This is a genomic window from Sphingosinicella sp. SM1-17, from assembly GCF_056821765.1.
In genome coordinates, this window is sequence record NZ_JBPDIO010000001.1 from 2623614 (window position 1) to 2678956 (window position 55343).

General features: G+C 65.2%; 58 protein-coding genes (2 of these 58 cut by a window edge). 27 read left to right on the top strand and 31 right to left on the bottom strand.

The window, feature by feature from the left end; translation table 11 throughout:
- The 7 genes from dprA to ACRYLT_RS13185 form a co-directional block, all read left to right on the top strand.
- Positions 1-668 carry the 3' portion of a DNA-processing protein DprA gene (gene dprA / locus ACRYLT_RS13155; RefSeq protein ID WP_482664543.1) on the top strand. It extends 415 nt beyond the left edge of the window, so only the last 668 of its 1083 coding nucleotides appear in the window; its start codon lies beyond the left edge, outside the window; its stop codon occupies positions 666-668.
- The gene (locus ACRYLT_RS13160) at positions 665-1315 is read left to right on the top strand and encodes a hypothetical protein (RefSeq protein WP_482664544.1); all 651 of its coding nucleotides are present in this window, start codon (positions 665-667) and stop codon (positions 1313-1315) included. The genes dprA and ACRYLT_RS13160 overlap by 4 nt, the downstream gene beginning before the upstream one ends.
- A gap of 145 nt (positions 1316-1460) precedes the next feature.
- A complete protein-coding gene (locus ACRYLT_RS13165; RefSeq protein ID WP_482664545.1) occupies positions 1461-1778 on the top strand; it encodes a hypothetical protein in 318 nt (105 codons plus the stop codon).
- A 92-nt stretch (positions 1779-1870) separates the two neighbouring features.
- Complete coding sequence (locus tag ACRYLT_RS13170; protein WP_482664546.1) at positions 1871-2044, top strand: DUF465 domain-containing protein; 174 nt, start codon at positions 1871-1873, stop codon at positions 2042-2044.
- A 117-nt stretch (positions 2045-2161) separates the two neighbouring features.
- The gene (gene topA / locus ACRYLT_RS13175; RefSeq protein ID WP_482664547.1) at positions 2162-4669 is read left to right on the top strand and encodes a type I DNA topoisomerase; all 2508 of its coding nucleotides are present in this window, start codon (positions 2162-2164) and stop codon (positions 4667-4669) included.
- On the top strand, positions 4666-5148 hold the full coding sequence (locus tag ACRYLT_RS13180; RefSeq protein WP_482664548.1) for an FKBP-type peptidyl-prolyl cis-trans isomerase: 483 nt from the start codon (positions 4666-4668) through the stop codon (positions 5146-5148). Before topA ends, ACRYLT_RS13180 begins: the two co-directional genes overlap by 4 nt.
- Positions 5149-5223: 75 nt before the next feature.
- A complete protein-coding gene (locus ACRYLT_RS13185; RefSeq protein ID WP_482664549.1) occupies positions 5224-5658 on the top strand; it encodes a hypothetical protein in 435 nt (144 codons plus the stop codon).
- Here ACRYLT_RS13185 and ACRYLT_RS13190 read toward each other — a convergent pair.
- Genes ACRYLT_RS13190 through ACRYLT_RS13215 form a run of 6 tightly spaced genes read right to left on the bottom strand, consistent with a single transcriptional unit; the run spans position 5638 to position 10716 of the window.
- Positions 5638-6408: a HesA/MoeB/ThiF family protein gene (locus ACRYLT_RS13190; protein WP_482664550.1), complete on the bottom strand. Its 771-nt coding sequence runs from the start codon at positions 6406-6408 to the stop codon at positions 5638-5640. The two genes, ACRYLT_RS13185 and ACRYLT_RS13190, sit on opposite strands and share 21 nt — an antisense overlap.
- Positions 6405-6842, bottom strand: a complete 438-nt coding sequence (gene dut, locus ACRYLT_RS13195; RefSeq protein ID WP_482664551.1) for a dUTP diphosphatase — start codon at positions 6840-6842, stop codon at positions 6405-6407. The genes ACRYLT_RS13190 and dut overlap by 4 nt, the downstream gene beginning before the upstream one ends.
- Positions 6808-7269: a DoxX family protein gene (locus ACRYLT_RS13200; RefSeq protein WP_482664552.1), complete on the bottom strand. Its 462-nt coding sequence runs from the start codon at positions 7267-7269 to the stop codon at positions 6808-6810. Before ACRYLT_RS13200 ends, dut begins: the two co-directional genes overlap by 35 nt.
- Before the next feature lie 3 nt (positions 7270-7272).
- A complete protein-coding gene (gene coaBC, locus ACRYLT_RS13205) occupies positions 7273-8454 on the bottom strand; it encodes a bifunctional phosphopantothenoylcysteine decarboxylase/phosphopantothenate--cysteine ligase CoaBC (RefSeq protein WP_482664553.1) in 1182 nt (393 codons plus the stop codon).
- A 4-nt stretch (positions 8455-8458) separates the two neighbouring features.
- On the bottom strand, positions 8459-9991 hold the full coding sequence (ubiB, locus tag ACRYLT_RS13210; protein ID WP_482664554.1) for a 2-polyprenylphenol 6-hydroxylase: 1533 nt from the start codon (positions 9989-9991) through the stop codon (positions 8459-8461).
- Positions 9988-10716, bottom strand: coding sequence for a class I SAM-dependent methyltransferase (locus ACRYLT_RS13215; protein ID WP_482664555.1), 729 nt, complete (start codon positions 10714-10716; stop codon positions 9988-9990). The genes ubiB and ACRYLT_RS13215 overlap by 4 nt, the downstream gene beginning before the upstream one ends.
- A gap of 58 nt (positions 10717-10774) precedes the next feature.
- Here ACRYLT_RS13215 and mutM point away from each other — a divergent pair, with 58 nt between their 5' ends.
- From mutM to dnaA, 3 genes are all read left to right on the top strand, one after another.
- A complete protein-coding gene (gene mutM / locus ACRYLT_RS13220; RefSeq protein WP_482664556.1) occupies positions 10775-11590 on the top strand; it encodes a bifunctional DNA-formamidopyrimidine glycosylase/DNA-(apurinic or apyrimidinic site) lyase in 816 nt (271 codons plus the stop codon).
- Between the two features lie 95 nt (positions 11591-11685).
- Positions 11686-11949, top strand: coding sequence for a 30S ribosomal protein S20 (rpsT, locus tag ACRYLT_RS13225; protein ID WP_482664557.1), 264 nt, complete (start codon positions 11686-11688; stop codon positions 11947-11949).
- A 453-nt stretch (positions 11950-12402) separates the two neighbouring features.
- Positions 12403-13767, top strand: a complete 1365-nt coding sequence (dnaA, locus tag ACRYLT_RS13230) for a chromosomal replication initiator protein DnaA (RefSeq protein ID WP_482664558.1) — start codon at positions 12403-12405, stop codon at positions 13765-13767.
- Positions 13768-13789: 22 nt separating this feature from the next.
- Here dnaA and ACRYLT_RS13235 read toward each other — a convergent pair whose 3' ends face one another.
- The 5 genes from ACRYLT_RS13235 to secB form a co-directional block, all read right to left on the bottom strand.
- On the bottom strand, positions 13790-15625 hold the full coding sequence (locus ACRYLT_RS13235; RefSeq protein WP_482664559.1) for a DUF885 domain-containing protein: 1836 nt from the start codon (positions 15623-15625) through the stop codon (positions 13790-13792).
- Positions 15626-15758: 133 nt separating this feature from the next.
- On the bottom strand, positions 15759-16436 hold the full coding sequence (locus ACRYLT_RS13240; RefSeq protein WP_482664560.1) for a DUF4136 domain-containing protein: 678 nt from the start codon (positions 16434-16436) through the stop codon (positions 15759-15761).
- A gap of 93 nt (positions 16437-16529) precedes the next feature.
- Positions 16530-17525 carry a tryptophan--tRNA ligase gene (trpS, locus tag ACRYLT_RS13245; RefSeq protein WP_482664561.1) on the bottom strand — a complete coding sequence of 332 codons (996 nt, stop codon included), beginning with the start codon at positions 17523-17525 and terminating at the stop codon, positions 16530-16532.
- Positions 17525-19084: a murein biosynthesis integral membrane protein MurJ gene (gene murJ, locus ACRYLT_RS13250; protein WP_482664562.1), complete on the bottom strand. Its 1560-nt coding sequence runs from the start codon at positions 19082-19084 to the stop codon at positions 17525-17527. The genes trpS and murJ overlap by 1 nt, the downstream gene beginning before the upstream one ends.
- A 32-nt stretch (positions 19085-19116) precedes the next feature.
- A complete protein-coding gene (secB, locus tag ACRYLT_RS13255) occupies positions 19117-19638 on the bottom strand; it encodes a protein-export chaperone SecB (RefSeq protein ID WP_482664563.1) in 522 nt (173 codons plus the stop codon).
- Positions 19639-19859: 221 nt separating this feature from the next.
- Between secB and ACRYLT_RS13260 the strand changes: the two genes are divergently transcribed.
- From ACRYLT_RS13260 to ACRYLT_RS13270, 3 genes are all read left to right on the top strand, one after another.
- The gene (locus ACRYLT_RS13260) at positions 19860-20483 is read left to right on the top strand and encodes a Tim44/TimA family putative adaptor protein (protein WP_482665445.1); all 624 of its coding nucleotides are present in this window, start codon (positions 19860-19862) and stop codon (positions 20481-20483) included.
- Between the two features lie 183 nt (positions 20484-20666).
- Positions 20667-21749: a murein transglycosylase A gene (mltA, locus tag ACRYLT_RS13265; protein ID WP_482664564.1), complete on the top strand. Its 1083-nt coding sequence runs from the start codon at positions 20667-20669 to the stop codon at positions 21747-21749.
- Positions 21685-22272, top strand: a complete 588-nt coding sequence (locus tag ACRYLT_RS13270; protein WP_482664565.1) for a Smr/MutS family protein — start codon at positions 21685-21687, stop codon at positions 22270-22272. The genes mltA and ACRYLT_RS13270 overlap by 65 nt, the downstream gene beginning before the upstream one ends.
- Here the strand turns inward: ACRYLT_RS13270 and dapE are convergent.
- Positions 22247-23383, bottom strand: a complete 1137-nt coding sequence (dapE, locus tag ACRYLT_RS13275) for a succinyl-diaminopimelate desuccinylase (protein ID WP_482664566.1) — start codon at positions 23381-23383, stop codon at positions 22247-22249. The two genes, ACRYLT_RS13270 and dapE, sit on opposite strands and share 26 nt — an antisense overlap.
- A 33-nt stretch (positions 23384-23416) precedes the next feature.
- Between dapE and ACRYLT_RS13280 the strand changes: the two genes are divergently transcribed.
- Positions 23417-23869 carry a cupin domain-containing protein gene (locus ACRYLT_RS13280; protein WP_482664567.1) on the top strand — a complete coding sequence of 151 codons (453 nt, stop codon included), beginning with the start codon at positions 23417-23419 and terminating at the stop codon, positions 23867-23869.
- On the opposite strand, the gene ACRYLT_RS13285 is transcribed toward ACRYLT_RS13280, so the two are convergent.
- The 8 genes from ACRYLT_RS13285 to ACRYLT_RS13320 form a co-directional block, all read right to left on the bottom strand.
- Entirely contained in the window at positions 23860-24528 is a 669-nt protein-coding gene (locus tag ACRYLT_RS13285; RefSeq protein WP_482664568.1) for a glutathione S-transferase family protein, read from the bottom strand. The genes ACRYLT_RS13280 and ACRYLT_RS13285 overlap by 10 nt on opposite strands.
- Before the next feature lie 8 nt (positions 24529-24536).
- The gene (gene yihA, locus ACRYLT_RS13290; protein WP_482664569.1) at positions 24537-25178 is read right to left on the bottom strand and encodes a ribosome biogenesis GTP-binding protein YihA/YsxC; all 642 of its coding nucleotides are present in this window, start codon (positions 25176-25178) and stop codon (positions 24537-24539) included.
- Positions 25175-26950 carry a membrane protein insertase YidC gene (yidC, locus tag ACRYLT_RS13295; RefSeq protein ID WP_482664570.1) on the bottom strand — a complete coding sequence of 592 codons (1776 nt, stop codon included), beginning with the start codon at positions 26948-26950 and terminating at the stop codon, positions 25175-25177. The genes yihA and yidC overlap by 4 nt, the downstream gene beginning before the upstream one ends.
- Positions 26951-26978: 28 nt before the next feature.
- Positions 26979-27191, bottom strand: a complete 213-nt coding sequence (yidD, locus tag ACRYLT_RS13300) for a membrane protein insertion efficiency factor YidD (RefSeq protein ID WP_482664571.1) — start codon at positions 27189-27191, stop codon at positions 26979-26981.
- Positions 27188-27526, bottom strand: a complete 339-nt coding sequence (rnpA, locus tag ACRYLT_RS13305) for a ribonuclease P protein component (RefSeq protein WP_482665446.1) — start codon at positions 27524-27526, stop codon at positions 27188-27190. Before rnpA ends, yidD begins: the two co-directional genes overlap by 4 nt.
- Positions 27523-27657 carry a 50S ribosomal protein L34 gene (gene rpmH / locus ACRYLT_RS13310; RefSeq protein ID WP_482665447.1) on the bottom strand — a complete coding sequence of 45 codons (135 nt, stop codon included), beginning with the start codon at positions 27655-27657 and terminating at the stop codon, positions 27523-27525. The genes rnpA and rpmH overlap by 4 nt, the downstream gene beginning before the upstream one ends.
- Positions 27658-27747: 90 nt before the next feature.
- Positions 27748-28047 (bottom strand): hypothetical protein, encoded by a 300-nt coding sequence (locus ACRYLT_RS13315; RefSeq protein WP_482664572.1) that lies wholly within the window; start codon positions 28045-28047, stop codon positions 27748-27750.
- 108 nt (positions 28048-28155) lie between these two features.
- On the bottom strand, positions 28156-28809 hold the full coding sequence (locus ACRYLT_RS13320; RefSeq protein WP_482664573.1) for a YceI family protein: 654 nt from the start codon (positions 28807-28809) through the stop codon (positions 28156-28158).
- Positions 28810-29088: 279 nt separating this feature from the next.
- Here ACRYLT_RS13320 and ACRYLT_RS13325 point away from each other — a divergent pair, with 279 nt between their 5' ends.
- Entirely contained in the window at positions 29089-30597 is a 1509-nt protein-coding gene (locus ACRYLT_RS13325) for a YifB family Mg chelatase-like AAA ATPase (protein ID WP_482664574.1), read from the top strand.
- On the opposite strand, the gene ACRYLT_RS13330 is transcribed toward ACRYLT_RS13325, so the two are convergent.
- A complete protein-coding gene (locus ACRYLT_RS13330; RefSeq protein ID WP_482664575.1) occupies positions 30594-31544 on the bottom strand; it encodes a homocysteine S-methyltransferase family protein in 951 nt (316 codons plus the stop codon). The genes ACRYLT_RS13325 and ACRYLT_RS13330 overlap by 4 nt on opposite strands.
- A 202-nt stretch (positions 31545-31746) precedes the next feature.
- Positions 31747-32025: a hypothetical protein gene (locus tag ACRYLT_RS13335; protein WP_482664576.1), complete on the bottom strand. Its 279-nt coding sequence runs from the start codon at positions 32023-32025 to the stop codon at positions 31747-31749.
- Between the two features lie 114 nt (positions 32026-32139).
- Here ACRYLT_RS13335 and ACRYLT_RS13340 point away from each other — a divergent pair, with 114 nt between their 5' ends.
- Positions 32140-33672, top strand: coding sequence for a M20/M25/M40 family metallo-hydrolase (locus ACRYLT_RS13340; RefSeq protein WP_482664577.1), 1533 nt, complete (start codon positions 32140-32142; stop codon positions 33670-33672).
- 6 nt (positions 33673-33678) lie between these two features.
- Here the strand turns inward: ACRYLT_RS13340 and ACRYLT_RS13345 are convergent, their stop codons facing one another.
- The 9 genes from ACRYLT_RS13345 to ACRYLT_RS13385 all read right to left on the bottom strand — a co-directional run bounded on the left by ACRYLT_RS13345 (position 33679) and on the right by ACRYLT_RS13385 (position 42803).
- Complete coding sequence (locus tag ACRYLT_RS13345; protein ID WP_482664578.1) at positions 33679-34554, bottom strand: ATP-grasp domain-containing protein; 876 nt, start codon at positions 34552-34554, stop codon at positions 33679-33681.
- Positions 34551-35471, bottom strand: a complete 921-nt coding sequence (gene cysK, locus ACRYLT_RS13350; protein WP_482664579.1) for a cysteine synthase A — start codon at positions 35469-35471, stop codon at positions 34551-34553. Before cysK ends, ACRYLT_RS13345 begins: the two co-directional genes overlap by 4 nt.
- 3 nt (positions 35472-35474) lie before the next feature.
- Positions 35475-36803: an MFS transporter gene (locus ACRYLT_RS13355; RefSeq protein ID WP_482664580.1), complete on the bottom strand. Its 1329-nt coding sequence runs from the start codon at positions 36801-36803 to the stop codon at positions 35475-35477.
- A 130-nt stretch (positions 36804-36933) separates the two neighbouring features.
- Positions 36934-37602 carry a L,D-transpeptidase family protein gene (locus ACRYLT_RS13360; protein WP_482664581.1) on the bottom strand — a complete coding sequence of 223 codons (669 nt, stop codon included), beginning with the start codon at positions 37600-37602 and terminating at the stop codon, positions 36934-36936.
- Positions 37603-37693: 91 nt separating this feature from the next.
- The gene (locus ACRYLT_RS13365; RefSeq protein WP_482664582.1) at positions 37694-39973 is read right to left on the bottom strand and encodes an ATP-dependent helicase; all 2280 of its coding nucleotides are present in this window, start codon (positions 39971-39973) and stop codon (positions 37694-37696) included.
- Between the two features lie 49 nt (positions 39974-40022).
- On the bottom strand, positions 40023-40835 hold the full coding sequence (locus ACRYLT_RS13370; RefSeq protein ID WP_482664583.1) for a hydrolase 1, exosortase A system-associated: 813 nt from the start codon (positions 40833-40835) through the stop codon (positions 40023-40025).
- The gene (locus ACRYLT_RS13375; RefSeq protein ID WP_482664584.1) at positions 40820-41494 is read right to left on the bottom strand and encodes an alpha/beta hydrolase family protein; all 675 of its coding nucleotides are present in this window, start codon (positions 41492-41494) and stop codon (positions 40820-40822) included. Before ACRYLT_RS13375 ends, ACRYLT_RS13370 begins: the two co-directional genes overlap by 16 nt.
- Positions 41491-41769, bottom strand: coding sequence for an acyl carrier protein (locus tag ACRYLT_RS13380; RefSeq protein WP_482664585.1), 279 nt, complete (start codon positions 41767-41769; stop codon positions 41491-41493). The genes ACRYLT_RS13375 and ACRYLT_RS13380 overlap by 4 nt, the downstream gene beginning before the upstream one ends.
- A 29-nt stretch (positions 41770-41798) precedes the next feature.
- Entirely contained in the window at positions 41799-42803 is a 1005-nt protein-coding gene (locus ACRYLT_RS13385) for a GNAT family N-acetyltransferase (RefSeq protein WP_482664586.1), read from the bottom strand.
- Positions 42804-42858: 55 nt separating this feature from the next.
- Here ACRYLT_RS13385 and ACRYLT_RS13390 point away from each other — a divergent pair, with 55 nt between their 5' ends.
- The 11 genes from ACRYLT_RS13390 to xrtA form a co-directional block, all read left to right on the top strand.
- A complete protein-coding gene (locus ACRYLT_RS13390; RefSeq protein ID WP_482664587.1) occupies positions 42859-44364 on the top strand; it encodes an acyl-CoA ligase (AMP-forming), exosortase A system-associated in 1506 nt (501 codons plus the stop codon).
- A complete protein-coding gene (locus ACRYLT_RS13395; RefSeq protein WP_482664588.1) occupies positions 44361-45611 on the top strand; it encodes a pyridoxal-dependent decarboxylase, exosortase A system-associated in 1251 nt (416 codons plus the stop codon). Before ACRYLT_RS13390 ends, ACRYLT_RS13395 begins: the two co-directional genes overlap by 4 nt.
- A 155-nt stretch (positions 45612-45766) precedes the next feature.
- Positions 45767-46399 carry an XrtA/PEP-CTERM system exopolysaccharide export protein gene (locus ACRYLT_RS13400; RefSeq protein WP_482664589.1) on the top strand — a complete coding sequence of 211 codons (633 nt, stop codon included), beginning with the start codon at positions 45767-45769 and terminating at the stop codon, positions 46397-46399.
- Positions 46400-46428: 29 nt separating this feature from the next.
- The gene (locus tag ACRYLT_RS13405; protein ID WP_482664590.1) at positions 46429-47958 is read left to right on the top strand and encodes an XrtA system polysaccharide chain length determinant; all 1530 of its coding nucleotides are present in this window, start codon (positions 46429-46431) and stop codon (positions 47956-47958) included.
- An 8-nt stretch (positions 47959-47966) separates the two neighbouring features.
- On the top strand, positions 47967-48887 hold the full coding sequence (locus ACRYLT_RS13410; RefSeq protein ID WP_482664591.1) for a P-loop NTPase family protein: 921 nt from the start codon (positions 47967-47969) through the stop codon (positions 48885-48887).
- Positions 48877-50556: a porin family protein gene (locus ACRYLT_RS13415; RefSeq protein ID WP_482664592.1), complete on the top strand. Its 1680-nt coding sequence runs from the start codon at positions 48877-48879 to the stop codon at positions 50554-50556. Before ACRYLT_RS13410 ends, ACRYLT_RS13415 begins: the two co-directional genes overlap by 11 nt.
- Before the next feature lie 17 nt (positions 50557-50573).
- Positions 50574-51632: an XrtA/PEP-CTERM system-associated ATPase gene (locus ACRYLT_RS13420; protein ID WP_482664593.1), complete on the top strand. Its 1059-nt coding sequence runs from the start codon at positions 50574-50576 to the stop codon at positions 51630-51632.
- Between the two features lie 8 nt (positions 51633-51640).
- The gene (locus tag ACRYLT_RS13425; RefSeq protein ID WP_482664594.1) at positions 51641-52486 is read left to right on the top strand and encodes an XrtA system polysaccharide deacetylase; all 846 of its coding nucleotides are present in this window, start codon (positions 51641-51643) and stop codon (positions 52484-52486) included.
- Positions 52483-53550, top strand: coding sequence for a FemAB family XrtA/PEP-CTERM system-associated protein (locus ACRYLT_RS13430; protein ID WP_482664595.1), 1068 nt, complete (start codon positions 52483-52485; stop codon positions 53548-53550). Before ACRYLT_RS13425 ends, ACRYLT_RS13430 begins: the two co-directional genes overlap by 4 nt.
- Complete coding sequence (locus ACRYLT_RS13435; protein ID WP_482664596.1) at positions 53550-54845, top strand: TIGR03087 family PEP-CTERM/XrtA system glycosyltransferase; 1296 nt, start codon at positions 53550-53552, stop codon at positions 54843-54845. The genes ACRYLT_RS13430 and ACRYLT_RS13435 overlap by 1 nt, the downstream gene beginning before the upstream one ends.
- Positions 54842-55343, top strand: the 5' portion of a protein-coding gene (xrtA, locus tag ACRYLT_RS13440) for an exosortase A (RefSeq protein ID WP_482664597.1). It continues 1031 nt past the right edge of the window; 502 of the gene's 1533 nt are visible here — the first part of the coding sequence; its start codon is at positions 54842-54844; the stop codon falls past the right edge of the window. Before ACRYLT_RS13435 ends, xrtA begins: the two co-directional genes overlap by 4 nt.

The window sequence follows — 55343 nt, forward strand, 5'->3', positions numbered from 1 at the left end:
GCGTGATCGTTTCCGGTCTCGCCCGCGGGATCGACACGGCGGCCCATGACGGGGCGCTGGAGACCGGCACGATTGCCGTCATCGCCGGCGGGATCGACATCTTCTATCCACCCGAGAATGAGGGAAGGCAGCGCGCCATTGGCGAGAAAGGCCTGCTGATCGCCGAACAGCCTCCGGGTACGGAACCGCGGGCGCGTCACTTCCCCTATCGCAACCGGATCATCGCCGGACTTGCGCAGGGAACCGTCGTCGTGGAGGCAGCACCAAGGTCCGGGTCGCTGATCACGGCTCGGCACGCGGCGGACTATGGTCGGGAGGTGATGGCTGTTCCAGGCTCACCGCTCGACCCACGCGCCCAGGGGTGCAACCAGTTGATCCGAGACGGCGCCACTCTCATCCAGACAGCCGAGGATGTGTTGGAAGCGCTTCAGCCTTTCAGCCTGGTCCATGAGCCGGAGAAGGGTTGGGAGTCGGCCGCTCCGTACGGTGCGGCTGACGAGTCGGAGCGCCGCAAGCTGGCCGCGTTGCTCAACGCCACGCCGGTCCCGGTAGACGAACTCGTGCGGCAATCCGGCCTTGCTGCGGCAACGGTTCAGACGGTGCTCCTCGAGCTCGAACTGGCCGGCCGGCTCGAGCGACACGCGGGCGGAAAGGTGAGTTCGCCATGACTGAGCTTGGAGTCGGCGAAATTTTGGGGCGGACCTTCCTCCTCGTTCGGGAAAGCGGATCGCGGGTCGTTCCGGCGATCGCGCTTCTCACCGGGTTGGCGGTTGTCGTGGATTCCGGCCTGCTGTCGGAGCTCAGCGCATCGGGGCTGAACCTGTTCCTGTCCGTCTTCACCGTCTTTGTTCAATATTGGTTGACGAGATCCCTGCTGGACGACCTGGCGATGATCTCCGGCGGCGCCAACGGTTTCCTCTCCTTCTTCGGCCTGGGTATCGTCAGTGCGCTCGGAATCGCGCTGGGACTGATCGCCCTGATCGTTCCCGGGATCGTCCTCTTCGTTCGCTGGTCCGTCGCCGGGCCGATGCTGGTGGCTGAAGAAGGAGGCGTTTTCGACGCCCTCAGCCGAAGCTGGTCGTCCACGCGGGGGCGGTTCTGGCCGATCTTTGTCGCCTTCCTGTCGATCTATGGGTGCAGCCTGGGCCTTGCCGGAGCCGCCTATGCGCTGGAGCTAGTTCTGGATTCGTCCCTGCCGAGCCTGGTCCTGGCCAACCTCTTCCTCCACGTCGGGCTTCTGCTCGGCTGGTATGGCTCGGTTGCGGTTTACGCTTTGCTGGGTCGCCCTGCCGAGCTTTCCGAAGTGTTCGCGTGAGTTCCGGGCGATTTCCGACCCTCAACTCGTCGCATAATCGACCGCGGCGCATTGTTACGGGGCCGCGCGGATCCTAACTCGATGGGAGCGAACCAGGAGCGAGAGCGTGTCCGAGCACGGGGAAGCAGGTAGAAGGCAGCGGCCGGTGACGGTCCTCAGCCTCCTGTTCGGCCTCCTGCTCGGTTTCGCCGGCGGTACCGGAGTCCCGCTCCAGGCCGAAGCCGGCGCCGCTCAACTCACGCTTGGCGAGAGCCTCCGGAGAAACGCCGGTCTTCGCACCGCCCGATCCGGCGACGAGCGACCGGATCCCGCCGCTTCGAACGGCTTGCTGCCGCCGCCGATTGGCATCGTCACCGAGATCGTCGCTACCCGCCCGTCGGCCGAAGGCGCCACCCGGCTTTCCCTCGCCGCTCCGACCGATCGGCTTATTCACTACCGGGCAAGGGCGCCTCCAGCCGCCTGAAACCGCCGCCTCGCGGCACTCAACCATCTACTGAAACCGGGTGCTGCCGGAAGCCAAGAGCTTCGGCCGACCCTTGATGCTGGAGATTTTCCATGTCTGCCCAGACCTTTCGTCTTACCCAGATTCATCGCAGCCTCGACGAGGCGATTCGCCGCGAGCTTCGGGCGAGAGTGCCCAACAGCCTTCGGCTGCTGAGACTGAAAAAGATGAAGCTTTCGGTGAAGGACCGGCTGACCGCGCTCCTGCGACGGGAACTGGCTGCCTGAGATCGGCTGGCCGGCGTCGTTTACCGGCGCCGGCCGAACCGACCTCGTTGATCGGCTTGACGACGCCGGGCAGCGCTCACCACCCTATGCGCGTACGCGTAGGGATATGAGAACCGAATGAAGCTCGTCGTCGTCGAATCGCCCGCCAAGGCGAAAACCATCGAAAAATATCTGGGGCCCGGTCATCGGGTGCTCGCCTCCTACGGCCATGTTCGCGATCTGCCGCCAAAGGACGGATCGGTGGACCCTGACAATGGCTTCGCCATGGAATGGGAAGCCTATGCCGACAAGACTCGGCAGCTGAAGGCCATCACCGACGAAGCGAAGAAGGCCGACACTCTGATCCTCGCCACCGACCCCGATCGCGAGGGCGAGGCGATCAGCTGGCACGTTCAGGAAGTCCTGCAGAAGCGACGAGCCCTTCCGAAGGCCGTCGAACGGGTGACCTTCAACGCAATTACCAAGTCGGCGGTAACGGAAGCCATGCAGCGGCCGCGGTCGCTCGACGAGGATCTGATCGACGCCTACCGAGCGCGTCGCGCGCTCGACTATCTCGTCGGCTTCACGCTCTCGCCGGTGCTCTGGCGCAAGCTGCCCGGAGCCAAGTCGGCCGGCCGGGTTCAGTCGGTCGCGCTCAGGCTGATCGTCGACCGCGAGCGCGAGATCGAGCTGTTTCGGCCCCAGGAATATTGGAGCGTCACCGCCACTCTGGAATCGGACGGTACCGAGTTCCTCGCGCGCCTGGTTCGCTACAATGGCAACAAGATCGATCGGCTCACCATCGGCGATCGGGACACGGCCGAAGCTGCAAAGAAGGCCGTGGAAAGCGGCCGCTTCACCGTCGCTTCGGTGGAAACCAAGCCGCTCACGCGCAATCCGCCGCCGCCCTTCACGACGTCCACCCTGCAGCAGGAGGCGGCTCGGAAGCTCGGTCTTTCCGCCAGTCGGACGATGCGACTTGCCCAGGACCTCTACGAGGACGGTGCAATCACCTACATGCGCACCGACGGTGTCCAGATGGCGCCGGAGGCTATCTCAGCGGCGCGCAAGGCCGTTGCCGATCGCTACGACGCGGCATATGTGCCCGACCGCCCCCGGCATTACGAAACCAAGGCCAAGAACGCCCAGGAAGCGCACGAGGCCATCCGCCCAACCGAATTTTCCCGAGACCGCGCCGGCACGGGCGACCATGCGCGCCTGTACGAGCTGATCTGGAAGCGGGCGCTCGCGAGCCAGATGGCGTCCGCCCGGCTCGAGCGAACGACGGTCGAACTCGGCGACGGAACCGGTCAGAACGCGCTCCGAGCCACCGGCCAGGTCGTGCTCTTCCCGGGTTTTCTGGCGCTTTATGAGGAAGGCAGGGACGACGAGCAGGACGAGGAAAGCCGTCGCCTGCCGCGCCTTCGCGAGGGCGATTCCCCAGCCAAGAAGGGAGTCCAGGCCGAACAGCATTTCACTCAGCCGCCGCCCCGCTATTCGGAAGCGAGTCTGGTCAAGAAGATGGAAGAACTCGGCATCGGTCGTCCTTCCACCTATGCCTCGATCATCCAGACGCTGAAGGACCGCGAATATGTACGGACCGAGAAGAACCGGCTGATCCCCGAAGAAAGCGGACGGCTGGTCACCGCATTTCTCGAGCGGTTCTTCGAGCGCTACGTTTCCTACGACTTTACGGCGCATCTCGAAGACGAGCTGGACGACATTTCAGGCGGTCGGCTCGACTGGCAGCGCGTGCTCGAGGCGTTCTGGCGCGATTTCAAGCCGAAGACGGCGGAAGTCATGGAGCAGAAGCCGTCGGAGATTACCGCCGCGATCGACGAATTTCTCGCGCCCTGGCTCTTTCCGGACAAGGGCGATGGCAGTGATCCGCGCCTTTGTCCCGCCTGCGGCGAGGGTCGGCTGGCGCTGCGCGGCGGCCGGTTTGGCGCCTTTGTCGCCTGCTCCAACTATCCCGAGTGCAGATATACCCGCCGGTTCGGTCAGGCCGGGGAGGCGGCAGAGGATGGTGGACCGCAAGTGCTTGGACAGGATCCGGAATCCGGACAGGAAGTCAGCCTCCGCTCCGGCCGCTTCGGCGCCTATGTCCAGCTCGGCGACGGCAAGGAGGCGAAGCGGTCATCGCTCCCGAAGGACGTACCGCAGGAGTCGCTCGACCTCGCTCTTGCGCTGAAGCTGTTGTCGTTGCCGCGCACCGTCGGCACTCACCCCGAGACTGGCGAGCCGATTACCGCCAGCATCGGTCGCTACGGGCCCTATCTCGCCCATTCCGGCAAATATGCGAAGCTTGGCTCGACGGCGGAGGTCTTCGAGGTCGGAATGAATGCCGCCGTTGCCAAGCTGGCCGATGCCGCGGCGGGTGGCGGCCGGGCGCGGGGATCGAGAGAGCCGCTCAAGCTGCTCGGCAAGCATCCGCGCACCGAGGCCGAAATCAAGCTGATGGAGGGGCGATTCGGCCCCTATGTCACCGACGGCACGACGAATGCCACGCTCCCCAAGACGGTGGCTCCCGAAGCTCTCACTCTTGAAGAAGCCGCTCAGCTGATCGACGATCGCGCTGCCAAGGGACCGGCAAAGAAGGGGAGGGGCCGCAAGGCCCCGGCGAAGAAATCCAAGGGGAAGAAATGATGAAGTCGATGTTCCTTGGCCTTGCCTCGCTAGGCTTCGCGTTCGCGGGCGGAACGGCGCTGGCTCAGACGGCCGGCGATCCGCCCAATTCCGATTATCACTTCCGCTATCTCAACGGACTCGATCCGGCGGAAGGCTGGAGGCGGACACCGAGCGGCCTCAGATACAGAAAGATCAGCGGCACGGCGAACGGACCTCGGCCGACCGCGGAAGACACGGTGACAATTCATTATGTCGGCCGATTCATCGACGGCACCGAGTTCGACAGTTCCGTGAGCCGTGGCGAGCCGGCAACCTTTCCGTTGGCTCGACTGATCCGCGGCTGGCAGGAAGGCGTTCCGTTGATGGCCGTGGGCGATCGCTACGAATTCGCCATTCCCTATACGCTGGCCTATGGCGCCGCCGGCCGCGACCCCATTCCCGGAGGCGCGACCCTGCTTTTCACGATCGACCTCATCGCGATTGCGCCTCGGGAATAGCCGGCCCGGCGAGTTGACCCGCCGTTAACCGTCGAAGCTGCACAGTGCTTTACCTCGCCGGATTAAGGACTTGGCATGCATACGGGAAAGCTCTCGATCAGCCGCGGTCACCAGCACGCCGAAACCGCTCCCACCGTTGCTCCTGCGTCCTATGCGCCGGCTTCGGTGGAATATGAATGCATTCACGACCGGCTGAGCGCACTCGAGCGCCTTACCCGCCTGTTCGAGCAAGGCGCGCTTTCGCCGGACGAGTTTGCGTCCGAAAAGGCCCTGATCCTTGGTCTTCCTGCCGATGAACTGGTGCTGCGGGGCCCGGCTCCGGTTTCCTTCATCCCCGCTTCGAAGCTCCCATTACCCGCTTCGGAGCGAGGGCCTTCCTTGCTCGGCCGGCTGCTCAACTGGAAAATGCTGCCGGTAGGGATTGCCGCCGGTCTGGCGCTCTCGCTGCTCAGCCAGCCGGGTGCAACAGTTCGCTTCTTCGACGAGGCCCTACGCCTGCTCGGCGCCTGAACCACAGGCGCGGCACGCCGGGTCCTTGGCGATCCGGATCGTTCGAAGCGCCGGTTTCAGACCATCGAAGATGTGGAGCTTGCCGGCCTGGTCGGGACCGAAGCCGACGATCTGCCGGATCGTTTCCATGGCGGCCCAGCTTCCGGCAATTCCGGCCGTGGCGCCAAGCACGCCGAGCTCCGAACAGCTGTCGCAATCCTCGGAATCGAAGGCGTCGCCGACGAAGCAGCGGTAGCAGGGCTTGTCGGCCTCCCAGCCCCGGAAGGTTCCGACCTGGATCTGGAACTGGCCGATCGCTGCCGATACGAGCGGGATTCGGGCGATCGTGCACCGGTCGGAGACGGCGAGACGAGTCGCGAAATTGTCGCTGCCGTCGAGCACCAGGTCGCTGTCGCGGAGATGTTCGCCGACATTATCGGGACTCAGTCGCGCGTTGATGCCCTCGTAGACCGGATCAGGGTTCCTTCGCCGAACCGGCGCGGCCGCGGCGGCGGCCTTGAGGATCCCGACATCGTCGAGACCGAACAAGATCTGGCGCTGGAGATTGTCGAGCGAAACGGTGTCGTCGTCGATCACCCTGAGCCGCCCGACACCCGCGGCCGCCAGATAGAGCAAGGCCGGGGAGCCCACGCCTCCAGCGCCGATCACCGTCACGGTCGAGTCGAGCAGCTTGCGTTGACCCTGGCCGCCAATCTCCTTCAGGACGATGTGGCGGGCGTAGCGGTCGAGCTGGGAGTCGCTGAGAGTCACCGTCCGGTCGAACCGAAGCCGCCTTCGCCACGCGCTGTTTCGTCGAGATCGCCGACCTCGGCGAACTTCGCCCGAAGCACCGGCGCGGGTACGAGCTGCGCAATCCGTTCCCCCCGGACGATCTCGAAAGGCTCGGAACCAAGATTGGCCAGGATGACCTTTACTTCGCCGCGATAGTCGCTGTCGATCGTCCCCGGGGTGTTGAGGCAGGTGATGCCATGCTTGAGCGCGAGCCCGGAACGCGGGCGAACCTGAACCTCGAAGCCATGAGGGATGGCGATGGCGAAGCCGGTGGCAACCGCGCGCCGCTCGCCGGGCGCGAGAGTCAGGCTTTCGGCGGCGACGACGTCCAGCCCGGCGGCATGTTCGGAAGCGTAAGCGGGAAGGGGAAGCCCTTCGCTATGCGGCAGCCGCTTCAGCTTGATGTCGATCATCTCTACTCCTGCGGGCGATCACTCCGTCGAGCGCGTAGCGGCCGGCGCCGTGGGTCGCAAACAGGATTCCGAGGAAGACGAGGATCAACGCCGGCCACCAGCCGGAAAAGTCCTGCGACCAGTGAACCATCCACACCGCGACCAGAAAGACGAAGCTGGTGACAAGCCCGGCCCAGCGGGTGAACAGGCCGAAAATGAAGGCCATCCCGCAGAGAAACTGAGCCCAGACGCAGAGCGGCGCCATCAGTGAAGGAAGGATGAAGCCGAACTGTTCGAGGAACGCTTCGAACTCCGCCATCCGAGCTGTGCTCAAGACATTGTCGTGGCTCTGATAGACCAGAAAGGCGCCGGTGACGCAGCGCAGAAGCAACAGTGCCAAGTCGCCGAAGCGGGCGAACGAGGGAAGCAGAAGCCATTCGGTCCGCATTCACTACTCCAGTGCCGCGGCAATCCTCTTCGCGAGACGCTCGGCGACCTCCGCCTTGCTCATCCGCTCCCAGTTCTCGACCCCGCTGCCGGTGACAAGGTGGATCTTGTTGGATTCCCCACCCATCACGTCGCCCGAAACGTCGTTCGCGACGATCCAGTCGCAGCCCTTGCGCTCGAGCTTGGCCCTGGCGTGATCAAGCACCTTTTCGGTTTCCGCCGCAAAGCCGATCAGCAGCTTCGGCCGGTTCGGCGACGAGGCCGTTTCGGCAAGTATGTCGGGATTTTCGACGAAGCTTAGCCGAGGCGGCGCACCATCGCCTTTCTTGATCTTCTGCGGCGAATATTCACTGCGCCAGTCGGACACTGCAGCGACCATGACGGCGGCGTCGGCCGGCAGAGCGCGGTTCACCGCTTGCTGCATCTCCCGGGCGGTCTCCACCTGGACGCGTTGGACCCCGCCGGGCGTGTCCAGAGCCACCGGGCCGGATATCAGCGTCACCCGAGCGCCGAGGTCGGCAAGGGCTTGAGCGACCGCAAAGCCCTGCTTGCCCGAGGAGCGGTTGGCGATGACTCGTACCGGATCGATCGGTTCATGAGTCGGACCGGCCGTGACGACCACATGGCGCCCGGCGAGCGGACCGGGGCCGCGTTGCTCGAGCTCGAGCCAGTCGAGAATGGCTTCGGGTTCGGGAAGTCGGCCGGGGCCGAACTCGCCGCACGCCATTTCCCCTTCGTCCGGCTCAAGGATCCGGACGCCGTCGGAGCGCAACCGGGCGACATTGCGCTGGGTCGCCGGGTGCAGCCACATCCTGACATTCATTGCCGGTGCGGCGAAAACCGGCTTGTCTGTGGCGAGCAGCAGAGTCGTGGCGAGATCGTCGGCAATGCCGGCCGCCATTCTGGCCAGAAGGTCCGCCGTGGCCGGACAGACGAGCACCAGGTCGGCTTCGCGCGACAGCTGGATATGGCCCATCTCGACCTCGTCCTTGAGGTCCCAAAGGCTGGTGTGGACCGGCTGTTCCGAAAGGGCCGCCAAGGTCATCGGAGTCACGAACTGAGCCCCGCCGTCGGTCAGGACGCAGCGAACGCTCGCTCCGGACTTCCGGGTGAGCCGGACGAGTTCGCAGGCCTTGTAGGCCGCAATTCCGCCGCCGACGATCAGAAGGACCCGCTTGCCCCGCATCTTCCTAAAGTAGGAACCACAAAGCGGCGGCGCCAGCCGCCGCCGAGACGAGCGCCGTCAGAAGATGGGAGCCGTAGCGGTGCGGCCGAACGACGGCGATCTGCGGCAGTGGCGGTCCGGGCGGAGCCGCGTCCGGAGGCGGATAATAATAGTCGATCCGTCTGATGAGATCGGGAAGCTTCCGAAGGAGACGGACATTTTTCACGATTTCATCCGCAATGCGGGCTTCGGGTCCAAGCTCCCCGCGCACCCATTCGCGAAGGAAGGGCTCGGCCGTTTCCCACATGTTGATGTCGGGATCGAGCGTAGTCGCGACGCCTTCTTCCATCACCATCGTCTTCTGGAGGAGAAGCAGGTGCGGCTGAGTCGGCATGTCGAAATCGCGGGTGATCTTGAACAGGCTGTCGAGCATCTGAGCGACGGAGATGTCCTTGACCGGAAGGCCCCGGATCGGCTCGCCCGCCGCTCGAAGCGCTGTGGCGAATTCCTCGATATTGTGGTGCGGCGGCACATATTGTGCTTCGAAATGTATTTCCGCGACCCGGCGATAATTGCCGGTGATCAGCCCATAGAGGATTTCCGCCAGCCAGATCCGCGCCTGCCGGTCGATCCGGCCCATGATCCCGAAGTCGATCGCTGCCAGCCGTCCGTCCGGAAGAGCGAAGAGATTGCCCTGGTGGAGATCGGCGTGAAAGAACCCGTCGACGACGGCCTGGCGGAGGAAGGCGCGGACCAGGGTCGCCGCGAGCGCCTTCAGGTCGTGACCGGCGGCGACCAGCGCTTCGCGATCGGTGAGCTTGATCCCGTCGATCCATTCGAGTGTCATCACCCGGCGCGACGTCCGGGTCCAGTCGATCTGCGGAACGAAAAAGCCGCTTTCGGCCTCGAGGTTCTGGCGAAGCTCGGAAGCGGAGGCGGCTTCGTGGCGAAGATCGAGCTCTCGGTTCGTCCACTGCCGGAAGGTCGCGACGACGGCTCTCGGCCTCAGTCTCGCCGCTTCGCCACCCATGCCCTCTACCTGGGCTGCCGCCCATTCGTAGGTATCGAGCGCCTTGGCGAAATCTTCCTCGATGTTCGGCCGAAGCACTTTCACGGCGACCAGCCGGCCCTCGGTGGTGACGGCCCGGTGCACCTGGGCGATCGAGGCGGCGCCGACCGGTTCGGGATCGATGTGAGAAAAGAGCTGATCGATCGGCCGTTCCAGTCCCTGCTCGATCGCGGCTCTGATCCGATCGAAGGGGGCGGGCGGAAGTCTGTCCTGCAACAGGGTGAGGTCGCGAGCCGCTTCCTCACCGACAAGGTCGGGGCGAGTCGCGAGCGCCTGTCCGAACTTGATCGCCGCCGGTCCGATCTCCTGGAAGGCTTTGGCGTAGGTCGGAACCGCGGGAATGCGAGCCCCGAACCGGGCGATTCGGGCCAGCCGCCGAACCGGCGCGGGAGTGTTCACGTCGCGCTCGATCCCGCGCAGGGCGCCGTGGCGCGCAAGCACCCGGCCCCACTTCAGGAGTCGCCAGATATGGACCGCGGACTGGGTCAAATCTTCCAGCCGCTATGGATGGCGACGAGGCCGCCGAGGATCGGATCGGCCTTCACATTCCGGAATCCGGCCCGCTCGATCATTCCGGCAAATGTGCGCATGTCGGGAAATCGTTCGATCGATTCGATCAGGTAGCGATAGCTGTCGGAATCGCGGGCGACGACTCGTCCGATCCGGGGCACCAGGAAACGGCTGTAGCTCTGATAGAGTTCGCGAAAGCCTGGCCAGCGTGTCTGGGAGAATTCGAGGCAGAAGAAACGCCCCCCTGTCTTCAGCACTCGTTTCGCTTCGCGCAGGGCGGCTTCGATGTCGGTGACGTTCCGAATGCCGAAGGCGATCGTGTAGGCGTCGAAGCTGCCGTCCGCGAAAGTCAGCCTTTCGGCATTCTCCTCAGCCCAAATCAGCCCATCGATTCCGCGCCGTTCCGCGCGGTCGATGCCGACGTTCAGCATGTCGGGATTGATGTCGGCGACCGTGACTTGAGCGCCCCGACCGGCCAGGCGGAAGGCGACGTCGCCGGTGCCGCCTGCCATGTCGAGAATCTGCTCGCCCGAACGCGGCGCGACTCGACGGACGAACATGTCCTTCCAGAGTCGGTGCTGTCCGCCCGACATGAGGTCGTTCATCAGATCGTAGCTGGAGGCGACGTTCGAAAAGACGCCACGCACCCGGCGAGTCTTCTCCGCCGGTTCCACATCCTCATGGCCGAAAGAAACCTTGTCCATCGCGCGCGGCTCTAGCAGGGGAGGGGGCAAATGTGCACGTTCCTTCTCCGGCCTTTCCATGCCTGAACTTCCCGAGGTCGAAACCACGATCCGGGGACTGGTTCCCGTGCTGGAAGGACGCCGGATCGCGTCCTTCGAGTTGCGTCGGGCGGACCTCAGGCGCCCCTTTCCGCCTGACCTTCGCCAGCGAATGACGGGAGCCCTGGTCGCCGGCCTGTCGCGGCGAGCCAAATATGGCCTGATCGCGACCGACCGGGGCGACACCCTTGTCTTTCACCTGGGCATGTCGGGATCGTGGCGGCTGGATCCCACCGCGATCGGGATCCATGACCATGTCGTCATCGAGACGGGTGAAGGAAGGCGAGTCGCCCTCAACGATCCGCGGCGGTTCGGCTCGCTCGACCTGATTCGATCCGATCGTCTGGAGGAAAGCGAGCCTTTCGTTCGAATGGGGCCGGAACCTCTGAGCGACGACTTCGACTCGGCCCATCTCGAGCGTGTGCTTGCTGGCCGCGCCGCACCGATCAAGGCGTTGCTTCTCGACCAGCGCATCGTCGCCGGGCTCGGCAACATCTATGTCTGCGACGCGCTCAACCTTGCCGGCATCGCGCCGGGGCGGGCCGGAGGGCGGATTTCCCGGTCCCGGCTCGAACGGCTGGTGGAAGCGATCAAGGCGGTGCTCGTCCAGGCCATCGAAGCGGGCGGTTCGTCGCTGCGCAACTATGTCCAACCCAACGGTGAGCTTGGCTATTTCTCGTCACAATGGCGGGTCTACGGACGGGAGGGTAAAGCTTGCCCCGGCTGCGGATCGGCCGTCCGCAGGCGCGTCGACGGGGGGCGATCCACCTTCTTCTGCGCGAAATGCCAGCGCTGATCCTTGACCTTGCGTCCGCTCATGCGTAGATGGCGCCGCTGAGCGGGTGCGGTGAAGGCCGCGCCCTTTTCATTTCATCGTTACGAGGCAACCAGATGGCGAACACGCCGCAAGCAAGAAAGCGCATCCGTCGCAACGACCGTCGTCGGGTCATCAACCATGCGCGGATCAGCCGCATCCGCACCTACGTCAAGCAGGTCGAGGCCGCACTCGCCGCCGGAGACAAGGATCAGGCGCGCGAGGCGCTGAAGCGGGTGCAGCCGGAGCTTGCGCGCGGCGTTGCCAAGGGGGTCCTCCACAAGAACATGGCGGCCCGCAAGCTGTCGCGTCTGACGCGGCGCCTCGTCGCCCTCGGCTAAGTCTTTTCCAGGCTTCGGAAGCGAGCCCGTCGGCGTTTCGCCGGCGGGCTTTTTCGTTGTTGCGGAGGCGAATTCCAAAACCCAAGGATTTCCGGCGATTCGCGCGCTTCCAGACAGCAACAACCGATGTAAGTACTTGTGATCTAAGGACTAAATAGCCAAGGGCCCGAACTTCCGAGCTTTTTTGAGTGTCAATAGTCTTTAATTTTTGTGACTCTTTTTTTCCGCTTGATCGGACTCCGATCCGCTTCCTAAAACAAGCTTTCCGGCTGGGCGAATCTCCCGGTCGGACGCAAACGCAACATGGCTTTGGATGGCGGCCCGCCGGGGTGACTGGCCGCATGGGGAAGCTTTGCGCTCGTGAAAGGTCGCATCCGCGGCCGAAGCAGAGGGGGGACGTGCGTGGTTCAGAGCCCGGCCAGAAAGCCATTGCCGCAACCGGAGGTAGGAGAATTGGACGCGATCGTTACAGCCTGGGAGTCGATCCGGGCTGCCCTGCGTCGCGACTGCGGCGCCCGCACCTTCGATGGTTGGCTGCGTCCGATCGCGCTTGGGGGCTTCGACCCCGCCACTGGTATCCTGCGACTCGAACTTCCCTCCCAGTTCATGGCAGACTGGGTCCAGACGCATTTTTCCGAGCGGCTGGCTTTGGCGTGGCGGCAGCGCCTTCCGGAAGTGCGTCAGATCCGAATCGGTGTCGGTCCGGCCGCGCCCCGGACCGCGGCGGTGGTCGAGATCCCGGCGTCCAGCGAGAAATCCGAGGCTTCGGCGGTGAAGCAGGTGGCTGGCCTATATTCGGTCGCGCTCGAGCCGCGTTACCGGTTCGAGAATTTCGTCGTCGGAAAAGCGAATGAAGTGGCGTTCAACGCCGCTCGGACCCTCGCCACGGCGGATCAGGTCGCGTTCAATCCGCTCTTCCTCCACGGCGGCACCGGACGCGGCAAGACCCACCTGCTTCATGCCCTCGGGCACGAATTCCACCGCCTTCGGCCGAGGGCGAAGATCATCTACATGTCGGCCGAGAAGTTCATGGTCGAGTTTGTCGCGGCGCTGCGCGCCAACGAGACGATCCAGTTCAAGCAGCAGCTTCGTTCGGCCGACCTGCTGATGATCGACGACGTCCAGTTCATCGCGGGCAAGGAGTCCACGCAGGAAGAATTCTTCCACACGATGAACGAGATCATCTCGGCCGGCCGCCGCCTGGCGATCAGCTCCGATCGGGCGCCGCAGGACCTTGACGGAATCGAGCCGCGGATCCTTTCGCGGCTCAGCTGGGGCCTCGTCGCCGACATCAACGCTGCCGATCTCGAACTCCGGCTCAGCATCATTCAGAAGAAGCTCGAGCAGCTCCCGGACGTCTCCATCCCTGACGATGTCGTGATGTTCCTGGCCAAGCGGATCAATTCCAACGTTCGCGAGCTGGAGGGAGCGCTCAACCGGATCGCCGCTTATGCGACGATGCAGAACCGCCCGATCGATCTCGACTTCGTGGGAGAAGTGCTCGCCAACATCTTGCGGGCAAACCAGCGGCGGATCTCGATCGACGAAATCCAGACCCGCGTTTCGGACCATTACCGGATCCGCAAGGCGGAGATGACCAGCGCGCGCCGCGCGCGCGAAGTTGCCCGGCCGAGGCAGGTGGCCATGTACCTGTCCAAGCAGCTGACGCCGCGTTCGCTTCCCGAGATCGGCCGTCGCTTCGGCGGACGCGACCACACCACGGTCATCCATGCCGTCCGTCAGATCGAGAAATTGCGCGCTCAGGATGCCGAGCTCGACGCGGACATCCGGCTGCTGACTCGACAGCTCGAGAGCTGATCCGGCAGCGACGGCGCGGACTTCACCCGCGCCGGCTGGCTACCCAATCTTCGACGACCCGCTCCAGGACCGCGAGCGGCATCGCGCCTGCCGCGAGGGCCGTGTCGTGGAAGTTTCTGATGTCGAAGCGCTCGCCGAGCGATCGGCGGGCATTCTCCCGCAATTCAACCCAGCGGGTCTGCCCGACCTTGTAGCTGGTCGCCTGGCCCGGCCAGACACTGTAGCGCTCGACCTCGGTGGTGACCGAACTCTCCTGGTCTCCCAGCGTTTCGACCATGTAGCGGATGCCCTGCTCGCGGCTCCAGCGCTTGTGGTGAAGGCCGGTGTCGACCACCAGCCGCGCTGCCCGGAACATGAAGGATTGAAGATAGCCGACCCGGCCGAACGGGTCATCCTCATAGACGCCCATTTCATCGGCCAGCTGCTCCGCATAGAGGCCCCAGCCTTCGGAATAAGCGGAAAAGCCGAGCAGTCGGCGGAGCATCGGAATTCCCTGAGCCTCGAGCGCCAGGGCAATCTGGTGATGATGACCCGGAGTGGCCTCGTGATAGGTGAGCGTCGGGAGAGTCCATTTCGGCCATTCGGCCGTGTCCCGAAGGTTGATGTAATAGGCTCCGGGACGAGAGCCGTCGAGCGCCGGCGGCTGGTAGTAGCCGCCTGGAGCGCCGGCTTCGATTTCCGGCGGGACCGCGCGTACTTCGACCTCCGCCCTCGGCAGTCGTCCGAAATAGTCCGGGAGCCGTCGCTCCATCGCGTCGATCTGGGAGTTGAGGTCGGCGAGCAATCGCTGCTTGCCAGCGTCGGTGTTCGGATAGACGAAACGCGGGTCCTCGCCGAGCGCTCGCATGCGCTGGGCGACCGTGCCTTGAGTCATGCCTTGCGAGCGCAGGATTCGATCGACCTGCGCGCTCAGTTCGGCAACCTGGTCGAGGCCAAGTTGATGGATCTCATCGGCGCTCATCGCGGTCGTGGTCGCGAACCTCAGCCCATAATCATAATATTCGTCCCCCTTGGGCAGCCGCCAGACACCCGCATCATGACTTGCCCGACCTTGCTGCGAACGAATCGTTTCAGCTTGTCGGTTGAGAGCCGGATAGACCGCCGAAGCGACGATCCGCTCGGCACGGGCTCCCCAATCGCCGGCAAGGTTCTTTTCCCGGGTCCGCCGGGCGAGGGAGGCGACCAGGACCGACTGTGCCGGCGGGGTACCGGTCAGGTTGCCCAGTTGAAGAAGGGTCTTTTCGATCACGAAATCGGGAGGAACGACCCCCATCTGATATTCGCGGCGGAGGCGTTCGGTCTCGTGATCGAGCTGGCGCGCGAAGCTGGAAAGGCGCGACAGATAGGCTTCCGCATCATCCCGAGTTTCGATCCGGTGCTGGTTGTCCAGGAAATCGGGAATCGACCGGTAGGTGCCGCCGAGCTGGCTCACCGTATACGGCTCCGGCCAGCTATGCGTGCCATATTCGAACCGGTCGTAGGCGCCGACGACGGTGTCGCCATAATGATCGAGCGTGTCGTAGTTGACGGCGTCCATGCCGCTGAGCTGGCTTCGATCGATCGCCTGAAGATCGGAATGGAAGCGACGCATCCTGTCCTGACGCTCGCGCAGGGCGACGAGGGAGCGATCGAGCAGCTGCGACTTGGCCGCGGCATTCGGCCCCGTGTCGAGACCGAAGCTCGTCCGGGCCTCCGGGTCAGAAAGAATGAGCTCCTGCAGGCCCCGCTCCATCAGCGCATTGAGCGCTGCCGCGGCACCACTGGCCGGCTGCTGCGCCAGAGCAGCGGAAGGTCGCACCCCTCCGGCCAGGGCGGCAGCGGAGGCGGCGGAAAGGAGGAAGGTACGGCGGTCGAGCATCGAAGTCTCCGATTTCTGGATCGGAGCATACCCTAGCGCTGCTCGGCGGCCCGGCAAGCCGGCACGACCAAAAAGCAGAAGGAGGGCCAGTTTCCCGACCCTCCTCCAATTCCTTCAACTCCGCCGAAGGGCGTTAGCGGTCCCGCTGCCGTTCGGGAGCGACGGTGATCCGGACCGTCTCCCCCGAATTGCCGGGAAATCCGGTGAACATCGCTTCGATCAGATTCGGCACCAGCACCGGCAGGTCGTCGGTGCGGGAGCGCGCCTGGGCGAGACCTTCGAACACCGACTGTCCATCGGCGGTTCGACGGATGTCCATGTCGAGATAGCTCGTGTAAACGGTGTAGCTGTCAATGTCGTAGCCGCCGCCCCAGGGGCCGTAGAAGAAGGGATCGTTCCAGCCCCAGTAGAAGGGGTGGCGATGGCGACCGAAATAGCCGAAGCGGCTGTAATAGGGGCGATAGAAGCCGTAGCCCCAAGGATCGCCGAACGGATCCGGGCGAGCAACCACCCGTTCACGGCCATTGTCGACGCCATAATCGAGTTCGACAACGAGGCTGGCTTCGCTCGGCGACGGAGCTTCGGAATAGCCCTGGGCCGCGAGGTGACGGCGCACCAGCTCCGCATATTGAGAGAATTCGAGGCTGCCGCGCTTTTCTTCGTCGGCGGCAATGACGGCGAAGCTCTGGCCCTGCGGGGCAGGCATCGCCTGAAAACGCTGCACCTGGGCCGGGAATCCGGTGGCGCAGGCGCTTAGCGCAAGCGCAGCGACCGGCGCTGCCAGCGCCAGCATCTTTGATCTGAGGGACATGGGTACAGGCCTTTCAACGCGAGACATTGTCTCGAATATAGAACAACTTGGCCGATTTCGCAAAGCGACGCTGAACGGGTCCTGAAGAGAAACCTATCCCCTCGGAAGCCCAAGCGCCCGATAAGCGCCCTCAAGGGTGGGGGCCGCCAGTTCTGCCGCCTTCGCAGAGCCTCGGGATAGGATCTTCTCGAGCGCGGACGGGTCGGCCCTGAACTGTTCGAGTCGCGACCGGATCGGCCCGAGCGTCGCGATCAGCAGATCGGCGAGCGTCGGCTTGAACTCCCCGAAGCCCTTTCCAGCGAACTCCTCGACCACCGACTGCGCCGTTCGATCGCTGAGAGCGGCGTAGATGGCGACGAGGTTGCGCGCCTCGGCCCGGCCTTCGAGGGCGTCAACATGATCGGGCAAAGGCTCGGGATCGGTCCTCGCCTTGCGAATCTTCTGAGCGATGTCGTCGTCCGAGTCGGTGAGATTGATCCGGCTCATGTCCGAAGGATCGGACTTCGACATTTTCGAATTGCCGTCGCGCAGGCTCATGATCCGGGCTGCGGTCTCGCCAATATGCGGTTCGGGGAGAGTGAACAGGTCGACGCCATAGTCGGTGTTGAACTTCTGAGCGATGTCGCGAATCAGCTCGATATGCTGCTTCTGGTCCTCGCCGACCGGAACATGAGTCGCCTGGTAGAGCAGCACGTCGGCGGCTTGGAGGATCGGGTAGGCATAGAGCCCGACGCTGGCGCCCTCGCGGTTCTTGCCGGATTTTTCCTTGAACTGAGTCATTCGGTTGAGCCAGCCGATGCGGGCGGTGCAGCTGAGCAGCCAGGCCATTTCGGCGTGGGCGGGCACCCGGGCGTGGTTGAACAGCACGACCTTGTCCGGATCGATCCCGCAGGCGATCAGGGCCGCGGCCATCCCGTTGATGTTCGCCTTCAGCTCGGCCGGATCGTTGAGGACGGTGATTGCGTGCAGATCGGCGAGGAAGATCAGGCATTGCACCTCGTGCTGCAGCTTCACCCAGCGTCGGATCGCGCCCAGATAATTGCCGAGATGAAGATTGCCGGTCGGCTGGATCCCGGAAACGACGCGCATCACTGCTCCACTTTCTTTCGCCTCAGGAGGACCAGAACGTCTTCCTTGTCCATCGCGCCGGTGATCCAGGCGAGGGTGAAATAGACAATTCCCCCCACCGACACCAAGGCGCCCACGCCGACGATCCGCCGGCCCGCCGAGCCCGCGAAGAAGCCCTGGAGCAGCTCCTGGAGGAAGTAGAGCGCCGCGGCCATCACCAAGGCGGCGACGAGCTGCTTGATGATCCGGCCCCAGAGCCAGCCCTCGATCCGGAAGTGCCCGCGCGAGCGGAGGATCAGGTAGAGCGCGATCGCGTTCAGCCAGGCCGAGGCCGCGGTGGTGAAGGCGAGGGCGGCGATCCCAAGGATCGGAATCAGGGCGAAGTTCGTGGCGACTCCGAGCAAGAGCATCGCGAAGGCGATATAGACCGGTGTCTTCATGTCCTTGCGGGCGTAGAAGCCAGGCGTCAGCACCTTGATGAGGACATAAGCGGGAAGGCCGGCAACCACGATCGAAAGGACGAGCGCCGTCGTCGAGGCATCCTCGGCGGTGAAGCGTCCACCCTGGAAGAGGGCCGCGACAATTGCTCCGGATGTCACTGCCAGGGCAACGGCGGCGGGAAGGGTGAGGAGCATCGAAAGTTCGGTCGCCTGTGCCTGCACATGCTGGGCGCGCTCCTGGTTGCCGACATCGACGGCGCGGCTGATGGTCGGCAGGATCGCGGTTCCGAGAGCCGAGCCGATGATCGCGAGCGGCAGCTGGTTCAGCCGGTCGGCAAAGCCGAGATAGACGAGGCTGCCCTCGGGCAGGCTGGTGGCGAAATAGGCGTAGAAGAGCTGGCTGATATAATAGATTCCGCTGCCGAGCGTGGCCGGGAGGATCAGGAGCAGGAGTTCCCTGACCCGGCCGGTCATTCGCGGCGGTCGGATCCCGATCTTCAACCCCAGCCGGTGAACGCTTGCCCAGCACAAGGCGAGCTGAAGGACGCCGCCGGCGATAACCCCCCAGGCCAGCGCTTCGGCCGTCGCCGGGCCGCCGTCCGGGACCAGCAGCTGGGCGACGATCAAGGCGATGTTGAGCAAAGACGGAGCGAAGGCCGCGGCGGCAAATCTGGTCAGCGAGTTGAGCACTCCGGAAAAGAGCGACACCAGGCTGATGAAGATCATGTAGGGGAAGGTGATCCGCGAAAGCTGGACAGCCAGCGCGAATTTCTCCGGATCGTCCCGCCAGCCGGCGGCGAGCAGCCAGACGAACGCGGGCATGGCGATCACGAACACCAGGGTGACGAGGATCAGGATCGGCAGGAAGACCGCCATCACCTCCTCGGCGAACTTGCGGGCTTCCTCCATTCCGCCTTCCCCGTTCAGCCGCTGGCTGAACAGGGGAACGAAGCCGGCGGCGAAGGCGCCTTCGCCGAACAGCCGCCGGAACAGGTTGGGGATCATGAAGGCAAGCGCGAACGCGTCCGCGGCCATGCCGGCGCCCATGATCCGAGCGAACACCATTTCCCGGGCAAAGCCGAGCACCCGGCTGACCATGGTCAGGCCGCCGATCGTCCCGGTCGCCTTGATGAGGTTCATCGGCGCGCCCTTCGGTGTTGCGAAGCCTGCGGTCAGGCCTGGCCGGTCACGTCCCCGGCCTGGCCTCCGAGCGCTCCGGCCTGTTCCTGGGCGGCGCGCTGCATGTACAGGCCACCAAAGTCGATTGGATCGAGGCGCAGCGGCGGGAAGCCGCCTTCAACCGTCGCATCGGCGATGATCTTGCGGGCGAAGGGGAACAGAATGCGGGGCGCCTCGGCGAGGAGGAGCGGCTGAAGCTGCTCTTCGGGAATGTTGCGAAGCGCGAACAGCCCGGCATAGAGGAGCTCGAGCTGAAAGGCGGTGCCCTCTTCGGATCGGGCGGTGATGTCGATCTTCAGCTGGACCTCGTGAAGGTCCTGCCCGACCAGTCCGGAGCCGATGTTGAACTGGACGTCCATCTGCGGCTGGCTCTGCCACTGGTAGACGGCCGGGGCGTTCGGATTCTCGAACGAAAAGTCCTTCACATATTGCGCGACGACTCCGACCTGCGGCCCCTGATCGGCGCCCCCAAATTGCTGCTCGCCCGCGCCGTTCGCGCCTGCTTCTTCGGACATCTCGTCAAATCCTCGAAATTGCGGTGAAATCGTCGGGTTCGCCGCGCTCTGCCGAGCGGCGCTGCCCGTCGCGGGGCGGGTAGCAGGCGGGCAGGCGGGGCGCAACATCTGCAAGGTCCGTTCGTTACCCTGGAAAGCGCATTTGAAACGCGCCAGCATCGCGCTTATGTAGGACGTTCCCAAGGAGAAACGCGTTGACCGTTGGAATTGTGCTGCTCGCGATGATTGCCCTCTTCGTCGGGCTCCGTCTCTATGCGGTGCTCGGGCAGAGGACCGGACATGAGCAGCGCCCGGTGACCCGCCCCGAAGCGGCGCCCGGGGCCGAAATCACCAAGACGGCTCCGGAAACGGCCGGCAACCCACCGGAATCGAGCGGCCTGAACTTCGATCAGAACGCCGCGGCCGGGATCCGCTCGATCATCGCGGCCGACAACAGCTTCGACGTGGCGCGTTTCCTGGAAGGCGCTCAGGCCGCCTATCGGATGATCCTTGAGGCTTTCTGGAAGGGCGACCGCGAGGAACTGGCCTTTCTGACCAGCCCCGATGTTCGCGCCGCCTTCGAGGAGGCGATCCGCGAGCGCGAGGCCGCCGGCCACAGGCTCGACAACCGGCTCGTCGCCATCGAACGCGCAGCGATCGAGGATGCCCGACTCGACGGTCGGGTCGCCGAGATCGAAGTGCGCTTCGACGCCTTTGTCGCGGCCGTTACGCGCAATGCCGAAGGCGAACTGGTGGCGGGATCGACGAGCGACGCCATTCCCACCCACGATATCTGGACCTTCCGTCGCACGCTGGGCAGCGACGATCCCAACTGGCTGCTGGTCGAGACGGACGAAGCCGCTTAACCGCGCTTTCCCCCGGACCTTCGAGCGCGCTATGCCCAAGGCATGGCGCGTTTCGATTCCCGCCGGCGTCAAAGCCGATCGCTCTTCCTTCTCGGAATCCTTCTGGCTCTCGCGAGTTGCGCGAGGACGGTGTCGCCTCCAAGGCAGCCGTCACCCGCGCCGACCGGACCGCCGAGCCCAACGGTGCCGACTCCGCCTGAACCCAGCCGAGCCGTCGAGGCCGGCGTTCGCCCGGGCCCGAGCTTCGAGGCTCTGGCGATCTCTCCCGTGGCCGCGGCCCAGGCCCTCGCCGCTTTCCGCATCAGCTGTCCGGATGTCACCCGGCGACAGGATCTTTCCGGACTCGCCGAGCCGGCGGCCTGGACGACAGCCTGTGCGGCCGCGGCGAGCTGGCCGTCCGCCGACGCTCCCGCTTTTTTCGCCACGCATATGGAAACCGCGCTCGTCGGGGACGGAAGTGCCTTCGCCACCGGCTATTACGAGCCCGAAATCCGCGGCTGTCGATCCCGCCAGCCCGGCTGCGAAGTGCCGATCTATGCCAAACCTTCGGACCTGCTCGAAACCAATCCCCGTACCGGGGCGCGCGGGCGCGGCAGGATCGACGAAAACGGCAATTTCGTGCTCTATTATGAGCGGTCGGAGATCGAGGAGGGCGCCCTGGCCGGTCGAGGGCTCGAAATCGCCTGGGCGGCCGATCCGGTCGACGTCTTCTTCCTCCAGATCCAGGGGTCCGGCCGACTGAGGCTGCCCGACGGATCGGTGATGCGGATCGGCTATGCCGGCCAGAACGGGCGCGAATATGTAGCGATCGGCCGACTGCTTCGAGAGCGCGGCATTCTCCAAAGTCCGATCACCATGCAGGCGATCAAGGCGTGGCTTCGAGCCAATCCGGATCAGGGGCGGGCGCTGATGCGCGAGAACAAGAGTTACATCTTCTTCCGCGAACTGACCGGCCCCGGTCCGCTCGGAGCGCTCGGTCGTCCAGTGACCCCACGAGTGACGGTTGCCGCCGACCCACGCTTCGTTCCGCTTGGCGCCCCGGTGGTGCTGAGAGGAATGGACAATCCGCGAGCGGACGGTCTGTGGGTGGCGCAGGACACGGGCGGCGCAATTCGAGGAGCGAACCGGTTCGACACCTTCTGGGGTGCCGGCAGCGAAGCGGCGGCGATCGCCGGGGGCATGTCGGCTCGGGGGCAGGCCTATGTCCTCCTGCCCAAAGGCTCCCTCGCGCGGATCGGGGCCGATCGTGCGCAAGCTCAGCGCTGAGGAACGGGCGCTTTGGCAGAAGGTGGTGCAATCGGTTCGCCCGCTGGACGGCGGAGTCGCGAGCCCGCCTGAAAACGCCGCTGCGGCTCCCGCTCCCGCTCCCGCCCCCAGGCCGGCACGAGCCGGGACGCCGGAGCGTGGGACGCCGCCGCCGAAGCCACGGCCGGGGCCGGGGACGACCCTGGACTCGAGCTGGGATCGCCGGCTTTCCCGCGGTCTGGTCGCGCCCGAGCGCACCGTCGATCTCCATGGTCACAATCTGGCGACCGCCTACGACCTGCTCGATCGACGACTTGAGGAGGCGATCGCGGCTGGCGCCCGGCTGATTCTTCTGATCACCGGCAAGCCGCCCGCCGAGGAGGGGCGGCCGGTCGGCCGAGGTGCAATCCGGGCGGCCGTCGGCGACTGGCTCGCCGCCTCGCGCCATTCCTCCGACATTGCGGCGGTACGCAACGCCCATCCGCGTCATGGCGGCGCGGGCGCGCTTTACATCATTCTCAGGCGGCGCCGAGAGCGGCCTTGATCACTCGAGCATAGATGCGCTGAAGAGCGTAGATATCCTCGACGGCCGCGGCTTCGTCGAGCTTATGCATCGTCGCATTGGGAAGACCGAAATCGACCACCGGGCAGAGGCTGATCAGGAAACGCCCGTCCGAGGTTCCGCCATGGGTGGAAAGAGTTGGCTTGCGGCCCGTCTCGGCCTCGATGGCGGCGCTGACAAAATCGTAGATCGGTCCCGGTGGAGTGAGGAAGGCTTCGCCCGAAATCTTCGCCTCGACCTTCGCTCCAGGCGCCGCCTCCTCCACCGTGCGCTGGACCAGCTCGACCAGCTCGTCGCCGGAATGGAGGTTGTTGAAGCGTATGTTGAGCTGGGCCGTGGCCAGTCCCGGAATGATGTTGGTGGCCCTGGTGGGCGTGGCAACGGCCGTGAATTCGAGGTTGGACGGCTGGAAGGGATCGGAGCCGTCGTCGAGCCGGATCGAATCCAGCGCTGCAATGGCTCGGGCAAGCTTCGGTACCGGATTGTCCGCACGGTGCGGATAGGCGACATGGCCCTGGACTCCGGGAACCGTGATCCACATGTTGACGGTGCCGCGCCGGCCGATCTTGACGATGTCTCCAAGCCTCGCTTCCGACGTGGGTTCGCCGATCAGGATCATGTCGGGGCGGATGCCGCGCTCCTTCATCCAGTCGATCAGCCTGGGCGTACCGAAGGTTGCCGGACCTTCCTCGTCGCCGGTGATGATCAGGCTGATCGTTCCCGGATGCTGCGTCACATCCGCGCAGGCGGCAACGAAGGCGGCGATTCCGCCCTTCATGTCGACGACGCCTCGGCCGTAGAGGAGATCACCGCGCCGCTCGGGCCTGAACGGATCGCTGGTCCAGCCATCGCCCGGCGGGACGACGTCGAGATGGCCGGCGAAGGCGAAATGCGGCTGGCCGGTGCCCCGGGTGGCGAACAGATTCTCGACCGGTCCGTCCGGCGGAGTCCCGACGACGAAGCGGTGGACCTCGAAGCCGAGCGGGACCAGGGCCTGCTCCAGAACGTCGAACACTTCCCCGCTTGCGGGCGTGACGCTGGGGCAGGCGATCAGGCGGCTTGCGAGGGCGACGGCATCGGTGGCAACGCTCATCGGAGCCGCTTAGCACGGGGAGGGAGAAGTGCCATGCCCAAGCTCGACCTCGATTCGATCGAGCAGACCAACCGGACCAGCTATCCGATGCCTTATTCGGCAGCGATGTCCAGACGCCACTTCCGACGACTCGCGCCCGCCGCCGGGCTGAGCGATTTCGGGGTAAGTCACGTCGTGCTGGAGCCGGGCGGAATTTCGAGCCAGCGTCACTGGCATGAAGGCGAGGACGAATTCGTCGTGATGGTCGAAGGCGAGGCGGTCCTGGTCGAGGAACAGGGCGAGACGGTGATGCGCCCCGGTGATTGCGCCGCCTTCCCGAAGGGGGTCGCCAACGGACATCATCTGGTCAATCGCAGCGATCGGCCCTGCACCTTTTTCGCGGTGGGAAAGATGGCGGCCAGCGACTGTCATTATCCGGACATCGATCTGAGACTCGACGGAAGCTCCGGAACCTTCGTCCACAAGGACGGTCGCCCCTATGCCTGAGGCGGAGTCTCGTACTGCTCGATGACCCACGGTTCCTCCTGGGCCGCCTCGATCCACTCCTGCATCCAGGAATGATTGAGGATCGTTTCCATATAGGCAGTCGCGAAGCGGGGAACGGGTACCGAATAAGTGACGAAGCGGGTGACGACCGGAGCGAACATGATGTCGACGGCGCCGAAGTCTCCGAAGAGATAGGGACCGCCGCTGCCGTGGCGCGCCCGAGCCTGGGCCCAAAGCTCCAGGATCCGCAGGATTTCGGTTCGCACCGGGTCCGAGAGCGGAGCGGGCGGAAATTGCTTGCGCACGTTCATCGACAGCTCGCGGCGGAGGTTCGGGTAGCTGGAATGCATTTCCGCTGCCATCGACCGTGCCATTCCCCGGGCGGCATCGTCGCGAGGCCAGTAACGGGCCTTGTCGGTCCTGTCGGCGAGCCATTCGATGATCGCGAGGCTGTCCCAGATCACCGTCTGGTCGTCCCACAGGACCGGCACCTTGCCGCCCGAGGGAGCGAACTCGTCGCCTTCGACCCGCTTGTTCCAGTCCTCGTCGAACATCGGAACGGTGATCTCTTCGAACGGAAGCCCCGATTGCTTGACCGCGAGCCAGCCCCGAAGCGACCAGGACGAATAGGCCTTGTTGCCGATGATGAGCTTGAGCATCTTTTCGCCTAGACCTCCGCCGCCTCTACCACTGCGCGTCTCAACCAATCCATCCCCAGGCCGGTTTCGCTCGAAGTCGCAATGATTTCGGGATGGGCGGCCGGATGCCGGCGAGCCTCAGCTTCCGTGGCCGAGCGAACCTCGTCCAGTTCGGTCGGCTTGATCTTGTCGGCCTTGGTGAGGACGAGGCGGTAGCTGACGGCTGCGTCGTCGAGCATCTTCATTACCTCGCGATCGATCTCCTTGAGCCCGTGCCGGCTGTCGATCAGCAGCAAGGTCCGCTTCAGAACCTGTCGGCCGCGCAGATAATCGTTGACGAGGAAGCGCCATTTCTTGGCCACGTCCTTCGGCGCCTTGGCGAAGCCGTAGCCGGGCATGTCGACCAGGCGGAGCCGAAGCGGCTCGCCCAGGTCGAAGAAGTTCAGTTCCTGGGTCCGCCCGGGCGTGTTCGAGGTTCGAGCCAGGCTCGAACGATTGACCAGCTTGTTGAGCAAGGACGACTTGCCGACGTTCGAGCGACCGGCAAAGGCGATCTCCGGCACCGTCGGATCAGGAAGGAACTTGAGCTGAGGCGCCGACTTCAGAAAGGCGACCGGCCCGGAAAAGAGCTTCCTGGCCAGTTCGTCCAGTTCCGCTTCTTCCCCGCTCACCGCGCCCGCGACCTCTTGCCCTTGCTCGAGGAAGGGGGAGGCGGGGGCGGGGGAGCGGAACCCCCATTCGCGGCCGGCTGGGGCTGACTGAGCACCGGATGGCGCGCATAGAGCAGCTTCTGCTGGGCGATGGTCAGGACGTTGCTCGTAACCCAGTAGAGCTGCAGGCCCGCCGCAAAGGGCGCCATGATGAACATCAGCACCCAGGGCATCAGGGCGAAGACCTGCTTCTGGACCGGATCCATCGGCGCCGGATTGAGCCGCATCTGGAGCCACATGGTCACGGCCAGCAGGATCGGCAGGATGCCGATGGCGATGACCGCGGGCGGCGTGAACGGCAGATAGCCGAACAGATTGACGGGAGTCAGAGGATCGGGGGAGCTGAGGTCCCGGATCCACAGCACGAACGGCTCGTGCCGCATTTCCACCGCGAGCAGCAGTACCTTGTAGAGCGCATAGAAGATCGGGATCTGAAGCAGGATGGGGAGGCAGCCCGCGAACGGGTTCACCTTCTCTTCCCTATAAAGCTTCATCATCTCTTCCTGGAGCTTGGCGCGATCGTCCTTGTAGCGCTCCTGAAGGGCCTTCATCTTCGGCTGGACCACGCGCATCGCCGCCATGGAGGCAAATTGCTTCTGGGCGATCGGGAACAGCAGCAGCCGAACGATGACGGTGAGGCAGATAATCGCCACGCCGAAATTGCCGATATGGGCGAACAGCCAGTTCAGAAGCCAGAAGATCGGAATCATGAACCAGCGGAACCAGCCCCAGTCGATCGCCCGCTCGAGCTCCGTTCCAAGCGCTTGCGAATAGCTTTCGAGGAGCTGGATCTCCTTCGCCCCGGCGAACAGTCTCGAAGTGTAACGACTCCCCTGGCCGGGGGGGACGATCACCGGATTGGTGGTGAAGTCGGCCTGGAAGGCGTTGGTCCGGCCGTTGTGGCGGAAGGCCGCTTCCACATTGCTTCGCTGGTCGGGGATGACGGCCGCCAGCCAATATTTGTCGGTGAAGCCGAGCCAGCCGCCGCGGCTGCTGAAGCTGCGGGCGCCTTCCTCGCGCACATAATCCCAGTCATTGTCGTAATTGGCGGTGCCGCCGAACACGCCTACCGGCCCGACATGGACCGTCCAGCCGTCGGGATCGGGCGATTCGCCGACCCGGCTGACCAGGGCGAAGGGACGGGCCGCCACAGGGCCGGAGCCGCGGTTGATCAGATGCTGTTCGGCCGTGAACATGTAGCCGTCGTCGATCGACAGCCGGATCTCGAACGTCTGGCCCTGGCCGTTATTCCAGCTCAGTGTCACCGGAGTCTCGGGCGTGAGGCGGTTGCCGCTCGCCTGCCACAGCGTATCCGGCCCCGGAGCCTGGACTCCGTCGCCGGCCCAGCCGAAGCTTCCGAAATAGGCCCCCGGCGATCCGGCCGGTGAAAACAGCCGAACCGGCGGCGAATTCTCGCTCAATCCCTCGCTGTGTCGGGTGAGGACGAGATCATCGATCCGAGCGCCCTTGAGATTGATCGAGCCCATGAGTCGGGGCGTTTCGACTCGGATCCTCGGCGTCTCGGCCACCACCTGCCGCCGATCGCGGACGGCCTGCGGCGCGTCCGCAGTGGGATCGGCCTGCGGTTGCGGCAGTGGGACCTGCTTGCCGTCGACCATCTTGGTCGCCGGTGGGTTGGCCGTCGGGAACCAGGTTTCGGCGATGAAGCTCCAGCCGAACAGGACGATCGCCGAAAGGACGATCGCCAGGATCATGTTTCTGTGTTCGCTCACCTACGTCCCCTCACGGTGCCGGACATGTTCATGGAACCGGGTCATAGCCGGAGCCCCCCCAGGGGTGGCATCTGAGCAGCCGGCGCAGGGCTAGCCAGCTCCCGCGGACGGCGCCATAGCGGGAAAGGGCGCCGATTGCATAGGCCGAGCAGCTGGGCGTGTAGCGGCAACTCGGCGGAAGGATCCGGGACGGTCCCAGCTGCCAGCCGCGGGCGACAAGGATCAGCAGCCGGGCGATCATCTTCTCAGCTTCGTCAGTGCCTTGCGAAGCTCGGCATCAAGTTGTTCGAAGGGCCGTTCGACTGCTCCGGGACGGCCGATCAGGACATGATCGGCCCCGGCCAGCCCCGCTTGGGGCAGGATGGTCCGGGCGAGCTCACGGAAGCGGCGTTTCATCCGGTTCCGAACGACGGCGCCGCCGACCTTCCTGGAAACGGTGATTCCAAGACGCATGGCCGGATCGCCGTCCTCGCGCGGACGGACGAGCAGGATGAAACCGGGCATGGGGACGCGCCGGCCGGCATTCGCGGCCAGATAGTCGGCGCGCCGGTTGAGCTTGCGGAGCTTCGGCGTCAGGCCGACAGGCGCTTGCGGCCGCGGCTGCGACGCGCGGCCAGAACCTTGCGGCCGCCGACCGTCGCCATGCGGGCGCGGAAGCCGTGACGGCGCTTGCGCACGAGATTGCTCGGCTGGAAGGTGCGCTTCATCGCTCATTCCTCGTAAAATCGATGAAAGAAAATGGCCGCCAATCGAGGCGGCCGTGTTGCAGGCGCCGATAGTGAATGACGACCGCGAAGTCAATTCTCGGCTTCTTGTCGCCGCCGCATTTCCTCGCGACGCCGGGCGCTCGCGCGCCTGAGGCTCCAGTCCGCCCAGCGCCCCTTGTTCGGATGGCGCCGTTTGAAGCGCACATACATGCGCTTCGCCCAGCCCGTATATTTGAGCACCAGGCTCAGTCCGGCGCCGAACACGATCACTCCGCCCGGCCCCGGAATCGGCCCCACCAGGGGAGTCAGCGCGATCAGGAACAGACCGAGCAGCACCAGGCATTGCCGCACCAGCGGGTTCTGATCCCAACCTCTGCGCCTGCCGTTCATCCGCTCAAGATGGGGAGAGTGTGTGACAGCTACAATACGCCGGAGCTGGGAATTGCCTCGCCAAGCGTTTCGGAAGACCTGGGCTGGGTTGGAAGGACGTCGAGTCGATTAGCCCGGGATCTTCTCGAAAGCCGCGGTGATCTCGAGGTCCACCGTGTCGGAAACGGCGGGGACAGCATAGCCGAGGCCGAAATCGCTACGCTTCAGCTGCGCCCGTGCCGAAAAGCCGACCGTTTGAACTTGGCTCATCGGATTGGCTCCGGCTCCGTAGAATCGCGCTTCCAGCTCGACCGGTCGAGTCACTCCGCGCAGCGTGAGGTCGCCGGCGATGGTGGCCTCCTGACCCCGGACCCTGACCGACCGCGAGACGAATCGTGCGGTAGGGAAGCGGTCGGCATCGAACAGATCGGGCGTCTTGAGATGATCCGCGAAGGCGCTCGATGTCACGGTCAGCCCGGAAATCGGAATATCGACTTCGAGGCGCGCCTCGCCGAGCCGGGCGGGATCGAGCTGGAGCGTGCCGCTCATGTCCCCGATCATTCCGTAGAGTCGGGAGAAGCCGAAATGGTCCACGGACCACAGGACCTGGGTATGGGCCGGATCGAGGCGATAGGTTCCCGCCTCGACCGCCGTGGCTGGACCGGCAGCCGCGACGGACTGCGCCCGAGCGGCGCCGTCGCCGAGTCCGTTCGAAGCCGGGCTGAGGGCAAGAACGGCGATCACGGCGGCAAAGCCGGCGACGGCCATCTTCGTTCTGTTCATTTCCCGCTCCTTGCTGATGGTGACCCGGAAGGGGCCAGAATGTTGGCGCGCAGTCATGCGGTGAATCGAAGCGCGAGGCTAGTCGCCGAACGGGAACTCGTCCGTTTCGGAATCCGGAACGCTGCGGCAGACGCGTGCGCGCTTTTCATCCGTTGGAGCTTCGCGCGCCCTCCTTTCCCGATCGAACATCTTCAATGGCTCATGGGATGAGCCCGCGACCCGCGCCTCGACATTTCGCCTGCTTCACTCCAGAAATGAAGTTCGTTTCGGGGGGTCTCGATGGTCGCGCATGTTGCCACGGTTGCGTTCCTGGGTCTGGAGGCGCGGGCTGTCGAGGTGCAGGTCCAGATCGCCAGCGGCCTCCCGAAGTTCGTCATCGTCGGGCTTCCCGACAAGGCGGTGGGCGAGAGCCGCGAGCGGGTCCATGCCGCCCTCGCGGCCATTGGCCTGTCGCTCCCGCCGAAGCGGATCACCGTCAATCTGTCACCGGCCGACCTGCCCAAGGAAGGATCGCATTACGACCTTCCGATCGCGCTCGGGCTGCTCGCCGCCATGGGCGCGATCGACAAGGAAATCCTGTCCGCTTATGTTGCGATCGGCGAACTGAGCCTCGACGGGCGAATTGCAGTCTCGCCCGGAGTTCTGCTGGCGGCCATGCATGCCTCCGCCAGCGAACTGGGGTTGATCTGTCCGGCCACCCAGGGTCCCGAGGCGGCCTGGGCCGGTGATGTTGAAATCATCGCCGCGCCCGATCTGATCGCACTTCTCAATCATCTTCGGGGCGGCGCCGTCCTTGCGCCGCCGCGGCCGGGCGAAGCGGATCCGCCCGGTGCAGGGCCTTGCCTGTCGCAGGTGAAAGGACAGGAGACCGCGAAGCGGGCGATCGAGATCGCCGCCGCGGGCGGTCACAACCTGCTGATGACCGGCCCTCCCGGCGCGGGAAAGTCGCTGCTGGCCGCCTGCCTGCCCGGCATTCTTCCGGAACTGACCCCGTCCGAAGCTCTCGAAGTCTCGATGATTGCCAGCGTAGCCGGCGAGCTGAAGGAGGGGCGTCTGGTCCGGTCGCGGCCCTATCGTGCGCCGCACCACAGTGCTTCGATGCCGGCTCTGGTCGGCGGTGGCCTGAAGGTCCGACCAGGGGAAGTGAGCCTCGCTCATCTCGGGGTTCTTTTTCTCGACGAACTCCCCGAGTTCCAGCGTCAAACACTGGATTCGCTTCGCCAGCCGCTCGAAACGGGAACGGTTCAGGTCGCCCGGGCCAACGCGCACGTGACCTTTCCGGCTCGGGTCCAGCTCGTCGCCGCGATGAATCCCTGCCGCTGCGGCCATCTCGGCGATCCGGCGCTGGCCTGCTCGCGGGCGCCGCGTTGCGCGGCCGATTACCAGGCGCGGGTTTCCGGACCGCTGCTCGATCGGATCGACATCCATGTCGACGTCCAGGCCGTCACGGCCGCCGACCTGATCCTGCCGCGGACCGCCGAAAGTTCGGCGGCCGTCGCGAAGCGAGTAGCGGCGGCACGCGAAGCCCAGACCCGCCGCTATGACGGCAAGGGCGTGCGTACCAACGCCGAGGCCGATGGCGAATTGCTCGATCGGGTTGCGACGCCCGACGAGCCCGGCCTTCACCTGCTTGCCCAAGCCGCCGAGGCGATGCGCCTGTCGGCGCGCGGCTATCACCGGGTGATGCGGGTGGCGCGAACCATCGCGGATCTTGCCGGAGCCGAGCGGGTCGGCCGAGTCCATGTCGCCGAAGCGCTCAGCTACCGCCGGCAGGCGCCCAGGAATTAGGCGGCCAGCGCCTGGCCGAAGCAGGCCTTGGCGATGGCGCGGACGTGCCGAATGTCGGTTCCGCAGCAGCCGCCAAGCACGGTGAGGTGCGGCAGTTGATCGATCAGCGCCCGATGTTCGCGGCCCAGCTCCGTCGGATCGCCTGAGTCCAGGCTGGTCATCGCGTCGAGCTCCTCATGGCTGCAGCGCGACGCATTGGCGCGAAGGCCATTGATCCGCTTCACCCATTCGCCGCCTTCCAGAAGCGTCGGACCAAAATGGCTCGGGTGGGCACAATTGACCATGAAATAGGCGGCGTAGGCGTCGGTCGCCGAATCCACTTTCCGGATCGCATCGCCGAGCCGATCGCCGGTCGGCAGCCGACCGTCGGTCTCCACTGTGAAGGAAATCGCCACCGGAAGTTGAACGTCGCGGGCGGCGCGGACGATGCCGATCGCTTCGTTGACGTTCGTCATGGTGAGGCCGCTCAACATGTCCGCGCCGGCGCCGGCAAGGATTCCGGCCTGCCAGCCATGATAGTCGCGGGCTTCGTCCTGGCTCATGATGGTGCCCGGATCGTAGCCGTCGCCGCGGGGTCCGTGACAACCGCTGACGATGATCGGCGTGGCCGGAGTTTCGAATTCGGAGCGAAGGTCGCGCAACAAGCCCACGGCCTCGACGTTCAGCTGTTCGAGCTCCTCGACGCCGATTTCAAGCTCGTCCGTCCAGTCCGGACTGGCGCGCCAGGTGGCGCTTTCCAGGATGAGTCCGGTTCCCGAACGGCGCGCCAGCTCGAGATATTCGCGGAAATAGCGATCCAGGGCCTCGCGGCCGGCGGGATCGCGCAGCAGCATGACAGCCGAAAAGCCCGGCAGGTCGATGCCGCGGTTGAACATCATGTCGGTTTCAAGGCCACCGTCGGTCAGGAACGGTCGGTCGAGCTGTGGCAGTCGCCGAGGGAGGTGCATGTCTGACTCCTGAAGTTTCGCGTCCAGGAATCAGGATAGGCGCGGGCGATCCGCGTCTCTAGCGGACGCGCGGTCGCTTTCGGCGACGCTCGCCAAGTCACGGCATCAGCGGCGATTGTTCGGGCTTGCCCAAGTTGAGGCGAGGGCCGGCACGTGGCCGGCCCAGGCAAAACTCTACTTGCGGTACAGCTTCGGGCGAGGCCTAGCTGCCGTTGCCGGGCTGAGCCGGAGCCGGAATGTCGACCTCCGGCAGTTCGACGTCGGGCGCCTCGACATTGACATTGATGTTCGCCTCGTCCGCCGCCTGCTCGAAATAGCCGCCGAAAAAGAGGAAGGCGAGAACGGCCACGAGCAGCAACAGGATCACCGCAGCGACGAGACCCCCGCCTCCGCGGTCGCCCGTCGACACGATGGTCGTTTCCCGAGTCACCGGCGGCGGCGCCCGTTCGACAATGACGGGTTCCTTCTCACGCTCGTCCATCACCAAACTCCGGATTGTTACGCCGCCCGAACGCCGCGCGATCGCCTGCGGTTCCTCTGGACGAAGCCGCTCCAAGGCTGCTTAACTGCCGTCGCCATCCTGAGGGGGGATTAGATGACCGAACATTCCAGCTTCAGTTCCGACCGCCGGAGCGTGCTCAAGGGGGCGGCCGCCACGGCCACCTTGCTCGCGCCCGCAGCGTCGCTTGCCCAGACCCGCCGCGACGGCGATCGCGAGGCGATCCGCCGGGCCGTCGATTCCGGCTTCGAGGAGTCGGTTCGCCGGATTCAGCAGTGGATCGCGCTTCCGACGATCGCGGCCGAGGGGCTGAACATCGAGCAAGGCGCCGACCATATGGCGCGCCTGGCGACCGAGGCGGGCTTCACCGGCGTTCGCAAGATCCCGACCGGAGGAGTCCCGGCGGTGTTCGGAACGATCGACGCGGGTGCTCAACGTACGGTCGGAATCTACTTCATGTATGACGTGAAGCAGTTCGATCCTGCCGAATGGGCTTCGCCACCGCTCGAGGCGCGGATCTTCGACCATCAGTTCGGCCGAGCGATTCGCGGCCGCGGCGCCGTCAACCAGAAGGGGCCGGAAAGCGCGTTCCTCGCCGCTCTTCACGCCTTTCGCGCTTCCGGACGACGACTTCCGGTCAACGTGGTCCTGCTCGCCGAAGGGGAAGAGGAGATCGGATCCCCCAATTTCATCAATTCCCTGCGCGATCCCGAGGTCCTGGCCGCGATGCGGCGGGTCGATGGCGTGATCATCCCTTCCGCCTCGCAGGGTGCGGACGGATCCGTCACGATCAGCCTCGGCGCCAAGGGGATCATCGAATGCGAGCTCGTGGCGAGCGGCGAGCGCTGGGGCAGGGGGCCGGTCCGCGATGTTCATTCGAGCCTGAAGGCTCAGGTCGACAGCCCGGTCTGGCATCTCGTCCATGCCCTGACGACCCTCGTCCGCGACGAGGGCAATACGCCGGCCATCGAGGGCTGGTTCGAACATGTCCGGCCGCTGACCCAGCGCGAGCGGGCGCTGATCGCGGAAAGCGCACGCCAGCGCAACGAAGAGGAAGTGAAGCGCCAGCTTGGGGTCCGGCAGTGGATCGACAACCTGCCCTGGCGCGAGTCGCTTGAGCGGCTGGTTTCGCAGCCGACGGTCAATATCGAGGGCCTGGTCGCCGGCTATACCGGGCCGGGCGGAAAGACGATCCTGCCGGCGCGCGGCGTGGCCAAACTCGACCTGAGGCTCGTCCCGAACATGACGGTGACCGACTGCCTGACCAAGCTTCGCTCGCACCTGGCGGAGCGCGGCTTCGGCGACGTCGAAGTGAACATGACCGGCGGCTACGATCCCACGGAGACGGCGGAGAATAGCAGCGTGATCCGAGCGCAGCAGGCGGTCTTCACCCGGTCCAACGTGCCCTACAGCCTGTTCCCCCGAAGCGCCGGTTCCTGGCCCGGCTTCGTCTTCACCGGAGATCCGCTGCGCAAGCCCGCAGGCCAGTTCGGCCTCGGCTTCGGCGGAGGCGCCCATGCGCCCGACGAATTCTTCGTCATCGAAAGCAACAATCCGCGGATCGCCGGCCTCAGGGAGGCAACGATGGGCTATGTCGACTTCCTCTACGAGATGGCGTCGATCCGCTGAGTTGGTTCAGGCGAGGATGCCTTCGGAGGCGCGGCTGACCGCTTCGACGAAAGCGCGGCCGCCCTCCGGATCGAAGCGGAGGTAAAGGTCGGGCTCGACGAGCTCCAGCTCCATCAGCACCGGAGCGCCGTGCAGATCCCGAACGAGATCGATCCGGGCATAAAGAAGATCTTGCTCATCGATCCGTTCCAGGATCAGCTGTGCGGCCTGCAACTCGTCCGACGCCGGCGAATGCGCGCTGATGATCCCTTCATATTCGGGCTGAACCCGGAAGTCGCCCGGCTGCGGGCGCTTGCGGATGGCGTGGCTGAAGCGCCGATCGAAGTAGATCAGGGAGACCTCGCCCTCGCTCTCGATCGAAGGAAGATAGGGCTGGACCATGGCTGGCCCGGTCGGGCCTTCCTCGAGCGAACCGCCGGGCGACCAGCGGATCGTCTGCCAGGCCGAAGCCGAGACCCGCGGCTTGGCGATCAGCCGGTCAGTGCCGAAGCCGCTGACTGCTTGCTCGAGCACCCCTTCGTGCAGGCGATCGGCATAGAGCGTCGGAACGACCGGCGCGCCCTGTTCGGCGAGGCGGTCGAGATAAAGCTTGTCGGCGTTCCAGCGAAGCACCGACGGCGGGTTGAGAACCCGGCTTCCTTCCGCCTCCCAGCGATCGACGGCCTGGCGCCACCGATCGCCGGCGCGATGATAGCCCCAGGCGAGCAGCGGAAGCGCCAGATCGAACGCACCGAGGGGTTCGCCGCTCGCCCAGCTCACCCCCTCGACCTCCAGTCCGGCCGGGCGCAACGCCGCTGCCGTTTCCGCAAGCACGTCGCGCCAGCGGGAATGAAATGCCTCGTCCTCAGGATCGGGCGTGAGGACGGCTATCCGGCGGCTCATTGCTCCGGAAGGAATTCGGGCACCGAGAGATAACGCTCGCCCGTGTCATAGTTGAAGCCGAGGATGCGCTTTCCTTCGCCGATCTCCTCCAGCTTCTGGCTGATCGCCTGGAGGGTCGCTCCCGAGCTGATGCCGACCAGCATTCCTTCCTCGCGTGCCGCACGCCGGGCCATCTCCTTGGCAGCGTTGGGATCGACCTGGATGATTCCATCGAGCCGCCCCAGGTCCATGATCCCCGGAACGAATCCGGCGCCGATGCCCTGGATCGGGTGGGGTCCGGGCTCGCCGCCGGACAGGACCGGCGACAGGGTCGGCTCGACGGCAAAGACCTGAAGTCCGGGCCATTCCGCCTTCAGCACTTCGGCGCAGGCGGTGATGTGGCCGCCCGTGCCGACTCCCGTGATCAGGACGTCGATCGGGGAGTCGCGGAAATCGGCCAGGATTTCCTGAGCGGTGGTTCGGCGATGCACTTCCAGATTGGCCGGATTCTCGAACTGCTGCGGCATCCAGGCACCGGGCGTCTGGGCGATCAGTTCCTCGGCCCGGGCGATTGCGCCCTTCATACCCTTTTCACGCGGCGTGAGATCGAACTCCGCGCCATAAGCGAGCATGAGTCGCCGACGTTCAAGGCTCATGCTTTCGGGCATGACGAGGATGAGCCGGTAGCCCTTGACCGCCGCCACCATCGCGAGTCCGATTCCGGTATTGCCGCTGGTCGGCTCGATGATCGTTCCGCCGGGCTTGAGCTTGCCTGAACGCTCCGCCTCTTCAACCATCGCCGCCGCGATCCGGTCCTTGATGGAAGCGCCGGGATTGGCGCGCTCCTGCTTGATCCAGACTTCGGCGGCGCCGAACAGGCGGTTGACTCTGACGTGGGGCGTGTTGCCGATCGTTTCGAGGATATTTGAAGCTCGCATGGCTCAACCTTTCTCGGCTTGAGGTTTGAAACCCGCCGCCATGGCGGGCACTTCGACATCGGCGAGGTCCTTGCCCGAGGCCTCGGCGAGTATTTCAGGTTCCGGCGCGACGAAACGGTCGGCCTTGCGCAGGCTCGGGAACGCCCAGGCGCAGATTCCGGTCACGACAACCGCCAATGCACCGCCGCCGACGACGGCCGCAACCGGTCCGAACGCAGAACCGACCAGTCCGGCCCGGAACTCGCCCAGCTCGTTCGACGCGGAAATGAACAGGCCCGACACGGCGGAGACGCGGCCGCGCATCGCGTCGGGCGTATGGAGCTGGATCAGCGAAGATCGGACATAGACGCTGATCATGTCGGCCGCGCCGAGCACGAAAAGGCTGGCGAGCGACAGCCACATCACACGGCTCTCGCCGAAGACGATCGTCGCCAGCCCGAAGATGGCGACGCAGACGAACATCTTGGCGCCGACATGGCGTTTCAGCGGCCGGCGGGCGAGAATCAGTGCGGTCAGCGCCGCGCCGACGGCCGGAGCGGCCCTGAGGGCGCCAAGCCCCTCCGAGCCGACGTGGAGAATGTCGCGCGCATAGACGGGAAGCATTGCGGTCGCCCCGCCGAGCAGAACGGCAAACAGGTCGAGGGTGATGGCGCCGAGCACGATCTTGTTGTCGCGGACATAAGCGAGACCCTGGATCACCGCCCGCAGCGGATGGGACTGGCCGGCATTTCCCCGGGGTATCGGCCGGATGAGAAGCATGGCGGCGACCGAGAGGCCGTAAAGGGCGGCCGAGGCCTCGTAGGGCAGGCTGACCGACAGGGCATAAGCGGCGCCGCCAAGCAGCGGACCGGCGACCGAACCCGCCTGCCAGGCGATGGAATTGAGGGCGATCGCGCTGGGAAGGATCTCCTTCGGCACGAGATTGGGAGCGATCGATCCCAGCGCCGGCCCGGCAAAAGCTCGCCCGATGCCGAGAAGGACCGCGACGGCAAACAAGGGCACGAGCGACATCGCCTCGAACCAGACGAGGGCGGCCAGGGCGGCGGCCCCGAACATTTCGAGCGACAGCGTGATCCGGACCACCCAGCGCCGGTCGACCCGATCGGCGACATAGCCGGCGACGAGGGTGAGCAGGAAAAGGGGCAGGAACTGGACGAGTCCGACCATGCCGAGCCAGAAGCTCGCGTCGCGGATGCTCATCGTCTGACGGGCGATGTCGTAGACATGGATGCCGATCACGACGACCAGCATCGTGTTCGCGATGGTGCTCGCGAGTCGGGCCGCCCAGAACGCGCGATAATCGCGATACTGGAAGGGCGAGGCTTCGGACATCAATGCGGCACCTAGGCCGCCGCGGGAGGGGCTTCAACAATCTCCGTCGGGAAAGCGGCGTTCGATCCGGTCCGCGGCGTTCAGCGCAAGAAACTTCCAGCCTGGCCGGGCGGCGGGGAAGAAGCTTGCGTCATGCCCCGCGCGGGCTGCCGGCGAGAATGGTCACCTCGTCGCCGAGCCGAGCCTGTTCGAAGAGCCGGGCGGCGAATTCGTCGGGGACACCGACGCAGCCTCGGCTTGCCCAGCCGTAGCGGACATTGCTGCCATGGATCGCGATGCCGTCATTGGTGAGCCTCAGCATGTAGGGCATGGCGGCATCGTAGATATTCGATTCGTGATCGATCTTCTTCTGAATGATGGTGAAGGTGCCGACCGGCGTCGGATTTTCCTCGGTTCCATACAGGATCACGGCGCGACCGATCTCATGACCCGAACGAAACACCGACAGGGTCTGTTCGGCGAGGTTGACCGTGATGGAGATCCGGCCCGGCGGAACGCCTTCCTCGTTCCAGACATAGTCTCCGTGAGCCATCGGTCGGTCGAGCTGAAGCATTCGCGGCGCGGAGGGGGTGGGCACCGAAGCCGGCGCGGAGGGAAGGGCACCGGCCGACGGATCTCGAGTCGCGACGGCGCGCACCTGCTCCGGCGTCGGATCCAGGCTCGGGCTCGTTGCCGGCGTGGAAAGTTCGAAGGCCTGCCAGGCCAGGGCCACGAAGCCGAACGAGACCATGAGCCAGACGGCCGTCGCCACCCATTGGGGGACCTGCCTGCCTGCAAGGGTTCGCTGTGCGCTCGCCATGGCCAAGCGCAGTTACGCAAAGGGCAGGGCGTTTCCAGCGGCGAATCCCGCCCGTCCCGCTACGGGACGGGGAGGACGGCAAAGGTAGCGGTCAGGCCGGGCTGACGAAGCTGTCGAGCACGCGCTTTCGCCCGGAATGCTCGAAATCGATCTCCAGCTTGTTGCCTTCCACCTCCGCGACATGGCCGTAGCCGAATTTCGAGTGGAAGACGCGCTGGCCAATCGCGATATCGGAGCGACCGGGATTGCCGAAGCTCACCGCGGTCGCTCGAGCCTCGACCACCCGCGGAGGGGTGCGCTCGAAATAGCCGCTGGCGGCGGCGCGCTGCCAGCCCGGGCCGCGACCGGTGCCCCGAGCCAAATCGGCGAAGGGATCGGCGCGCTCGGACCAATTGGCGCGCCAGAGCGACTCGCCGCCGCTCATCGTCGTCTCCTGATCGACATGATCGTCCGGAAGTTCGCCGACGAATCGAGAGGGGATGGAGGACGTCCACTGGCCGTAGATCCGCCGATTGGCAGCGTGGAGGATCGTGCAACGGCGCCGGGCCCGGGTGATCGCGACATAAGCGAGCCGCCGTTCCTCCTCGAGGCTGGCGGTGCCGCCTTCGTCGAGCGCGCGCTGCGAGGGAAAGACGCCCTCTTCCCAGCCGGCGAGGAAGACGGTGTCGAACTCCAGTCCCTTTGCGGCGTGGATGGTCATCAACGTGACCTTGTCCGCCTGGGCGTCGGCCTCATTGTCCATCACCAGGCTGACATGTTCGAGGAACGCGCCCAGCGTCTCATATTCCTCCATCGCCCGGGTCAGCTCGGTCAGGTTCTCGAGCCGACCAGCGCTTTCCGCCGAGCGATCGGCCTGGAGCATGGCGGTATAGCCCGATTCGTCGAGCACCAATCGGGCGAGTTCCGGGTGCGGCAACTCGTCGAGCCGTGCCCGCCACCGCGCGAAATCGCCGACGAGGTTGCCCAAGGAGCGGCGCGCCTGCGGCGTCAGCTCGTCGGAATCGAGGATCTGGGCCGCCGCCTGCATCAGCGGCACGCCGGATGCCCGGGCGAGCGAATGGATCTTGGCGACCGCCTTGTCGCCCAATCCTCGCTTGGGAACGTTGACGATCCGCTCGAAAGCCAGATCGTCGGCCGGCTGCTGGATAACTCGAAGATAGGCGAGGGCATCGCGAATCTCCGCCCGTTCATAGAATCGGAAACCGCCGACGATCCGGTAGGGCAGTCCGATCGCGATGAAGCGGTCCTCGAACTCGCGGGTCTGGAACTGCGCCCGTACCAGGATCGCGCACTGGTCGAGCCGGCCGCCGCGACGCTGGATCGATTCCAGCTCCTCGCCCACCCGCCGAGCTTCTTCCGGGCCATCCCAGACGCCAATGATCCGGACCTTTTCGCCGCCGGCTTCCTCGGTCCACAAGGTCTTTCCCAGCCGACCGGAATTCTGCGCAATCAGTCCGGAGGCGGCGCCGAGGATGTGCGGAGTCGATCGGTAATTCTGTTCGAGCCGGATGATCTTCGCGCCCGGAAAGTCCTTTTCAAACCGAAGGATGTTGGACACTTCGGCGCCGCGCCAGGAGTAGATCGACTGGTCGTCGTCACCGACGCAGCAGATATTCTTGCGCTGCTGAGCCAGGAGCCGGAGCCAGAGATATTGCGCCTGGTTGGTGTCCTGATACTCGTCGACGAGAATGTACCTGAATCGCTGCTGATACTGTTCGAGGACGTCGCGGTGAGTCTTCAGGATGACCAGCATGTGCAAGAGCAGGTCTCCGAAGTCGCATGCGTTGAGCTGCTTCAGCCGCTCCTGGTAAAGGAGATAAAGCCTTGCCCCTTTGCCATGGGCATAGGACTCGGACTCTCCGGCATCGACCTGGTCGGGCGTCCAGCCCTTGTTCTTCCACCGATCGATCAGGCCGGCCAGCATCCGGGCCGGCCATCTCTTCTCGTCGATGTCTTCGGCCGTGATCAGCTGCTTGAGGAGGCGTAGCTGATCGTCGGTGTCGAGAATGGTGAAATTGCTCTGCAGCCCCACAAGCTCCGAATGACGGCGGAGCATCTTGGCCCCGATGGCGTGGAAGGTGCCGAGCCACGGCATTCCCTCCACCGCGCTGCCGACGATCCGGCCCACGCGCTCCTTCATCTCGCGCGCCGCCTTGTTGGTGAAGGTGACGGCCAGCAGCTCGGACGGCCAGGCCCGGCGCGTATAGATGAGGTGGGCAAGGCGGGCGGTGAGCGCGGCCGTCTTGCCGGTGCCGGCTCCGGCGAGGACAAGTACCGGCCCGTCCGTCGTCAGCACCGCCTCGCGCTGCGGCGCATTGAGCCCGTTCAGATAGGGCGGCTCGGGAGCGGGAGAGGGAGCGAAGTCGGACACGGTGAACAACTAGGGAACGGCGCTGGTCTCGGCAAGTTGCAAGCCCGCTTCAGTGACGGGCGTTCGCCTGAGCCTCCAAGGCGTTGAGCGCTTCCAAGACCGCTTCGCTCAGGAGGAGGTCGTCCCCTGGCCGAGCGAATGTGTGGGAATCGGTCTGGAGCCGCTTCGGCGCCGGTGCAATGCCGTTGAAGGCCGGTGACCGTAGCTCATTTTCCGCGGCAATGGCGGTCGCATCCCCCATGGCGAGCAGGAACTGCACGGCCACCGGCTTGCGGCGGAGAGCTTGTGCGACTTCCTGGGCCAGCGTGGCCGGGCCGCTCGGCTTCATGATCTTCATGACCCCGCTGAGGATCTTCCGGTAATCTACTCCACCAGATAGGAGTTTCTTCCAGCCGTCGACGCTCGAGAGACGTTGGCGATAATGGTGCCGGATCGCGGCCGGGGGCGGCTGGTCCGCTTCCGCTTCAACGAGCCAGGGGTTGACCATAACCAGCCCGTCGAGTTGCTTCCGGTCTCCGAACAGCGCCAGAGCGGTGGCACCATCGCACAGGCCGAATCCATAAAGTCGGCGAAGGGCCGGGCACTGTTCTCGGAAAGCCGCAACTGCCGCCGCGAGATCGGGCGCGCTTCCGCGATAGCCCGGATCCTCGCCCGCGCTGTCGCCGACCCCGCGACGATCGAATCGGAGACAGGTAAAACCCTGTTTAGTCAGTGATCTGGCAAGGGTTTCGTACATTCGATGTGAGCCGACCCGGGTCTGGCTACCACCAGTCACCATGAGGATGCCGGCTTCTCCACCGGCCTCGTCCAAGGTGGCGCCGAGGGTCTGGCCCTCGCAATCGAAGGTCAGGAGGCGGCGCATGTCGCGTACCAGTTGCCGATGTCGGCTGCGATCGCGGAGGCGAGTTCGGCCGATCGGCCGGGTTCTGAACGGCGCCAGAGCGCGGGTCCGGACAGTTTCTCGTCGGCCGGAGCCGAGTCACTCTTGAGCCGGACGATCCGGAGCGGTTCGACCGAGATCGGCTCGGCCCCCTCGAGTCGGCCGCGAAGCTGAGTTGATGGCGAATAGCCCGCCCATTCCACCCCGGCCAGGCCAGCGCGAAGCATGTCCCGGACGATCGAGGCTCCGCTGACGGGTGAGAGTCGCCACCAGCCGATCGCATCGACGGTGTCGTCGACGAGACAGCCGCCGCGAATGGCCGCCACCAGCGGAGGCCTCCCGCTTTCGCGCCGGACAAGGTCAAGCGCCGACCGGACGTCATGACGCCAGTCTTCCCATTGCACCGCTTCCAGTGCCGTCTCGCTTTCGCCGGTACCGGTGAGATCGGGAAGCCAGCAGCCATGCCCACGCTGCGCCAAACCCCGCATGGTCGCGGCGAGGAGGGCCCGGGTCCGGTTCATTTCCTCGAAGAGAGGCGGGACGAACAGGATCGGGGCCCCGTCGGCCGGGCCGATCCGCATCATCCACTGTCGGGTTCCTGCGCTTTCGTATCGAACGTAAGCGAGGCCCGTCTCGCTCACCGCAGCGCCTTGGCCCTGGCGAAGGTCAGAAGGGAGCCGAACGTCTCGAGCATGTCGGCATCCACCTCATGATCCTCGATGACGATCCCGAGCCGCTCTTCAAGCTCGGTCAGAAGCCCGGCAACCGCCATCGAGTCGAATTCGGGCAGAGCCCCGAACAAGGGCGTGCTTTCGTCGAACTGGCGGACCCGCTCCTCGGCAAGCCCGAGGACGTCGACGAGCACCGCGCGCAGCGTCGAGTCCACTTCCTCTTCGTCGTTCAGCGCCGCGACCATGTTCGCCCCTCTCAAGATTTGCGCCGCGCCTAACGTCTTCGTCCAGCGGCGGCAAGCTTGGACGCCGCCGCCCTGAGGCCGCCCAGGAGGCCCCGAAGAGTCCGCGGATTGTAAGCCGTCAGGCGCCAAAGCGATCGCCGTTGATCCATCCAGTCCGCCTTGTAGGCTTCGTCGCCGGTCCCATAGTCGATCGAACGAACACGATCGCGATCGAGCACGTGCCGGAACATCTCCATACCCAGGACGGTGCCCGGAGAAAGGCTCTTCGCCGCCTCGGCATAAGCCAGCTTGTGGATGGTCGCCTCGCCATTTTCGACCAGCCAGAGCTGCGCTGCCACCGGCTGCCCATCCTTGTAGGCAAGGCCGAGCCGGAGAGTGCCGGCAGCGCCCTCCTGCTCCGCAAGCGCCCGAAGAAAGGGGAAGGAGCCTTCTTCCGGCTTCCAGCTTGCCCGATAGACGGCTTCATAATCCGCCCATGCCGACGCATCGAACCCGGTGTGGATCCGGATCTCCAATCCGGCGGCCTTGGCTCGACGCTTGGCGGTGTTGCGAAGCTTGGCGGGGCGCCTCGCCCAATAAGCGGCGAAGTCCTGCCCCTCCGTTTCAGCCCGCCAGTTCCCGGTCTTCGCAGTCACGAAAGCGAGCCAGCCGGCCTGGCGAAAGGCCGTTCGAAGGGGCTCGGGATCCTCGATTGGCGCCAGCTCAACAACGGCCAGGCCGCTGTGGCGCAGAGTCGCGGCCAGGGCCGTCATGACGTCAATGTCCTGGTCACCGATCGCCCCGACCCGAAGCGAGTACCAGGTCGAATAGGCGGTCGCTTTCGGCGGATCGCTGGCCAGGACCAGCCAGGTTGAGCGATCATCCTTGCGTCCCCGCAACACGACCAGCTTGCCCGCGGGCGGGCAATGGCGTTCCAGCAATCGGAACCAATCCAGCCGGTCGAACAGGCTCGGCCGGGCAGGCCGATCCAGCGCTCCGGCGGCATCGAGGGCCACCGAGTCGAGATCCTCGAAAAGTTCTACGTTAACCGTCACGCTTTATGCCCCCTGCCGCCGGCACTATCATGACGGCTTTGAAGCGGGAGTGAAGGTGGAAAGTCTCGACCCGGTCGCAAGACCGCTGGATCATCTAGCCTTGAGGGGCGAACCGTCGGCACCGGCGCTGCTGACCCGCGAAGGCCTGCTCGACTATGCCGGCCTGGAGCGGGCCGTGGCTGCTCTCGCGGCTTCGCTTCGGGCGAAGGGGCTTCTGCCCGGCGCCCGGGTGGCAAGCTGGCTGCCGAAGAACCGGATGACGAGCCTGTTGCCGCTCGCCTGCGCCCGAGCCGGATTGGTCCATGTGCCGATCAACCCGCTGCTCAAGCGGATGCAGGTCGCGCACATCCTCGCCGACAGCGGCGCCAGCCTGCTGATCAGCGGCCGGGCTCGACTCGCCACTCTGGAGGAGGGCGACAGGCCGGCCGATTGCGTTCCGGTCGACGAGGAAGGAGGCGATCGGCTGTGGCAGAGCGCCGAGCTTCTGCCCGCTTCGGACCGGGACCCGGACGAACTGGCCGCCTTGCTCTACACTTCGGGCTCAACCGGACGGCCCAAGGGCGTGATGCTCAGCCATGCCAATCTCTGGCTCGGAGCGATCAGCGTCGCTCATTATCTGCGGCTGGAGAAAAGCGATCGCGTTCTTGCGGTGCTTCCGTTCAGCTTCGACTATGGCCAGAACCAGCTGCTTTCGGCCTGGGCGGTCGGGGCCTCGGTCGTGCCGCTCGAATTTCTCACCGCTCGCGATGTCATACGCGCTGTAGAAGACAATGGTATCAGTACGTTAGCAGGCGTTCCTCCGCTCTGGGTTCAGCTTGTCGAAGCGCCCTGGCCGGCCCGGGCGGCGCTCAGTCTCCGCCGGCTGACCAATAGTGGCGGCAAACTTCCGCCCTCGGTGATCCGGCGGATGCGGGAAGTCTTCCCCGCCGCCGACATCTACTCGATGTACGGTCTCACCGAGGCCTTCCGCTCCACCTATCTGGAGCCCGAACTGCTCGACGATCATCCGGACTCGATCGGCAGCGCTATCCCCTTTGCCGAAATCATGGTCGTGAACGAGCAGGGCGTCGAGGCCCCGGAAGGCGAACTTGTTCATGCCGGGCCGTTGGTTGCGAAGGGTTATTGGAACGATCCGTCAAGGACGGCCGAACGCTTCAAGCCTGCTCCGGCCCATTCCAGCCATGGCGGAATTGCGGTCTGGTCCGGCGATCGCGTGCGCAGGGACGAACAGGGGCTTCTCTATTTCGTCGGCCGAGAGGACGGAATGATCAAGACGTCCGGCAATCGCGTCAGTCCGACCGAGGTAGAGGAGGCGGCGATCGCTTCCGGCCTTGTCCACGAGGCGGTCGCGCTCGGCTATCCCGACGATCGGCTCGGTGAAGGGATCGCCCTGGTCGTGCGGCCCGACCGGCGCGAGCGTGAGGAGGAGCTTCGCGCTTTCCTGAAGCGCAACCTCCCCAACTTCATGCAGCCCGGAATCGTGGTCTGGAGAGACGATCTGCCGCGCAGCCCGAACGGCAAGCTCGACCGGGTCGCACTGAAGCAGGAGCTGATGGCATGAGCAAGCCGATGGGTCCGATCCCGGCTGTCTTCAGCCCCGACGAGACGGGAATGCTGCTGATTGGCGGCGAGCGCGCCGACGAACTTGTCGAGCGCGCCGGAGACACGCCATTGTTCGTTTACGATCTGTCGTTGATCGACCGGCAAATCCGTCGATTCCGCTCGGCCTTTCCAGGTGTCGATCTACATTATGCGATCAAGGCAAATAGTTACGTCCCTCTTCTAAGGCATGTCGAGAAGCAGGTGGACGGCCTCGACATCGCTTCGGGCGGCGAGCTTCGGATGGCGCTCGAGGCCGGCGCTGACCCGAAGCGGATCAGCTTCGCCGGACCGGGGAAGCGCGAGTCCGAGCTCGAGGCGGCGATCCTGGCGGGGGTCACGATCAACTGCGAATCCGAAGGCGAGGCAGACCGCGCGCTTGCGATCGGCAGGCGGGTCGGTTCCGCGCCGAAGCTTGCCGTCCGGGTCAATCCCGATTTCGAGATCAAGGGCTCCGGGATGCGCATGGGCGGCGGCGCCAAGCCGTTCGGAGTGGATTCGGAGCGCGTTCCCGCGCTCGTGCGCCGGATCGTCGAGGCAGGCGGGCAATGGCACGGCTTCCACATCTTCGCCGGTTCCCAGGCGCTATCGGCCGAAGCGCTGGTCGAGGCGCAGGGCGCGACGATCGCCCTCGCGGCAGAGCTTGCCGAGTCGGCCGGTGAAGCGCCGCCACTGGTCAATCTCGGCGGCGGTTTCGGAATTCCCTATTTTCATGGCGAGCAAGCACTGGACGTCGAGGCGGTGGGGCTGGCGCTTGCCCGCGAAATTGCCGAGCGCCCGCCAATCCTTGCCAATTCCACCTTCGCGATCGAGCTTGGCCGCTGGCTGGTCGGCGAGGCCGGCGTCTATCTGACCCGGATCGTCGATCGGAAGGTCAGCCACGGCAAAACCTTCCTCGTGACCGACGGCGGCATGCACCACCAGCTCGCGGCCTCCGGCAATTTCGGGCAGGTGATCCGACGCAACTATCCCGTCGCGCTGGCGAACCGGTTCAGCGGCGAGCCGCAGGAGGAAGTCACCATTGTCGGCTGCCTTTGCACGCCGCTCGACCGATTGGCGGATGACGTCATGACGCCAGCGGCCGAGGTCGGCGACCTGGTCGCTGTCTTCCTCGCCGGGGCCTACGGCCTTTCGGCCAGCCCGCAGGCCTTCCTCGCGCAGCATCCTGCGCGCGAGATGGCCGTTCGTGGCCTCGCATTAACCGCCTGAAATAACAGGGTCCCGTTCTGGGACGGCGCGGAAAAGCGCCTTGTTCCTAACGGTAATTTTACCTCTTCCGGCGATAGCGGATCGATTCCTGCGTCCCGTCCACCTCCAGGGCGGGCGAGGCGCAGGCGGGAAGAGGGAAGACCATGCGCTGTCACATGAAGTCCACACTCATCCTGGCCAGTCTTGCGGCTCTGGCGCTGTCCGGCTGCGCCTCGACCGGCCGCAACGGCCAGTCGCTTCCTCCGGCCAGCTTCGTCGGAACGTCCGACCAGGTCGGCGAAAGCTACATGATCGGAGCGCTGGACGAGATAACCGTCTTCGTTTGGCGAAATCCCGAGCTCGGTGCCCGGGTTCAGGTCCGACCGGACGGGCGAATCACGACGCCGCTGATCACCGACATGGTCGCGGTCGGAAAGACTCCGGCCCAGCTTGCGGAAGACATCCGGGTCGTTCTCGCCGAATATATCCAGGATCCTCTCGTCTCGGTCATGGTCGATCGTCCCCAGGGGACCTTTTCGCAGCAGATCCGGATCGTCGGTGCCACGGAGCGGCCGGCCGCCATTCCTTATCGGGCAAACATGACCCTGCTCGACGCCATGATCGCGGTGGGCGGGCTTTCCGAATATGCCGCCGGCGATCGCGCCCGTCTGATCCGAACCGACCGCTCGACCGGCCAGCAGAGCGAATATGATCTTCGGATCGCCAGCCTGCTTCGTCGCGGCGACGTTCGCGCGAACGTCCGGCTCGAGCCCGGCGACGTCATCATCATTCCGGAGAGCATGTTCTGACCCGCCCGGCGGGAAGGATCTGAGCCGCTATGGACGGACTTTACGAACAGCTTCGGATCGTTGTGCACCAGGTGTGGCGTCGTCGCTGGCTGGCGGTGGCGGTCGCCTGGAGCGTCGCCGTCCTCGGCTGGGGGGTGATCGCTTTCATCCCGAACAGCTACGAGTCGAAGGCCAAGCTCTTCGTCCAGATGCAGTCGATCCTTCCGACCCAGATCGGGATCACGCCCGAAGAGCGGATGAACCAGCTGACCCGGCTGAAACAGACCGTGACCTCCAACGAGAATCTCGTCCAGGTGGTTCGTCGAAGCGATCTGAACACGCTGGTTGCAAGCGAGGCCGATCTGCCTGGCGTCGTTTCCGGCTTGCGCGAACGCATCAAGATCGTCGCCCAGCCGGACAATCTGATCGAGATCACGGCAACGTCGAACATCGCCGGTTTCTCGAATGCCCAGAACGCCCGGACCGCGGCAGCCACCGTTCAGGGCGTCGTCGACCTGTTCATCGAACGGAACCTCGCCTCGGATCGGCGCGAAACTGGCCAGTCGCTCCAATTTCTGGACGAGGAACTGCGCCGGCGCGAGGTCGCACTTCAGGAAGCGGAGCAGCGAAGGCTCGAGTTCGAGCAGCGTTTCACCGGGCTGCTCCCCGGCGAAGGTTCGATCGCGCAGCGCATGGGTGCCGCCCGGCTCGAAATCGCCAATCTCGAACAGCAGATCGTCGCCGCTCAGGGTGCGCTCAACTCGATGCGAACCCAGCTCAACGCCACGCCGCCGACCTTGCCGGGCGTCGGCGACGGGGCGAGCACGGCGTCGGGGCAGCTCGCCGCACTTGAAGGCCAGATCAACCAGAATCTCGCCCGGGGATGGACCGAGCAGCATCCGGACATCATTTCGCTGCGCCAGCAGATCGAGCGGATCCGGCCCTATGCTCAGTCGGAGCGGCGGAGCGGCACCGCCGGTACGCCCAATCCGAGCTACGTCTCGCTTCGAGCGATGATGGGCGAACGCGAGGCTCAGCTCGCCGCGGCGACGGCGCGCCGCAACCAGCTGCAGTCGGACCTTGCCCAGCTCTCCTCGCGCCAGGCCACGGAGCCCGGCCTTGCCGCCGAGCAGGAGAGGCTGAACCGCGACTATAACGTCCTCAAGCAGCAATATGACCAGCTTCTCGCCAATCGCGAGCAGGTTCGGCTTCGAAGCGATGTCCAGACCCGGACGACTCCTTTGCTCGTCCAGGTGGTGGAACCGCCCAGCGTCCCTTCCTCGCCGGCTTCGCCGAACCGCCTGATCCTGCTCACTCTGGTGCTGTTCGTCGCACTTGGGGCAGGGGTCGCCGCCGCCTTCGTCGCCGGGCAACTCCAGACGACCTTTCCGACCCAGGGCCGGCTGACCGCCGTCACGGGGCTTCCGGTGCTCGGGACGATCACCGAGGTGGTGACCGGTCCCGAACGTCTGCGTCGGCGCAGGAATCTCGCCTGGCTCGGCGCGGCTGGCGGGGCTCTGGCCGCCAGCTATTTCGTCCTGATCGCCTTCGATTTCTGGCAGCAAAGCAGGGTGGCGTGAGAAACGAGATGAAGCACGGTCGAATCTCACTCGTCGAACGCGCCGCCGAAGTTTACGGCTTCGATGCCTTGCTTCGGACACCGGCAGTGGCTTCCCCCATTCCGGCCGAAGAGCAGGAGCGAAGCCAGCCGGAAGCCGAAGTCCTGACCCTGATCGATCCGGTGCCTGCGCGAGCGTCGCGACCTGCGACCGGAAGAGTTGCGCCGATCGATCGTTCGGCCATCGGCGAGGCCGGCTTCATCGTACCGGAGGGGCCGGTCACCGGACTGGCCGAAGAAGTAAGGCTGATCAAACGTCAATTGCTGGCAGGGATCGAGCGCCGCTCGTCGCTTCCGGACGAGAAGCGGCGGACGGTTCTGATCTGCTCCGCCCAGCCTGACGAGGGCAAGACCTTCTGCGCCGTCAACCTGGCGCTCTCGCTCGCCGGCGAGCGGGACATCGAAGTGCTTCTGATCGACGGCGATTTCTCGAAGCCGGAGGCGCTCTCGCTGCTCGGGATCGAAGGGGGTGCGGGCCTGGTCGATGCGCTCGCCGACCCGGGTCTGGACCCGGAAGACTTCGTCATCCGCACCGACGTTCCGGGTCTGTCGGTCCTTCCGGCCGGTGCCCGGGCCAACAACGTGCCGGAGCTGCTGGCTTCCGACCGGACCCGGGAGGTGCTGGCAAGGCTGATCGCCGGGGATCGACGACGGATCATCCTGTTCGATTCGCCGCCGGTGCTCATGGCTTCTCCGGCTGCCGTGCTCGCGTCCCATGTCGGCCAGGTCCTGGTGGTGGTCCGGGCGGATCGGACGACCGAAGCCGACCTGCGCGAGACGGTCGGCCTGCTTTCGGGCTGCGAGTCCGTCGGCCTGATCCTCAACGGAGCAGGAATCGCCGTCAGTGGCCGAAACTACGGAGCCTATGATGGATATGGCCATGAAGCTTGAGCTTCCCGCGCGATTGTGCCGTAGCTTCGGCTTCGCCCTTGGCCTTGCTCTGGCAGCCGCTTCCGCGCAGGCACAGACACCGCCGCCTTCAGGCGTGTCCTACGGCCCGCCTGCGGCCGAGCAGCAGGCCGAATCCCCGGATTCGGATCGTTCGCGGCCAAGGCGGGTGCGAAGCGAAATCCGTCCCTATCTCGAAGTGGCCCAAGTGGTCAGCGCCGATCTGAATGGCGGCGACACTCTGACCTATACGAGCGTCGCGGCGGGCGTGGATGGCCGGATCGAGACCCGTCGGGTGCGGGTCCAGGCGAGCTATCGCTACGAGCGCAACATCGAATGGCAGGGCGAGGTCGGCGACCAGGACATCCATTCGGGGATCGCTCAGCTCGGTGCCGAGGTCGTTCCCGGACTGCTCAATTTCGACGCTGGCGCGATTGCGACCCGTACCGGTGGAGAGGGGCGCGCGCTGGGAGTGAGCGATCGCGACGGTTCGGTGGAAATCTATGGCGCCTATGCCGGCCCGACCTTGTCCGCGGAAGCCGGTCCGGTCTCGGTCAACGCCGCCTATCGCCTCGGCTATGTCGCAATCGACGACGACAGCCTTTCCGGGCAGCGCGAAGATTTCGACGAGAGCGTCGCTCATAGCGCCACTGCCAGCGTTGGCATGGGCCCGGGCCGGCTCCCCGTCGGCTGGACGGTCGGTGCCGGATATGCGCGCAGCGAGTCGAGCGGTGAGTTCGACCAGGAGTTCGAAGGCAGCTATGTCCGCGGGGACGTCGTGGTTCCGGTCAGCCCGACGCTGGCTCTGACCGCCGGCGTCGGCTATGAGAATCTCCAGGCAAGTCAGAATGATATCGCCAGAAATTCCGATGGCCTACCAATAATCGGGCCGGACGGGCGACCGGTGGCCGATCCCTCGCGGCCGCGGCTCCTCACTTATGATCTGGACGGCATCATCTACGACGCGGGGTTCATTTGGCGGCCGAGCCCACGCACCGAGCTGCAGGCGCGCGCCGGCCATCGCTACGGCGGCACGACCGTCGTCGGCTCGCTGTCTCACCAGTTCAACGGAAATAGTGGCCTCAGCGCTGTGGTCTATGACACGGTTGAGACGTTCGGTAGCTTGCTTGTGAATGATCTCAGCGGGTTACCAACCGATTTTGATATCAATCGCGATCCGGTCACCGGCGACATACGCTGTGCGTTCGGAGGCGAGGGCGGCCGCGGTCAATGCTTCGACCGCGCTCTCCAGTCGATCCGCGGCGGCAGCTTCCGCATGCGCGGGGCCAGCCTGCTCTATTCGGCTCGTCGCGGCCTGTGGAACTTCGGCCTTGGCGCGAGCTACACCCACCGGCGCTACAACCGTCCCAGTGGCGGGGAATTCGACCTCCTCGGTGGGGGCGAAGACGAGAGTATCAGCCTTTATGCTTCGGCCGGTCGGCGTCTCAGCCGATCGTCGGAAGTCAATTTCGATGCTTATGCAAGCTGGTTCGACAGCGACCTTGCTGGTTTCGACCGGATCTTCAGCAGCGGTGCGAACCTCAGCTACAACCGTCGCTTGATGTTCGAGCGGCTGCAGTTCCTCGCCGCCCTCGGCCTTTACCACAGCGACGACGGCACGATCGAAAGCACGATCGCCTCGGGCCTGGTCGGCCTGAGATACACCTTCTGACCGGCACGGAGACCAGGATGTACACCGAGCATTACGGCCTTACCGGACAGCCCTTCCAGCTCACGCCCGACGCTCGCTTCTGGTTCGAGAGCCGGACCCACAAGCGGGCAATGGCCTATCTGGGCTACGGCCTGGCTCAGGGTGAAGGCTTCATTGTCGTGACGGGCGAGATCGGTGCCGGAAAGTCCACCCTGATCGCACATCTGCTCGCCACCATCGACCGAAGCCGACTGAACGCGATCAGCCTGGTTTCCACCCAGGTTGACGGCGACGACATGCTCCGACTGGCGGCCCAAGGCCTTGGGATCGACACTCAGCGAGTGGAAAAGGCGCGGCTCCTGGACAAGGTCGAGCAGCGGCTCGAGGAAGAGGTCCGATCGGGCAAGCGCACTCTTCTGATCGTCGACGAGGCCCAGAACCTGCCGACATCGGCCCTGGAAGAGCTTCGAATGCTCTCCAATTTCCAGATCGCGGGCAAGGCGCTGATCCAGATCGTCCTGCTCGGCCAGCCCGAGTTTCGCGACAAGATGGCTTCCCACGGCCTCGAGCAGCTGCGTCAGCGGGTGATTGCGATCCACCACCTCGATGCCATGGAGGAGGACGAGGTCGAATCCTATATCCGGCACCGGCTCGGAGTGGTCGGCTGGCAGGGGCGGCCACGGTTCGGGGCCGATGCTTTCGAGGCGCTTCACCGGATCAGCGGCGGCATCCCCCGGCGGCTCAACCAGCTCGCCAACCGACTGATGCTTCACGCCGCGATCGAAGGCTCGGACGAGATCCGAAGTCAGGCGGTCGAGGCCGTTGCCGCGGACATGAGCGCCGACAGCGCTCCACAGCCGGAGTCGGTCTTGCCGCTCCGCCCCGTGCGGCGCCCGGTCGAACCGGCCAACGAGGAACACCCGCAGCCCGACCTTCAACCGCCAGTAGCTTCCGACCCGGCGCTCGAACGCCGAATCGCGACGCTCGAGACACGGCTCGAGGAGCAGGAGGCCAGCCTTCGCCGGGTTCTCACCCTGCTGATCGACTGGGTCGAAAACGGCAGCCCCGAGGCGGCGTATCGAACCCATGCGGCCTGAGAAGCCAGATGCGCAATGCCCTTTCCGTCGACGTCGAGGATTGGTTCCAGGTCGGTGCGTTCGAAAAGGTGATCGATCGCAGCGCGTGGGATGAGCTTCCCGGGCGAGTCGAGCACAATACGGAACGCGTGCTGGCGCTGTTCGACGAAGCGGGGGTCAAGGCGACCTTCTTCACCCTCGGTTGGGTCGCGGCCAGGCATCCCCAGCTGATCCGCCGAATCGCCGAGGCGGGTCATGAGCTGGCGAGCCACGGAGTTGACCATCGCCGGGTCTTCACGATGAGCGAGTCGGAATTTCGCGAGGATCTGAAGCAGGCGCGAGCCGCGATCGAGGATTCGTCGGGACAGCCGGTTCGTGGCTATCGGGCGCCCAGCTTCTCGATCGACGCTCGAACGCCCTGGGCGCATGAGGTGCTCGCGGAGCAAGGCTATGCCTATTCGTCGAGCGTCGCTCCGATCGTCCACGATCATTATGGCTGGCCCGGATCGCCCCGCTTCGCCTGGCGACCGGTTCAGGGATCCAGCCTGATCGAGCTTCCGGTGACAACCGTGGCTTTCGCCGGACGACGTCTTGCCGCCGGCGGAGGCGGCTTCTTCCGACTGCTGCCTTACGCCTTCTCGAGCTGGGCGATCGGGCGGATCAATCGCGACGAACAACGGCCCGCCATTTTCTATTTCCACCCCTGGGACATGGATCCCGATCAGCCCCGGGTTGCCGATGCACCGCTGCGCTCGAAGCTGCGCCACTACACCAACTTGTCAGTGATGGAGCGCAAGCTGTTCAAATTGCTTCGCGACCATGCATGGACTCGCACCGACGAGGTCGCGTTCGCGGAGCAGGCGAGGTTGCAATGAACGCGCTCTCTCCCGTCGCCGCCCTGACGGTTCGAGAGGCGGACCTTGGCTGCCCGCGCGATCTCGGCCTGATCAACGCCTTTGTCGCCGAGCGCCCGGATGGAAGCCTTTTCCATCTGCCCGCCTGGAGCCGGATGGTCGAGCGGGGCTGCGGTCAGCGCAGCCACTATCTGATCGCCGAGCGCGGGAAGGAGATTGTCGGCTGCCTTCCGACGACGTTGATCCGATCCCGGCTGTTCGGCCGCGCTCTCGTTTCCACGGGCTTCGGCACCGGAGGCGGCATTCTGGCGGAAAGCGAACCGGCCGCGAGGCTGCTCGCCGACAGCGCCTGGTCTCTGGCTCGGAAGCAAGGCTGCCCGACGGCGGAGCTGCGAGGTGGGCCGACTCCGCCAGACTGGACTTCGACGACCGGTATCTATGCCGGATTCGCGCGGGATCTGCCCGGCGATTCGGGATCCCTGCTGAGTGCCATCCCGCGACGGCAGCGGGCTGAGATCCGGCGGGCGCTCGGCTTCGAGCTCGAGGCTTCGTTCGGGCGGGATACGAAGCATCTTGCCGACCATGTTCGAGTCTATTCGGAAAGCGTCCGCAATCTTGGCACGCCCGTCTATCCCCGTCGGCTGTTCGAGGCCGCTCTCGCCGAGTTCGGTACCGCGGCCGAGATCGTCCTGGTCCGCAAGGATGGCCGGGCGCTGGCGACCATGTTCACCTTCCGCTTCCGAAACACGGTCCAGCCTTACTGGGGCGGCGGCACAGCCGAAGCCAGGAAATGGCGCGCCAACGACTTCGTTTACTTCGAAACCATGCGGCGGGGCATCGATCTCGGCTGCTCTCGAGCGGATTTCGGTCGCTCGAAGGTCGGTACGGGGCCCTATGCCCGGAAACGGATCTGGGACTTCGATGAGATGCCGCTCGTCTATGCGGTCCGGACCGCCGATGGCGCCGAACCGCGGGACGTGAACCCGCTGAGCCCGAAATACCGGATCCAGATCGCGCTCTGGCAGCGTCTCCCGCTGTTCGTGGCCAATCGAGTCGGGCCGCTGATCGCCCGGGGACTCGGGTGATGCGTTCGGAGCCTGGCACGGACGGCTCGCTCATTCTTGCGGAACGATGTCAGCCCATTGTCCGGGATGAAGCACCGGCCGACTGCCCCTCGATCCTGTTTCTCGCCCACCGGATCCCTTTTCCCCCCGACCGCGGCGACAAGATCCGGTCATGGCACCTGCTGAAGCATTTGGCCCGCCATGCTCGAGTCCATCTCGCCTGCTTCGCTGACGACCAAGCGGATGCGAGCCACCTGTCGGGCCTTCGCCGGGAACTCGGCGATCGGCTCGGCGAGACTCATGTCGAGGTGCGCAGGAGAGGAAAGGTGGCGGCCGGGTTAGGCGCCCTGATCAAGGGCCAGCCGGTTTCGCTGACCTTGTTCGACAGCCACCGGCTTCGGAGTTTCGTCGAGCGCCAGCTTGCAACCGGCCGGGTCGAAGCGGTGTTCGGCTTCTCCGGGCAGATGGCGCAGTTCGTTCCCGAGCGGATCGAGGCCCGCTTCATTATGGACCTGGGTGACGTCGATTCCGCCAAGTTCGGACAATATGCCGAGCAGGGATCGGGACCCATGGCCTGGGTGCATCGGCGCGAGGCGCGCCGGTTACACGAATTCGAGCGGGCGACCGCCGCCCGAGCCGACGTGACGACATTCGTCAGCGAGGCCGAGGCGGCCTTGTTCAGGAAGAGCACCGGGCTCCCAAACATCCGAGCGCTATCCAACGGCATCGACCTCGAACATTTCCATCCCGCGGCCGATTATCCACGGCTACAGTCGGAACCGCGGGGAGAGGGACCTTTGCTCCTCTTTACCGGCCAGATGGATTATCCGCCCAATATCGATGCCGTGCGCTGGTTCGCCGCCGAGGTGTTGCCGCTTCTCCCCGGATCACGCTTCGTGATTGCCGGCCGCAGCCCTGGCCCGGAAGTGCTCCGACTGAGGAGCGACAGGACGATCGTCACCGGGGCGGTTGCCGACATGCGGTCCTGGCTCGGGGCGGCTGACCTGGTCGTCGCTCCGCTGCGTATTGCGCGAGGGATCCAGAACAAGGTGCTTGAAGCCATGGCGATGGCCAAACCGGTCGTTGCATCCAGTGCCGCCTTCGAAGGCATCGAGGCCGTTCCCGGGCGCGATCTCCTGGTTGCCGACGAACCGGGGCGGATGGCCTCGGCCATTCGCGAGCTGCTCGCCTCACGCGAGGATCTGGAGAGACTGGGCCGCTCAGCCCGAGTCTGTGTGGAAGCCAGTTACAGTTGGGAGCGAAGGCTCGGCCCACTGACGGAGATGGTGTTCCCGGACGAGCGGAAGGCGACGTGACGGTTGTTCTGCCCTGGTCCGGTCTGTCGGGGGCAGGCCTTTCGGCATGGCGCCTCCATCTCGGCGTGCTTGCCCTTGCCTGGGTGGCGATCCTTGGGATCTTCCATTCGGATGCGCACCATATCGTGTCGATCTGGTGGGAAAGCGCGACCTTCAACCATTGTCTGCTGATCCCGCCGATCATTGCCTGGCTGGTTTCGCAGCGTTGGTCGGAACTTCGCCAGATCGAGCCGACGACCTGGCCTCTTGGCCTCGCGCTCGTCGGTGTCGGTGCGGCAGCCTGGCTGCTCGGGGACGCCGGCAGCATCGCCCAGGCGCGACATGCCGGGCTCGTCTTCATGCTTCAGGGAGCCGTGCTCGCTTGCCTGGGCAGGAAGGTTGCCATCGGTCTCGTCTTTCCGATCGCCTATGGATTGTTCCTGATCCCGGCTGGCGAGGAGTTGATGCCGCTGATGCAGACGGTGACGGCGGAACTCGCCATGATCCTGCTCGGCCTGT

What these genes read in the sequence shown, in the direction of transcription:
- ACRYLT_RS13240 (WP_482664560.1), bottom strand. Translation starts at nt 16,436, where the DNA reads ATGTCCCTCAGATCAAAGATGCTGGCGCTGGCAGCGCCGGTCGCTGCG.
- ACRYLT_RS13395 (WP_482664588.1), top strand. Translation starts at nt 44,361, where the DNA reads ATGAGCAAGCCGATGGGTCCGATCCCGGCTGTCTTCAGCCCCGACGAG.
- ACRYLT_RS13330 (WP_482664575.1), bottom strand. Translation starts at nt 31,544, where the DNA reads ATGCACCTCCCTCGGCGACTGCCACAGCTCGACCGACCGTTCCTGACC.
- trpS (WP_482664561.1), bottom strand. Translation starts at nt 17,525, where the DNA reads ATGCGCGTCGTTTCCGGGATCCAGCCGACCGGCAATCTTCATCTCGGC.
- yidD (WP_482664571.1), bottom strand. Translation starts at nt 27,191, where the DNA reads ATGATCGCCCGGCTGCTGATCCTTGTCGCCCGCGGCTGGCAGCTGGGA.
- ACRYLT_RS13355 (WP_482664580.1), bottom strand. Translation starts at nt 36,803, where the DNA reads ATGTCCGAAGCCTCGCCCTTCCAGTATCGCGATTATCGCGCGTTCTGG.
- ACRYLT_RS13185 (WP_482664549.1), top strand. Translation starts at nt 5,224, where the DNA reads ATGCATACGGGAAAGCTCTCGATCAGCCGCGGTCACCAGCACGCCGAA.
- ACRYLT_RS13400 (WP_482664589.1), top strand. Translation starts at nt 45,767, where the DNA reads ATGAAGTCCACACTCATCCTGGCCAGTCTTGCGGCTCTGGCGCTGTCC.
- mutM (WP_482664556.1), top strand. Translation starts at nt 10,775, where the DNA reads ATGCCTGAACTTCCCGAGGTCGAAACCACGATCCGGGGACTGGTTCCC.
- ACRYLT_RS13285 (WP_482664568.1), bottom strand. Translation starts at nt 24,528, where the DNA reads ATGCTCAAGCTCATCATCGGCAACAAGGCCTATTCGTCCTGGTCGCTT.
- rpmH (WP_482665447.1), bottom strand. Translation starts at nt 27,657, where the DNA reads ATGAAGCGCACCTTCCAGCCGAGCAATCTCGTGCGCAAGCGCCGTCAC.
- ACRYLT_RS13340 (WP_482664577.1), top strand. Translation starts at nt 32,140, where the DNA reads ATGACCGAACATTCCAGCTTCAGTTCCGACCGCCGGAGCGTGCTCAAG.
- ACRYLT_RS13270 (WP_482664565.1), top strand. Translation starts at nt 21,685, where the DNA reads ATGTCCTCCTGCCCAAAGGCTCCCTCGCGCGGATCGGGGCCGATCGTG.
- ACRYLT_RS13180 (WP_482664548.1), top strand. Translation starts at nt 4,666, where the DNA reads ATGATGAAGTCGATGTTCCTTGGCCTTGCCTCGCTAGGCTTCGCGTTC.
- ACRYLT_RS13335 (WP_482664576.1), bottom strand. Translation starts at nt 32,025, where the DNA reads ATGGACGAGCGTGAGAAGGAACCCGTCATTGTCGAACGGGCGCCGCCG.
- ACRYLT_RS13420 (WP_482664593.1), top strand. Translation starts at nt 50,574, where the DNA reads ATGTACACCGAGCATTACGGCCTTACCGGACAGCCCTTCCAGCTCACG.
- secB (WP_482664563.1), bottom strand. Translation starts at nt 19,638, where the DNA reads ATGTCCGAAGAAGCAGGCGCGAACGGCGCGGGCGAGCAGCAATTTGGG.
- murJ (WP_482664562.1), bottom strand. Translation starts at nt 19,084, where the DNA reads ATGAACCTCATCAAGGCGACCGGGACGATCGGCGGCCTGACCATGGTC.
- ACRYLT_RS13280 (WP_482664567.1), top strand. Translation starts at nt 23,417, where the DNA reads ATGCCCAAGCTCGACCTCGATTCGATCGAGCAGACCAACCGGACCAGC.
- ACRYLT_RS13315 (WP_482664572.1), bottom strand. Translation starts at nt 28,047, where the DNA reads ATGAACGGCAGGCGCAGAGGTTGGGATCAGAACCCGCTGGTGCGGCAA.
- ACRYLT_RS13430 (WP_482664595.1), top strand. Translation starts at nt 52,483, where the DNA reads ATGAACGCGCTCTCTCCCGTCGCCGCCCTGACGGTTCGAGAGGCGGAC.
- ACRYLT_RS13415 (WP_482664592.1), top strand. Translation starts at nt 48,877, where the DNA reads ATGAAGCTTGAGCTTCCCGCGCGATTGTGCCGTAGCTTCGGCTTCGCC.
- dut (WP_482664551.1), bottom strand. Translation starts at nt 6,842, where the DNA reads ATGATCGACATCAAGCTGAAGCGGCTGCCGCATAGCGAAGGGCTTCCC.
- ACRYLT_RS13170 (WP_482664546.1), top strand. Translation starts at nt 1,871, where the DNA reads ATGTCTGCCCAGACCTTTCGTCTTACCCAGATTCATCGCAGCCTCGAC.
- ACRYLT_RS13235 (WP_482664559.1), bottom strand. Translation starts at nt 15,625, where the DNA reads ATGCTCGACCGCCGTACCTTCCTCCTTTCCGCCGCCTCCGCTGCCGCC.
- ACRYLT_RS13160 (WP_482664544.1), top strand. Translation starts at nt 665, where the DNA reads ATGACTGAGCTTGGAGTCGGCGAAATTTTGGGGCGGACCTTCCTCCTC.
- ACRYLT_RS13260 (WP_482665445.1), top strand. Translation starts at nt 19,860, where the DNA reads ATGATTGCCCTCTTCGTCGGGCTCCGTCTCTATGCGGTGCTCGGGCAG.
- coaBC (WP_482664553.1), bottom strand. Translation starts at nt 8,454, where the DNA reads ATGCGGGGCAAGCGGGTCCTTCTGATCGTCGGCGGCGGAATTGCGGCC.
- ACRYLT_RS13215 (WP_482664555.1), bottom strand. Translation starts at nt 10,716, where the DNA reads ATGGACAAGGTTTCTTTCGGCCATGAGGATGTGGAACCGGCGGAGAAG.
- ACRYLT_RS13360 (WP_482664581.1), bottom strand. Translation starts at nt 37,602, where the DNA reads ATGGCGAGCGCACAGCGAACCCTTGCAGGCAGGCAGGTCCCCCAATGG.
- ACRYLT_RS13325 (WP_482664574.1), top strand. Translation starts at nt 29,089, where the DNA reads ATGGTCGCGCATGTTGCCACGGTTGCGTTCCTGGGTCTGGAGGCGCGG.
- ACRYLT_RS13345 (WP_482664578.1), bottom strand. Translation starts at nt 34,554, where the DNA reads ATGAGCCGCCGGATAGCCGTCCTCACGCCCGATCCTGAGGACGAGGCA.
- ACRYLT_RS13200 (WP_482664552.1), bottom strand. Translation starts at nt 7,269, where the DNA reads ATGCGGACCGAATGGCTTCTGCTTCCCTCGTTCGCCCGCTTCGGCGAC.
- ACRYLT_RS13320 (WP_482664573.1), bottom strand. Translation starts at nt 28,809, where the DNA reads ATGAACAGAACGAAGATGGCCGTCGCCGGCTTTGCCGCCGTGATCGCC.
- ACRYLT_RS13425 (WP_482664594.1), top strand. Translation starts at nt 51,641, where the DNA reads ATGCGCAATGCCCTTTCCGTCGACGTCGAGGATTGGTTCCAGGTCGGT.
- ACRYLT_RS13435 (WP_482664596.1), top strand. Translation starts at nt 53,550, where the DNA reads ATGCGTTCGGAGCCTGGCACGGACGGCTCGCTCATTCTTGCGGAACGA.
- cysK (WP_482664579.1), bottom strand. Translation starts at nt 35,471, where the DNA reads ATGCGAGCTTCAAATATCCTCGAAACGATCGGCAACACGCCCCACGTC.
- topA (WP_482664547.1), top strand. Translation starts at nt 2,162, where the DNA reads ATGAAGCTCGTCGTCGTCGAATCGCCCGCCAAGGCGAAAACCATCGAA.
- rpsT (WP_482664557.1), top strand. Translation starts at nt 11,686, where the DNA reads ATGGCGAACACGCCGCAAGCAAGAAAGCGCATCCGTCGCAACGACCGT.
- ACRYLT_RS13370 (WP_482664583.1), bottom strand. Translation starts at nt 40,835, where the DNA reads ATGCGCCGCCTCCTGACCTTCGATTGCGAGGGCCAGACCCTCGGCGCC.
- ACRYLT_RS13380 (WP_482664585.1), bottom strand. Translation starts at nt 41,769, where the DNA reads ATGGTCGCGGCGCTGAACGACGAAGAGGAAGTGGACTCGACGCTGCGC.
- ACRYLT_RS13410 (WP_482664591.1), top strand. Translation starts at nt 47,967, where the DNA reads ATGAAGCACGGTCGAATCTCACTCGTCGAACGCGCCGCCGAAGTTTAC.
- ACRYLT_RS13405 (WP_482664590.1), top strand. Translation starts at nt 46,429, where the DNA reads ATGGACGGACTTTACGAACAGCTTCGGATCGTTGTGCACCAGGTGTGG.
- dapE (WP_482664566.1), bottom strand. Translation starts at nt 23,383, where the DNA reads ATGAGCGTTGCCACCGATGCCGTCGCCCTCGCAAGCCGCCTGATCGCC.